Raw genomic sequence first — 57,671 nt, 5'->3', positions numbered from 1 at the left:
ATCCCGAACACCCTGGCTGACGACGGTGATCCCCTCGACGTGCTGGTCGTAACCCCTTACCCGGTTGCTCCAGGTTCGGTTATCCGCGCCCGTCCGGTCGGCATCCTGAACATGACCGACGACGGCGGCGGCGATGCCAAAGTCATCGCAGTCCCACACGACAAGCTGTCCCAGCTGTACGTCGACGTGAAGGAATACACCGACCTGCCACCACTGCTGATCCAGCAGATCGAGCACTTCTTCGCGAACTACAAAGATCTCGAAAAAGGCAAATGGGTGAAGATCGAAGGCTGGGCCGGTGCAGACGCCGCCCGCGAAGCGATCACCAAGTCGGTTGCTGCCTACAAAGGCTAAGCCCGGCTACAGGCTTTTAGCTGCTAGCGGCAAGAAAAACCCCGGGAGATCCGGGGTTTTTTGTGGGCGCTTGATAAGCACGCCAAACACCCCGTTTAAACACGCCATCACATGGTTTTTGCTTGTTTAACATTCCCCAAGAGCGTCTTACATCCGGTCGTAAATTTCCCGCGAAATTTGAACGAGGCGTTTATTCAAACCCTTGTTAGCCGCCAGTAGACTCGCGTTCATGAAAAAGAACACTAGCGGCTCACGCTTTAAAGCGCTCCTCGAAGCAGCGAACATCACGACCACCGGTTTTGCCGAATTCCTGGATACGGCTCCGCAAAATGTACATAACTGGTACACCCGCGGTGTGCCCGCCCATTGCATGGAAGAAGTCGCCCGAAAACTCTCGGTCAGCAGCGACTGGCTGAAAACCGGCGAAGGCTCGAAGGATGCCCAGCACCTGCGCCTGCTCGACGAAACCGGCAACACCTTCGATGCCCAGACTATTCGCGGTGTCTATACGGTCATCGAGCCTGTCGACGTCGAACTGCCATTCCTCAAGGAAGCTGTCACAGCCCCCGGTTCCAACAAAACCCACGTCATAGAAGACCCCGAGAAATCCATCCGCCTGCCCCGCAGCCACCTCGATTCCCTGGAAATCAACCACGCCGACGCCATCTGCGCCCTGATGAGCGGCAACAGCATGGGAGAGAAAATCGAAGACGGTTCGACCCTGGCAATTGACCGTGGCCTGACCCAGATTGTCGATGGCGAGATCTACGCCATCGAACATGACGGCATGCTGCGCATCAAGTACCTGCACCGAATGCCGGGCAATTCCCTGCGACTGCGCAGCCACAACCGCGCCGAATACCCGGATGAAATCTTCAGGGCCGCACAAATCGAAGAGCAGAACATCAGGGTGCTGGGCTGGGTGTTCTGGTGGTCGACCCTGAACAAACGACGGCCAACGGTGCCCTTTCTTTAAGCACTCAAGAACACCCATCGGCCGCCCACCCGGGTGGCCAAACGGCTCTGCCCGGCACTTCCCGCTGGGAATTTCCCTTAAACCTGCGTATGCTGCGCCCCACATTTGCGCATCGACCCGCCCTGCGGCTCAGATGCACTGGCCTGACAGATGACTTTCTCACCAGGTCCCACAGCCGGACGCAAGATCCGGGTGTACGTTTTGAAGGCTGGCGCGGTTTACCAAAAATGATCCAAGCCAGTCCCCGAGAAGCCGGCCACAAGCCGGCTTTTTAATGCCTGAAAAACGCGCAGAACGCAGGCCCGATACAAAACCTCTTCCTTGACCCACACCCAAGCACTGGGTTAGCCGCTCCTCCGTCGCTTCGGTTCCCGCTGCACAGGCGAGCAGTATCATAGTGTGCGTCTGCCGGACGGCGGAATTTATCACGCATGGACAAAACCCTTCGGCCGATCCCTGCAAGACGTTCAACTATACTCGGCCGCTGATCCGCGAAAACGCGGGAATCACAAGGAAGCGTCCATGTCTGTACCCACTTACGATCAGTTCATTGAACCCGTGCTGCGTTTTCTCGCCACCAAACCCGATGGTGCGCCAACCCGGGATGCCCAGGAAGCTGCTGCCAAGACGTTGCAACTGGCTGAAGAGCAACAAGAGGAGCTGATCGCCAGTGGTCAGGCCACCTATAAAAACCGGGCGGGCTGGGCGCACGATCGGCTCAAGCGTGCCGGCCTGTCCAGCAGTGCCAAGCGTGGCTACTGGAAACTGACAGACACGGGTGTGGCCTACGCGGAAAAACACCCGTCCCCCTTACCAGCCGAAGAAGTGGAACAATTGGCGATTGGTTACATGAATGTGAAGCTGAAAGTCGCCGCCGATGCCGCCCCATTGGATGACCAGCCTGCCGTTGAGCCCGACGTGAGCTCTGCCACCGCTAGCCCGGACGATCGACTTGCACAAGCGCTGCAGGAGTTGCGTGACGCCACGGCGGCCGACCTGTTGGATAACTTGCTGCAGGTCAGCCCTAACCGCTTTGAAGTGATTGTGCTGGATGTGCTTCATCGCCTGGGGTACGGCGCCAGCCGCAACGATCTGCAGCGTGTGGGCGGCTCTGGTGATGCCGGCATCGACGGCATTATCTCGCTCGACAAGCTGGGACTGGAAAAGGTTTACGTGCAAGCCAAGCGCTGGCAGAGCACGGTGGGCCGTCCTGAACTGCAGGCTTTTTATGGTGCGCTCGCGGGGCAAAAGGCCAAGCGCGGGGTGTTCATTACAACCTCTGGGTTTACCGTTCACGCGATCGACTTCGCCAGATCGGTGGAGGGCATCGTGCTGGTGGACGGCACGCGTCTGGTACATCTGATGATGGATTATGAGGTCGGTGTTACGTCGCGGTTGTTGCGGCTGCCTGCGCTAGATCGCGATTATTTTGATGAGGAGTGAAGAGTCGTTTTCTGTACATTGAGCTCAACTCGCAAAGGCAAAATAGTGGCACACTAAATCTCTCGCCCAGAGTGATCATTGTTGAAACGGAGAGGGCTCAGGGCTGAGCCAGACAAACGCAGAGGTCAAGGAGACTGAATATGCCGGACGTCAAAAACATCAAGGATCAAAAGCTTCTGTACCACCTGACCTCGGTAGAAAACCTGAGTGGCATTTTCAAGGAAGGCTTGAAGCCTCGCGCTGATCTCGCTGCCTTCAAAGACGTGGCAGACGGTGAAATCCTGAAAAAGCGACAAGCCCTTGAGCTTGACCGCTATGTGCCCTTTCACTGGTTTGCTGCAAATCCATTTGATGGAAGCGTGCAACGCAGCAGACCTGGCTCCAAATTCGTTCTGATCTCGGTTTATCGAACCGTTGCTAAACAAAACGGCTGGAAAATCATTCCACGCCACCCACTGGCCAGTGATTCGATCCAATTATTGGATTACGACGAGGGTTTCGAAGCCATCGAGTGGGAAGTCATGAGCACACGCGAGTATCAGGATCCTCATTGCAAAAGCATCTGCATGGCGGAATGCCTTGCGCCGGGTGTTGTTAAACCAGATACCTTCTTCAAAGTTTTCACTCCTGATGCAGAGGTGGAAGCACTCTGCGCGACTAAAATGCGCGAAGCCGGTGTTACTGTACTCATCGGCGTGAATCAGAGAATGTTTTATCAATGAATTACAGCAGACTGAATCCAGGGAAAGCTCTGATTTGGCGTATCGTCCATCGCGATAACCTGCCCTGGATTCTGGACAACGGTCTGCATTGCGCAAACTCGGATGTTCAGGCACCGCAGTACGTGAATATCGGCAACGTCGACTTGATCGACAAGCGCCGAACCCGCCGTGTGCCTATTGCTCCAGAAGGGGTTCTAGCCGACTACGTGCCCTTCTATTTCACGCCCTTCTCTGTGATGATGAAAAACATTCAGTCCGGACGGAGTGTTCAGCAGCGCAATAATGACGAAATCGTGATTCTCGTCTCCAGCCTTTATCGCGTTGAAGAGCTAGGCTTACCGTTTGTCTTCACAAATGCACATGCCTATCCGGATTGGACAGACTATTACAGCGATCTGGCGCGTCTGGGCGAAATCGATTGGCCGATCCTTCAACGGCGCGACTTCAAACGCGACCCTGATGACCCTCGAAAAATGGAGCGTTATCAGGCCGAAGCGCTGGTTCACAATCATCTACCGATTACAGGACTCCTGGGCATCATGTGCTACACCGATGCAATGAAAGAACGCATAGAACAAGAGGTGGCCGCCAGAGGCTTGGCCCTTTCCGTTCATGCACGTCCGGGATGGTACTTCCAATGATCCGATTTACCCAAGGCAACCTGCTGGAAGCCAGGACCGAAGCCCTCGTCAACACAGTGAATACTGTGGGTGTCATGGGCAAAGGCATCGCACTGATGTTCAAGGAGCGCTTTGCGGAGAACTACCGTCTGTACGCGGCGGCTTGCAAAGCAGGTGAAGTCGTTACCGGTAAGGTCCACGTCACTGCAGTTAATGAGCTGGACGGCCCTCGCTGGATCGTCAACTTCCCTACCAAACGTCATTGGCGATCTCCTTCGCAGATGGAGTGGGTGACGGAAGGTTTGCATGACTTACGTCGTTTCTTGATCGAAAACCATGTGAAGTCTGTAGCAGTCCCACCGCTAGGCGCGGGTAATGGGGGATTGAAGTGGCCTGACGTCCGGGAACAGATCGTTGATGTTTTGAGTGATCTGGATGTCGATGTATTGGTATTCGAACCTTCAAATCAATATTTGAATGTCGCTAAACGTAGCGGTGTAGAAAAGCTCACGCCTGCTCGTGCGCTCATTGCAGAATTAGTTAGACGCTACTGGATTCTAGGCATGGAATGTAGTCTGCTCGAGATTCAGAAGCTGGCTTGGTTCTTGGAGCGAGCAATAGAGAGGTTGCCGGGAACTGAGAACCCGTTGAACCTAAAGTTTGTGGCTCATAAATATGGACCGTATGCCAATCGATTGGAGCACCTGCTCAACAACCTTGATGGCAGCTACCTGCATTGCGATAAACGTATTAGCGATGCAGGCATCAGTGATGTGATTTGGTTTGATCAAGAGCGCAAGACCTTCCTGCAGACCTATCTCAATACAGAGGCCAAAGAGTACTCCGATGCCTTGGAGCGTACCGCCGAATTGATCGATGGCTTTGAATCACCTTTTGGTATGGAACTGCTCGCTACAGTGGACTGGCTGCTGAGTCAGGAAGGGGTACCACCGACTGTTCCTGCAGTGCACGATGCATTGAAACATTGGGATGGTGGAGCGGGTGCCGCGGCTCGCAAAAGCAAACTGTTTGACAATCAAGCGCTCGACATCGCAATCAAACGCCTTACCTCCAGTAGCTTCAGACCTGAAATGACTGCCCGTTAAGGAGTGTCACTTTCTATGCTGCCCGGTAACAGCCGGCCATGATAGAGATGCTCTTGCGTCTACTAACATGGCTCGGTCTTATCAGACTTCCGTTCAGTTGGCATCACTCGTGCAAGATTGAAAATAGCCTTGGCAAATGCCTCTCCAACACCGCTTCGTGAAACTTGCACAACCTCATTCAGGCCTGTCTCGCTAGATAGTTTCAACTCGTCGTAAAGACAAATAGGGAGTTCGCGATTGTTTTTGAATCTACGATCAGGTCCGCCCTTCTTGTTAACAAACTGCCATGTCCTGTCGACTACCGTGGCGTCCCTGGGAGGCGAAGCGCTCTCAATGAACCGTGTCGCATTAACCTGCAACTGCAGCTCTCGATAGCTAACCGAACCCACACCTTTCTCGTCATAAACCAGCACACGATCAGGGAAGAAATGCAGTGTCTGCCGCCCAACAACCACGGAAATTGTTTCGATATTGGTCTTTACATAGGGTGGCGAAGACCGGGCGATAGTGGTTTTTTTCCGACGCACAAGATTGCTTGCGCCAGCATGATACTTACGATCATAAACGGCACCCTCGGCCTCGATATGCCATGCCACATCCGCTGTGGAAACCCGCTGACCGCTACTGTGCAACGCCTCGTAAGCCTCCTCCATGTCGGCGTCAAAGTCGTAAAAAAGCACTACTGTCTTTGCAATCGAATCCCGAACCGCGGCGGCAATCGTCAGGACTAAGCCAAGGATAAATGCTCCCCCCACAACCCAACCGGGCAAACCATTACCCATAGTAAGAAAGACAATAACGATCCCCAAAGCACCAATCCACGGCCAAAGTCGCTTACGTGCCTGTTTTGCGCTCATTTCTTCAAGCAAATCTCGTGAAGATGAATCTACAATTTCCGACGCGTTCGCAGACTCGATCTCAACTAAAGGTGCGTGAGTCCCCTCGGGTATTACCCCATGCTCATCCCGGGGTAAAACCGGAGACTCATCACGCAACTTAGCTACGGTAGCGCGGTAGTACACGCCTCCTCGTCCCATATGAACATAATTTCCGCGCGGCCCAGTGCCGATGCGCAGGCCTTTCATCCCCACCGACACGCCCACACCCTGCTGGGACAAATTGAAACGAAACGGTCCGACCCTGACACTTTTGCGAATATAAAATCCCATCACTGTTCCTTGATATGGTTTTTCAACAGCCTGTCAATCACTGCTCACCAATCACAAGCAATACATCGTCGATATATCGCCCCTCTGCGCCGTGGGTGCCGTTACGCAAATAGCCAGGAATCATTTGCTGAAATTCAACGCGGTCGGCTGGAAGGAACTCAAGCAGTGCCTCCAACATCGCAGGCCTCAACAACCGTTGATTAGCTGGGATTTCTGGCAAGTTCGGCCGAATTACGTTTTCCTCCAACCAAATCAACTTCTCTCGCAGGCTGAAATTACCTTCAAGGGTAATTCGCTCAGCGTGTTCGCTCTGCTCATCGGCCACTTGTTGGATCGAAACTTCTTCAGATTCCGAGTTTATCTCCTTAATTTCCTCAACCGGCTCGGTTCGCAACCGCGCAAGTTCCTGAAGAATCGGCTCGATCTGCACGCGCGCATTACGGAACCAGTCCACCGACCAAATGCGGCGAATATTCCAGCCCAATTGCTCCAACACGCTTTGGCGTAAGCGATCACGGTCACGCGCCGACTTTGCCGAATGGTACGCAGCTCCGTCGCACTCGATCCCCATCAGGTAGCGGCCAGGTTGTCCAGGATCACGGACGGCCAGATCGATGAAGAAACCAGCCACGCCGACCTGGGGCTCGCACTGATAGCCATGGCGCGCCAACATCTCAATGACCGCTACCTCGAAGTCACTGTCCGGGGCTCGATCATTTTCTTTGATGTGAGGCATCCGGCCAGACTCGGCGAAGTGCAGAAAGTCGCGCAGTGCCTGCACGCCTCTGCTGGAGGTTCCGGTAACCAGGACATCGGTCGAACCAAACGAGGAGAAAACCTGCATACGTTTCTTCGAACGGGTATAGAGCACGTTCAAACGCCGCCATCCGCTGGCACCGTTGATGGGGCCGAAACGTTGAGGAACGCTACCACCCACCTCCATAGGACCGTAGGTCCCGGAGATGTAAATAACATCCCGCTCATCACCCTGGACATTTTCCAGGTTCTTGATGAACAACGGCTCGTCCTGACTTTGATTACGATCCAGCGCGACTTGTAGCTGCGGGCTCTGTTTAGCCAGATGCTCAAGCATCCGCTCGATCTGGTCAGCCTGTTTGACGTTCATAGCCACTACACCCAGCGATTCATCAGGACGATGAATAACGTGGTGTTCAATGGCTTTCGCGACAACTTCTGCCTCTTCCAGGTTGCGCTGTTCGACAAAACGCCCGCGCGGCACTCTGACAAACTTGACGCCGAACTCTGCGGACTCACGGTGCGGTGACGGGTACACCACCAGATTGCTTTCATAGAAGGCTTTGTTGGAGAAGGCGATCAGGCTCTCGTGGCGAGAACGGTAGTGCCAACGCAGTCGGCGCAGTTTGAACAGCGGCATGGCAGCTTCCAAAATGCTTTCCGAGTCCTCAGCTAACGAAGCATCGGTTTCGTCGGTATCCGAATCGCCGCCATTGCGGGAGAAGAAGTTCGTAGGTGGCAGCTGTTTCGGGTCTCCCACGACCACTAGCTGCTTGCCCCGGGCGATGCTCCCCAATGCTTCTTCCGGGCGCATTTGAGAAGCTTCGTCCATCACAATCAAATCGAAGTCGACGTGCCCTGCTGGCAAATATTGAGCGACGGCCATTGGTGACATCATGAAGCAGGGCTTGAGGCCCTGCAGGGCTTCAGCTGCACGATTCATCAAGCTACGGATCGGTACATGGCGTGTCTTTTTCTCGGCCTCACGCTGCAGTAGGGCCAATTGAGTGAAGTCTCTAACCGCTCCATGGCTATTTCCGACAGGGATATTGTTTTGACTGATACGTGAAGAAACCTGTTCGCGCTGAAGACGCTTGAGCTGCTCATCGATTTCTGCAAAACGAGCACGGATGGCCTCTTGCTCTTTGCCCGAAAACTGGCCCAGGGCGGGATCTAGCTCAAGGACTTTCAATGCCCAGCTATCAAGAAGTCCTAGCAGGCAGGCATCGACGCAGCGCTCAGACTCCAGTTTTTGCGTCTCGATTGCTTCGATGACTGTCTCAAACCCCAACTCAACCAGATGCAATCGCAAGCGACGGTACTCGAACCAATGGTCGAGCAAATCAGGATTTTGAGCTGCCCAGGCCAGACGGCCAGCCATTGGCTCGAAATCTTGTTTCTCAATGGACTGCCACCATTGACCAGCAATAACTGCAGCACTGTGGAAGAATGATGCGATCGACTGTTCCCAAGTCTCAACAGCGAGCGCGAGCGTTTTAGCGTGTTGATGCCAATGAAGAATTAGGGACTCGGCTTCTTTTGACGTGCATGCGGTCAATTGCGGAATGAGAATATCTCGAATCGGCAATGCCAGAATGGGCTGAACGAAGGCAACGGTATGCCGCCAACTCGTCAAACGAGGTCGTGCCGCGGAAAGATTGTCTATCCGAGGAAGCTCTTCACCTTGCAAGCACGTTTGTAGTACAGAGTCGTTCTGCAAGGCTGCCGAGCGGGCCTGCCAACTTTCCACCGACTGAATCAGCTGAAGCATTTGCCCCATGGTCGGCTGCTCTTCGCTGATTACGGGTAGCAAAGAACGCAGCGCAGTTCCAACGTCCTTGATCAAGCGAGCATATAAACCCTCTGAGGAGAGCAAGTCTTCTGAACGCAAATCATGACTGTCAAAAGGTAACAGCTCTTCCAGATTCAGCCGATGATCCAGAACATCCAGCAAGTAAGGTTCAAGCTGCGCACTATCAGTCGCAACTTTGACCAGATACTCGCTATCGGCCTTGAGCAGGTACTCCGCGATCCAAACCTTTGCACCAAATCCTCGTCCGCATTCGGCCCGCAGGAGCTTGTACCACCCCCGAATACGCTTGAGCGCATCGATGGGAGTATCAAGCCCTTTGAAGTGCTCACCCAGCTTTTCGGCGAACACTTTGCTTTCATTGAGTTGATTGTATTTTTTCAGATAAGCGATGACATCTGGCAAGTTCACCAGAAGCTGATTCAGCTTGAGCCCTGGTCGCGCCATCGTCAGAATTTCGGCCTTCGCAGAGCGCCATTGCCCCTTGAACCAACGGAACAGTGATTTGTCCGCCAGAACCCGGCTCAAATCTTCGAGCCGCGTATGGGTGGGCAATCGATCCAGTGTGAAATGATTCGCTGCCTGCTCCTGCAACTGTTTGATGGCCGGAATGTCGCTATCCAGCTCTGCGACCAACTCGTCCAAGCTCTCATCTTCGAAGCGTTTGTGGCGAAGAGGTGCCAAATCCTCGGGCATCGCCGCGAGCATTTGCAGAAATAACACCACTTGCTCAATACCGACAAAATCGCTTCGCAAACCCTGAACCGCAGACTCTTCCGATAACAGCCTGATCAGTATTTGGGCGCGCGGTGCCAGCTCCAGTAACTCCTCAGCCTCTTCGATCACATCGAGCAAAGCATTTAGGGACAGGCCCTCATCGCCGTTATGTAAACGAATGGCCGTGCAGGATTTTTTGATTGAAGCTATCGCTTGGCCAGAGCCAATGACATCAGCGCGCAGCGATCGAGCCAGGACAACTTGCTCGTCCAACAAGGAGTCCATACCTTGCAGCCAGAGCTTTAATGCCTCGCAAGACTCGATATCCAGTCGCCCCAACAGATCCCAATCCTCGTCACCTTTAGGTAACGCAAGCACCGGAATTGAAGCGGCCAAACCTCTTAGCTGATCTGGGTCGTAGGTTTTAAGAACGGCCACCTGCAACTGTTCCGCTAATTGAGGTCGAATAGCGGCAAGACGATTCAGTGCCTTCTTAGCAAGAGAAAGACTCTCTAGAAGTGCAGAACGCTCAGCGCCCGTCACGCGAGTTTTGGTGCTACCAAACCATGGGTGCGTCTCAAGCTTTCCAGCGTGGCCAGCTTCTTCAGCCGTCTTGCGATAGATGTGTGCATAGAAGCCGGCCTGTTCTTGCAGATGCCCTTTATCGATTCGCACTTCTGACTGCGGATGGAAATCCGCAGGTTTAATCGACAATGCTTCACGCAATCGAGTTGCTTGCATTAGCACTTCGTGAATGCTCATACCCGACTCTTCGAACTGGGCATGCAAGTGATGTACGTGCTTATTGAGTTGCTGCTTCAATCGCTCATAGTTGGCGATCAGATCCGACAACTGCTTGGGCGAGCGATAGCCGCCACTGTTCTGAATCCGCTGACGAATGCTATCGACAACAGCGCTTTTTTGACTCTTGTGGCTGTGCAACTCCAGACAAAAATCGCCCAGCCCTGCTCTCGTCAGTCGGGTCTTGACCACCTCAAGCGCCGCACGCTTTTCGGCAACGAACAATACTTTTTTACCTTGGGCAAGCGCGGCTGCAATCATGTTGGTGATGGTCTGAGACTTACCCGTGCCTGGTGGGCCCTCGATCACAAGATCATCACCGCGAATGACATCTATCAAGGCACTGTGCTGTGAGCTATCAGCATCATCGATCAGAGGAAACTGCAGATGCACCTGGTCGATATCGTCAATTGAATGCTCGACACAAAAAGCGCCTTGCTTTCCTGACGAGTCGGCCGGTAAGCCGTCCATCCCTGTAAGCCGTTTGACCAGGCCATGATCCAGTAACGATTGGTCTTTCCAACGACCGGGATCAAGGTCGAGATACATCATCAACTTACCAAATTCGAACAAGCCAAGCGAAGCGAAGCGATGAACCTTCCAGTCAGGTTTGACCTCCAGCACCGTTTCGACAATACGCTCGAAATACTCCTCCGGCGTGCTGTCGTCGGTTATGCGTGGGAGCGCGATTCCAAAATCGACACGAAGCTTTTCTCGCAATGACAGGTTGGTAAGAATGTCTTCGCCAGTAGGATGAACGCGGTATTCGAAAGTCGCGGTTTGAGGGTTGAGCTTGCCTTTCTCCAGGTTCACTGGCACCAACATCAGGGGCGCGAGACGGGTGCTGTCTTTCCCCGCGACTGACTCATCCCACTCCAGAAACCCGAGCGCAAGATAAAGAATGTTCGCCCCCGTCTCTTCAAGGGCTGATCGCGATTGGGTATACAAAACCTGTAACCGCGACTCCATCTCAGCGGGGTAATAAAGTGTCTGAATCGCATCGTCAGAGTGCTTGGCGGGTTGTCCGCTTTCAGGGGCGCGCGGCAGCTCATAGCTGGTCGCCATACCAAGTATCTGTGCCCAAACCTCCGCTGTAGGTTGTTTCTTTAACTCGACGACTGCACCAGTCTTCTCGTCCAGCTTTAAAAAACCATGGGTAAGAAGCTGCCTTTCCGTTGGCTCAGGTACGGCAGCAAACCGCATAGCTTTTTCGTCTGCCAGAGACTCGAACAAGTGGTCAGGCAGTTCATCAATGATCCGTACGAACCGCTTGGAGCGTGCGTGTGAAAAATTTAGCAGACGGTTGCGGGCACTGAGGTCAAGAAGCCTGCTTCTCAGTTTTTCCAGGCTATCCGGTATTTCGCTTGGAGGTGTATCAAGATCATCCCAATCGGTAAGCGGCTGAGGTTCAACGGACTTCGAATGTTTCTTGGCCTCTGTATCGAACCGATAAACCGATCCGCCACGACCAGCCCCTTTGTTGAGTAGACCCTGGATAATGAGCTCGTCGCGAAGGTTCCAGTACTCTTCCTCAGAAATGGAAAAACTCCGAAGCTCAGCTCGACGGTCAATCCTGTCACGGAGTGTTTTGTTGCCGACAGCAGTCCCGTCTGCCGGGACCAATTCCAGTATCCATTGCTGAACAAGTTGATATCGTTGGATAGCCAATGATTCAGGGCCTGAGTTCACGTCAATCACCGCTAATTTTTTTGGGGCATCTGCCAATTGAGGTTTCTGGGCACGATAAACCCATGCTCAGCTTCAGCTAGCCGCGACAAGAAGGGCTTTAAAGGAACGCTGCCGATACTTCGGTGCGCCAGATGCCATCCTTGGGAAACAGCGGCCTGCCTGGAATTTGATGGATATCACAATATCCAGCACACAGAGCCAGGTAAAGGCAAAGTGCCTTTACACTGCTTAAATCCATAGCCTTGTCGACAATTGGTCAATTAGCTGCTGACAAAATCGAATTGTCGCAGCACTGCTGCGACAACTAAAAAACGATTTGTGTCAGCACCGCTGTCACATTTATCCCTCACGGATAACTAAATGACTTCACCAGCGTCAGCTCCCCCACCGCACGCATCGGCACCAGGAACGTCTCCATCTTTTCGCTCGGCGTGCCTTCCTCGGTAATCACCGTCACTTGCGCCGTGGTCAGCGCTTGCACCGCGTCTTCCTGCCCCTCTTCATCACTGCTGTAGCCGCCACCGAAGTAGTTCACATACACCAGATATTGCCCCTTGATCGGTGCGGGCATGGCGAAGATTTCCGGGCCGTAGCCGGTGGTGACGTCGACGTCGAGCGCGGCGCCGTTGGGGGTGACGCGGTCGCCGTACCAGATGTGCGCGCCGTCGGGGGTGATCAGGTGCAGGTCGAGGTCGGTGTTGTCGCTGTCCCAGGACAACAAAACGCGCAATTTGGCCGGGGTCGCACCGCCGCTGCTGTTGAGAAATTGCGTGCGCTGACGTTGCTGGCCATCGGGGCTGCGAACCTCGACGCTGTTGCTGCCGTTGGGGAATGAGAACGGACGATCGAAGCGGCCAGCCGGGTCGATTTTCAGCGGCATGCTGACCCCGTTGACGATCAGACGGCCGGGCTCTGTGGATTTGGCTGTGGCTTTGATCTGCCCGCTGATGCGCGCGGTGTTGGCCTGCCCTGCCGGGGTATTCACCGACGAGGCCGGGTAGTTGACGGTCTGCCGGAAGTTTTCCCCTTCGCCCTCGGGCGCGCCGGTGTGCCAGCCGCCTGCGGGGGTATCGAGTTTTACGCTGTCAGCCGCCATCACCGACGGCAACGCCAGCAGCGAGCAGAGCAACAGCAAGACCTGTGGATAACGGAGTTTCATGGACTATTCCAGCAAGAGGTGGCGGGCGAGCCCTTCGATGTAGGTTTCATCCTGGCCATTGGGGTGTGCTTCGAAGGCCAGGTGCAGGTATTCGTGGGTCAGGTCGAGGCGGTCTTGCAGTGTCTGCGCGCCACGCACGTAGATACGCTGACGTTCGCGGTCGACATAGGGGCGGCCGAAGGCCAGGCGGCACACGGCGAAGGTGCTGACTTCGTTGTAGCCGGTTTCGCTTTCAAGTTTCTGGCGCCAACCGCGCCGTTGTTTCTGCAGCCATTCGTGCGCGGCGGGCAACGCTTCGCAGGATGCGACCGGGTTGTCCCAGCGACTGAGACTGGCGCGTGGGTAGGCGTGCAGCAGGATGGCGTCGTAGCGCTGGCCGGCACGGGCCTGTTCGACGGCTTGCTGCCAGGACAGTTTGTCCGGGCCGGGTTGATCGGAATGGTAGGTGACGGTGCTGCCCGCCAGCACCAGGTCGCTGGTCCAGGCGGCGATGTCGCGAGCCTCGGACGACGCCGGACGCGGTGCGACCCGCTGACGGCTGCTGCTGTCATCGATGCTCAGGCAGTCACCGCTGCGCGTGGCGTTTTGCAGCAGGTACGTGCGGATGGCCACGGCCAGGGCTTTGGCGGCCTCGACCGGTTCGGCGCTGGCTTCGCGCTGGAGAACACGGGCAACGTATTCTTCGCGATCCAGACGCGCCACGAGTTTGTCGTTCAGCAGAAACAGTTCGCCGTCGCTGTGAATATCCAGCACATTGCCGTTGGCGAATTCGACACGGTAATCACCCTGCAATGCCCCGGAAGTAACTGCGGTGTCCCCTGCCAGCACGCGCCGAAGTGGATAGCGGGAGAACAGGTCGACCTCTACGCACTGCCCTGCATCCACAGGCCATGCAACAGGAGTCACCGTAGACAGTGCCTGCGCGTGATCTCGAAGAACCCGTTGACTGGTGCCCCGCCCGCCGGCCCAGACCGGTGTACCATCCGCTGTCCAACCGGCAAACCCGCCCTGTCGCGATGTTGCGTCCTGATCCGCCAACCAGCTCCAGGTCTTCACCCGCAGGCGGCTTCCGAGTTCGCCAACGACTTGGCCATCGGCGGCATTGAGCACCACATCGAGCAACACTCGCCGGGCTTGACCTTGCGCCGGCAGCACGGCCAACACCGTCAATAATTCCGCCACCGAAACCCGGGTAGCCGGTTGCAACGAAGGCAAATCCAGTAACCATTGCGGCGCCTGTCGCACCTGCCAATAGGCTCGCCAGTCGGCATCGCCGATGCCCAGCCGCGCGGGTTCGAAATACAGACCGCATGACCTGACCAACGCCTGATCACGCTCGATCTTGCCGCCCGCCGTGCAGCAATAAACTTCCTCCTTCGACTGGCCGCGGCATTCATAAGCCGGCTCACGCGCGCCGGTGTCCACCAGCCAGGCGTAGACGAACAACTTCCACACACTGCCCAGCGGCGTCTGCAAGGTCTGCGGCAACGGCTCGCGGGTGATCACCTGCGTTCGGCTGAGCGACAACAGATCGCCCTTGAAGGCCAGGCGCAAAGGTTCGTCCTGCGCCGTTGCCAGCACAGGGATCAAACACAGCAACCCACCTATCAGCAGCCTGTGCACGTCAGTGAACCGTGACCTGGCCAAGGGCTGCCTTTTGTTCCATCGCCTGATGCTGCGGTGCATAAACCTGAGTGAAACGCACCGGCGGCAAGTTGAACTGCCCCTTTTGCGAGAAACGCACCAAGTGCCGCAAGCGCAACTCGCCACTCAAGGCATCGACCGGAACGGCATAAGCCATTTGTCCCGATTCGAAACGCGCCTTTTCCAGCGATGTCGGTTCGGTGCCGGCCTTGCCCATGAGCTTGATGCCCCAGGTGGTGCGCTCGACATCAGCGCCCGGTGGCAGCGGCACCTCCAGCATGCCGTAACGCAACGGTTTGGCAGCTTTGCTGGTGACGATCACTTCATCGAGATAGAGGTTGTCGCTGGACAGCGGCGCGTTGCCGACCGCTTCGAGTTTGAAGGTGAAAGCCTCATCCCCCGGCACCAGTCGCGACAGGCGACGGGTAATGGTCACGGCCATCGGTTCGACCGTCGGCTGTTGGCTGCGGTAGCTCAATGCCGCGCGCAACGGACGCTCTTGCGCGCCGGTCAGCGTCAATACCGCCGGTACTGGCGCAGGCCCCTGCCACGTCCAATACATCTCACCAGAAACCCCGTACCGCTTCTTCCAGCCTTCACCCGGCGCCAACGCAATGGTGGGCGATGCCTGCTCGATGCTGCGTTGCAGCCAGGTCAACGCCAACGCACGTTCCAGGGTCGATTGCTGTGGCAGCAAACGTTGCAGCAAGGCCTGGGCGTGAGCCTGATCGAAGGGTTGCAGCGACAGGTTCAGCGCTTCGGCAAACGGCTGGGAACTGACCGCCAGACGTTGCTGCGCGTCGGCCAGTTGCCGATTGAACGCGTCCGGCAAAGCGACCTTCGCCTGCCTGGCCAGCGATGCTGTCAGCACTCGCGCGGCAGCCAGCCCCAAGGCTGAATCCGGATCGCTCATGACGAGGCTGTCTTCGCCGTTCTCCATCAAGTTCGCGGCAGTGCCCTCACCCGCTTTCGCCAGGTCGTCCATCAAGCCACCGAGCAAGGTATTGACCGGTAACTGCATCTGTTTGGCGAACGACAGGATCAGCGCCCGCTGCAACAGCGGTGTGTTCTTCGCCTGCTTGGCGTAGACCTCCAGCACCCGCTGCCAATGTTCCGGCGGCAGGCTCAGTTCCAGCACCTGGCTGGCGTGCCAGTCGGCGTAATAGGCGTAGGCGGTGAGGAACGCATCCGGCTCGCCGTCCATGCCCCACCAGGTGAAGCTCGCCGAAGGGCCGGCCATTTGCACCAGACGCAAGCGACTGTTTTGCATGATCAGGCGCAGGCGGTCGCGGATCTGCGGATTCGTCGCCAGCACCGGGTAGGCGATGCTCAACGGCAGCAGGCGGCTGGCGGTCTGCTCGACGCCACCGTAGGGATAGCTCAACAGATCGTCGAGTGCAGAACGGAACAACGCTTGCGGGCTGTCATCCAGGCGCAGGCGGATATCACTGGCGTCTGTCGGCAGCGTCAGCGGCGTATCGCCCTCAGCCACATCAAGGCTCTGGGTTTGAGTCACCTGCCAGCCTTCACCGGTCGTGCTCAGGCGCACCGCCAGGGCATCGGCGGTTTTGCCATCCTGCACCAGCTCGGCGCTCCACTCGCCATTGACCAGCTCAAAGGCCGGCAACGGGATGTAGTTGATGCCGCTGTTCAGGGTCACAGGCATGCGCTGTTCGTTGCCTGCGTAACGGGTCACCAGTTCGGCCTTGACTGGTTTCTCGGCCTGACTAAAAGCAAATACGCCAAGGTCCGGTTTGTCGCCGGCGCGGAATCGAGTCGGGCCGCTCCACTTCAGGTACAGCGGTTTTTCCGAGCGCACGAATTGCTTCTTCTGCCCGACCTGCCCGCCATCGGCAATGGCCCTGGCGGTAATACGCCAGCGGGTCAGGGAGTCGGGCATCTTGAAGGTGAAGCGGGTTTTGCCATTGGCATCGGTCAGCAACTCAGGTTGCCACGCCGCTGTGTCGACGTCCTCGCGACGCGGTCGCTCCAGCACCTTCACGCCGCGCTCACTGCGATTGGCTTTGCCCGGCGCACCGGGGCTGCCCGGCAAGGCGACGTCATAACTGATGAACGACAAACTGGCGCTGGTGCGCACATTATTGCGCCGTGGGTGATAGAAGAACTGGTCGATGCTCGGCGCGACTTCCGGTTGCAGGGCGTAGACCATTTCATCGACCACACTGACCGTCAGGTGCGCGGGAATCGCTTTGCCGGCGAACTGGGTGGTCAGGTCCACCGAGACGGTTTCTCCCGGCTGATAGGTTTCCTTATCCGTGGTGATGGCCACGTCGATCTGTGGCGTGACCACCTTGATGCCGGCGTTCTGGAAACTGTACTGGCCACCCTTGGTGTACAGCACCGAGAAGGTCAGGTTCGGCGCGAAACCGTCCTTCACCGGGATGCGCGCGCGGTATTGGGTATCGCTGAGTTTTTCCATCTTCAGCCAGTCGCCGCCCCTGGACAGCAGCGCGGTCGCTTCGACCTTATCGCGCTCCAGAGAAAGCAGCGCATCGCTCACTGGCTCGGGGAAAGTGATCAGCGCCAGCGCTTCATCGCCTGCGATGTACTCGGACTTGTCGAGGACGATTTCCACGGTGCCGGGTACGGCTTTGACACCTTCGCCGGTAACCGAATGGCCGGTGGCGCCGACCACCCGGCCATGATCATCCTTGAGCGTCAGGTTGTAGGTGCCCGGCCGGTCAAAGGCCAGGGTGAAACCTTTGTCGGTTGCCGCGAGTTTGCCTTCGCCGGTGCTCTGGTCCTCCAGTCGTACCCAGCCGTAGCTGCCTGGCGTAACGGCATCGACCTGCTCGCCTTCGCGGGCGTAGCTGAAGGCAATCTTGTCACCCACCGCGCTGAAACGTTGAGGCGCGCTCAAGCGGAAATTCGCCGCGCCACGATCGATGAGGATTTCCTTGGTGGTCTTGACCCGATACGCCGCACCGTCGCTGGCAAACACCGTGAGCATGTAGCGACTCGGTTTGTCCGCCGCCGGCAAGTCGAGGGACGCGTTGCCCTTGGCGTCGGTGGTCAATTCGGTGCTGGTCAGCTCCACCGGAAATTGCCCGAGGTATTGCAGCTCGTTGTCGACCATCGACAGTTGTTGGGCGCGCAGACTCAGGCTCAATTTCGCATTGGCCACCGGTTTTCCGTCCGGGTACAGCAGCACCAGGTTGCCCTTCACCGGCTCGCCAGTACGGTAATCCTGCTTGGCCAGACTGAGCGAAATCTCGAAGTGCGGCTTGATGTATTCAGCGACGCGAAAGGCGCTGCTGTAGGCCTGATCCTTGTAGTTGAAACGCAGTTCATATCCACCGGCCACGGCGTTATCGGGCAACTGGAATCGGCCCTGGGTGCCGGCCCTGGAATCGAGTTTCAACGCCAGACTTTGCAGTGCCGTTCCCGTCGCATCCAGCACGGTCACATTGACGTCGGCCGCGCTTGGCTGCACCGAGTCCCGCGCGTTCTTGAATTCACGCCCGACGATTTTCAGCGACACCCAATCCCCCGGCCGATACAGCGGCCGGTCGGTGAAGGCATAGAGTTTGGTGTCGTAGATTTCGCTGTCGTAGTAGAAATTCTCGGAGACGAACACCCCGCCCTCTTCGTCCTCGCCGATCACGAACGAACGCTCGGGGCTGACGTGTTTCAGGCGCAGCAAGCCGTCGGTGTCGGTGGCGCCGCTGCTCATGACGCCGAGGCCATCGGTCCACAACACGTTGACCTTCGGCACCGAACTGCCTTCGTGTTTGCGCGCGGCCCACACCAGCAATTCGTCACCGGCGATCTTGCTCACCGCCACGGTGTTGGAGACGAACACCATGGTGGTCGCGCGGTACTTGCCGATCAGCGCTTCCACCAGATACAGACCCGGCTTGAGATTACCCAACGGGATGTAGACGTTGCCCGGCGCGACGCTGACGAACTCGCTGGAAGACCCGGCCAGGTTCACCCCGGCTGGTGGCTGGATCGGCTTGGCCTGCCACAACGGATAACGGAACTGGCTGACTACCGGCAAACCCGGTATCAGTGCGAATTGCGGCTGCGCGTCGTAGGGCGTTGGCGCGGCCATCGCGTTACCCATCTTCAGTTCCGGCACTTCCTCGGTGACTTGTTTACGCGACTCGTAGGAAAACGCCCGCTGCATCACCCGACGGGATTTGCGATACCAGTTGTCCCACAGGTAAGCGAGGGTGTTGGACAGGCCTTCACCCTTGAACTGGCCACTGCTGACCACTCGATGCAGGTTCTTCTGGCGCTTGAGGAAATCCAGCGGTTTGTCGATGCGATACACACGAATATCGGCGCCGCCGTAGGGTTCCATGCGAAACCGGCGATAGTCGCGACCCGGCGCTTCGAGGCGCACCATCGCCGGTTCATCGCTGGCAAAACTGCTGTCGGCCAGCAGGAAAAAACTCTCGCCGGCCATCGGCGCATAACCGCTGGACGGGACCGAGTCTTCGGCGCAAGCCGCCGAGAACGGCAGCACCAATACCAACATCAGAGACAGAAAACGCAGCATGCGGGCACCGGTCATTGGGAAAGAAAATTCAGTCGATAGACGCCGATGAAGTTGGGGTTGGCTGCGTCGGGTATCCATCGGGTGTCCTTCCATGTCATGAGTTGCTGCAGGCTTGCCGAACGCATGCCGTTGTCGGTGGGTGTGCTGGTGCCGGTGTGATAGGCGATGTAGCGGCCCATCCAGATCATCAGGTGCTGGTCGTCGCCCTGATCGAAAAACATCAGGTCGCCAGGGCGTGCCTGAGACACATCGCGGCTGACCAGATGGCTGTTGAACTGGATCAATTTGATCGCATTGACGTATGGCCCGACCTTGCCGCCGCCCTGCTGCCATTGCTGGGCAAGACCGCGCTGGGCGTCGCTCAGTTGCAGCTCCGGCGGCAGGTAACGATTGGACAGGCCATTGCTGCGCAGCCATTTGTCGTCATGGACTTTCAGCGCTTCATTGGCGGCGAAGCGCACCAGTCCGGCGCAGTCTTGCTGATACCAACGAGGGCTCGGGCCCTGGCTCAGTTGCTCTTGGGCGATGCGCACGAACCAGGCGCGAAACACCTGGGATTGCTGTGGATCGAGCGATGGCGCCTCGACAGCCCGGGCACCCGCGCTCAGCAACAAGGCTAGCAGGCCGAGACTTCGGATCAATGCCGTCACAGGGCTTTCCACTCCAGCGGCAGCCACTGCCAGTGGCCGTCCGGCTCGCTGCCTTCGGGCAAGGTCAGGGCGTATTTGCCGTAGCCGCCGAGCTTGCGCAGTTTCGGGATCAGGTAGGTTTGCGCGGCGTTGTAGAACACCGGTTCCATGTCCTGGGGCAGGCTGTCGAGGGTTTCCTGCTGCATCAGTTGGGCCATGGAATCGGGGCCGAAATAGACCGGCATCAGCAGGTCCTTGGGCACCACGTCGGCCATCGGCGGGAAGCGTTTGTCGAGGGTGCCGAGGGCCTTATCGACGAGTTTGTCATCGAGGGAAAACAGCAAGGTTGAACCGTGCCGCGCCAGGCTCACACGCATGAACGCCTTGCCGCTGATCGCCTCCGGATTCTCGGCGTCCTTGGCTTTGTACGGGCCGAAACTGGAACTGACTTGCCGCTGCCACTGATGGCTCTGCCCTTCCTGTTTCTCCACCACCGGGAATGCGTGCTCGGCGACATTGCTTTCATAAGCGCCGACCATCGAGCCGAACAGCTTGCCCAGATCGTCATCGAGCGTGCCGCCATCCTCGTCGTTCAGACCGGCCACCAGCAACGGCGTGTACAGACGCGAATCAGCGTACCAGCAGAGCCCCGCCGCGCCGGCCATGTGTTCGGTCAACGCTTGTGCCACGCTATCTTCGGCACCGAGTTTCATCAGCAGCGGTGTCTGCTGTTCGGCAGCCAGCGGCAACGCCACGCAAGCGCTGGCGCCCATGGGCATGGCTTGCCAGATCGGCTTGAAATCGAAATCCGGCTGATTCTCCAGTTCATCCATGGCCAGGAAGCTGTGCCAGCCCTTGTCGTCCATCTCGAAGCGCAGGCCGGCGAAGTTCGGGATGAAACGCTGGTAACCCATGGCCAGCACGCTGGCATTCACCGACAGGCGTTGTTTCACCTCTGGCGCACGAGGCGGCAGGCCGAAGGCTTCAGGAAACAGTTTGTCGCCATTGAGCAGCGCAGCAATGGCCGTGGTCGACACGCTGCCCGACTCTTCCGTTGCGCCACTTTGCGGATCGTAGAGTTTCGCCGGATTGGACAGCACCACCAGTTTGTCGCCACGGGACGCGAACAGCAGCGCCTTGCTCGCGTTGTAACTGAGTTGATAGAGCGCCACGTCGTCGGTGCCGACCTTCACGTCAGCGACCTTGCTCAGCTGTGAGTCGTCCAGCGCCACTTTGGCCAGCGGTTCCAGCACCTTCGCCAGCCCGCCGCGATCCATTACCAGCAGGAAATCCTTGAGCCGCCCATCCGCCCCGCGCCACAACGCTACGTCGGCCGGTTGATCGAACAACTGCTCGATCAAGCTGTCCTGCAGTTTCAGGTCATGTTCGTAGATGATCCGCCGCAAGCTGCCGATCAACCCCAGGCGATCGGCGTGGGTTTCGTAATAGAAGACGAAATCTTCGGTCAGGGTTTCCTTGAGGAACGGCACCGCCAGCAAGTCCTTGGGCAACTGGCTCAGGGAATGGGTTTCCAGCAGGCCATCCGGGCGGCTCATGCCCAGTTTGTCACTGGCCAGCACAGGCGCCGGGGCCCTGGGCTTGTGCATGAACCACCCCAATCCGCCAGCCACGCCAACGACCAGGCAAATCCCGATCAGCAGCGTCGGCCAATGCAGGGGAGATTTGGCCGCTGGTGCGCCAGCGGCCGGAGTAACAGTGCTATCACTCATGTTCACAAAACCCGATGTTCATCCGTGGAGCGGGGATGCTTAGTAGTTGAAAGTCTTGACCAGCAGCAGGTCGCCGATTGCGCGCAGAGGCACGATGAACGTCTCGCGTTTTTCATCGACGGTGTTTTCGTTGAGCACCAGGTTGATCTGCGAAGTAATCACCTCGTTCTGGTTGCCGGACTCATCGAAGTTATAGCCGCCGCTGCCGAAGTTGCCCCAATAGTTCACGTAAACCAGATAAGTGCCACGCAGCGGCGCGGTCATGGTGAACATTTCCGGACCCGGGCCATCGACGCCGTCAGGGTCGAGGCCACCGCCATTGGTCAAGGCCGGGTGTGCCCAGAAAGCATGCTGGCCATCGGGCGTGACAATATGCAGGTCGAGTTCGGCCTTCGGATCATCCCAACCCAGCACCACGCGAATCCGCGCCGGAGTGCGCAAGTCGTTGGCTTCATAGAATTGAACACGCTTGAGGGACTGGCCTTCGGCGCTGCGCACTTCGACGCTGTTGGAGCCGGCACCAAACGCATAGGGCCGGGCAAAACGCCCTTGCTCGTCGGTATAGAGATTCAATGGATTGCCGTTGACCGCCAAGGTGTGCGGCCCGCGCTGGGTGCCGAGGGCCTTCAGTTGGCCTTCGATCATCGTGCGATTGCGCTGCACACCCCGGTCAATCGGCGGCGTGGGATAGGCGACTTGCGGGTTTTCGCTACGGTCCAGCAGACCGTTGTAACGCCAGCCGCCCACCGGTTCCGATAACTCGGCATTCGGCGCGGCCAGAATCACGGGCGCGATAACCAACCCGATCAGCAGCAATAGAAATGAGCGCATGCGACGCCTCCTGCCATGCACGACGAAACCTTGCGCCTGATCCTGGGCGCGTTACAGATATGAGTACTGCGTTTCGTCTGAAAGACCCGTGAGAATCGGGTCGTAGATGGGGGCGAAGATTAGCGATTGGGATGTTTTTTAACAATCGGCTGCATGTGAAAATGCGGTGGGATTCACCGTAGTGGCTGGACGATGAGCCGAATAGGCGTCATATTCGGCTCACTAAATGAGCCGAATATGTTTTCTAATCGGCTCACTCAATCCAAGAGCAGCGAATTCATGGCACCTCACTGGATCTGGCAACAGCCTGATTGGCCGAACTTCAGCTGGCATGTCGAACGCTTGACGCCGTTACTGCGCGAATGCGTTCAAGCGCAAGGGCGATTGATGGGCATGGCCAGTTCCGTGGGCAGCTCACTAAGTGCACGAAGTGAACTGGATGCATTGCTGCAGAACATCGTCACCTCGTCGGCGATTGAAGGCGAACAGCTGAATGTCGGCTCAGTTCGTTCTTCATTGGCGCGGCGATTGGGGTTGGAGCTCAATGATGGCGACTACGTCAGCAAGCGCAGTGAAGGGCTCGCGCAATTAATGCTCGATGCGACCCAGCACTTCGCCGAGCCGCTGACACTTGAACGATTGTTGAATTGGCATGAATGGCTGTTTCCGGCACAGGAAATCGGCTTGGCCGCGCAAAGCATTCGTGTAGGTGCTTTGCGTGGCGATGATCCAATGCAAGTGGTTTCCGGTCGTCTCGACAAACCGACCGTGCACTTCGAAGCACCACCTCGCCTGGGCCTTGAGCGCCAACTCGATACCTTCCTCGAATGGTTTGAAGTCAGCCGGAATCAGTCCGAGCTTGATCCTTTGCTACGAGCTGGCATCGCACACTTCTGGTTTGTCACGCTCCACCCGTTTGACGATGGCAACGGTCGCCTGACCAGGACGATCACCGACCTGGCATTGGCTCAAGGCGAGGCTCAGGCGATCCGTTTTTATGCCATGTCGGCGAGTATTCTTGAGGATCGATCTGGTTATTACCGGGTGTTGGAAACCTGCCAGAAATCCAACACGGACATTACGGTTTGGCTCGAATGGTTCCTGCAAACTCTATTGCGCAGCCTGCAACAGGCCATGGCACGGATCGAATCCGTGCTGGGCAAAGCGCGCTTCTGGCAGGCGCACCGGGATTCCGAGCTGTCGACCGAGCAGACCAAAGTACTGAATCGTTTGCTGGACGCAGGGGAGCGTGGATTCGAAGGCGGGATCAGTGCGGCGCAGTATCAGGCCGTGGCGAAAGTCTCCAAAGCGACCGCGACCCGGCATCTGGCCGAACTGCTGGATAAGGATTGCCTGCAACGCCTGCCGGGCGGCGGGCGCAGTACTCGCTACCAGATCAAATATCCCGACCAAGCGCATCCTGAGCGCTGAAACCCTTGCGCCAACCACCCCGCTCATTTGCCCATGAACCCCCTATCTGCTAGTGTCGCGCCGGTTTAACGTCAACCGGAAATCGCCGCCATGGCCCGCAAAAAAGCTGCACTGGATTTCGAACAGTCCCTCGCTGACCTGCAAACGCTGGTAGAGCGTCTGGAGAATGGCGAATTGTCGCTGGAGGATTCGCTGGCTGCTTTCGAGCAAGGCATAGGTCTGACCCGCGATTGCCAGGCGGCGCTGGCCCAGGCCGAGCAAAAGGTTCAGGTGCTGCTCGAGCGTGATGGCGAGTTGGCCGAGGAACCCTTCGACGCGGATCAGCCAGAATGATTGCAGCGTACTCGGCAACCAGCCAGGCCCGCGTCAATGCGGCCCTGGAAACCCTGTTCACTGCACCAAGCCCCGAGCTGGCGCGACTGTACGAAGCCATGCGCTACAGCGTGATGAATGGCGGCAAACGCGTGCGTCCACTGTTGGCCTACGCCGCGTGCGAAGCATTGGGCGGCAAGCCCGAGCAAGCCAACGGCGCAGCCTGTGCCGTGGAGTTGATCCACGCCTATTCGCTGGTGCATGACGATTTGCCGGCGATGGACGATGACGATCTGCGTCGCGGCCAGCCCACCACCCACAAGAAATTCGATGAAGCCTGCGCGATCCTCGCCGGCGACGGCTTGCAGAGCCTGGCCTTCAGCGCCCTGCTCGACCCGCGCCTGAGCACTTTGGACGCAGGGATCCACCTGCAAATGGTCAGCGCCCTGGCACTGGCCGCAGGCCCGGCGGGCATGGTCGGCGGTCAGGCCATCGACCTCGGCTCGGTCGGTCTGAAGCTCGACCAGAAAGCTCTGGAGTACATGCACCGGCACAAGACCGGCGCGTTGATCGAGGTCAGCGTCAAGCTCGGCGCCCTGGCCAGCGGCCGTGCCGAGAAAGACGAACTCAAGTCCCTGCAGACTTATGCACAGGCCATCGGCCTGGCATTCCAGGTGCAGGACGACATTCTCGACGTCGAAAGCGATACCGAAACCCTCGGCAAACGCCAGGGCGCCGACATTGCCCGGGACAAACCGACCTACCCGGCCCTGCTCGGCCTCGACGCCGCCAAGGCCTATGCTCTGGAGCTGCGCGACCAGGCCCTGCACGCACTGCGACCGTTTGACGCGGCGGCCGAGCCGTTGCGTGATCTGGCCCGGTATATCGTCGATCGCCGCAGCTGACGGCGATTGCGCCAAAAAAGACCAACGCGTGGGCAGGGGGCGATGCATCAGGTAAACTGCCGCATCTTTTATACCTATAACGATTCGCCTGATGCCCACGACGTTTCATGAGATTCCCCGCAAGCGCCCGACCACGCCCCTGCTCGACCGCGCGAACACGCCGGACGGCCTGCGCCGGTTAGGCGAAGCCGAGCTGGAAACCCTGGCCGATGAGTTGCGCCTGGAATTGCTCTACACGGTCGGCCAGACCGGTGGGCATTTCGGTGCCGGCTTGGGCGTGATCGAGCTGACCATCGCGCTGCATTACGTCTTCGACACCCCGGACGACCGGCTGGTGTGGGACGTGGGTCATCAGGCTTATCCACACAAGATCCTCACCGGTCGTCGCGAGCGCATGGGCACCCTGCGCCAGAAGGACGGCGTCGCTGCGTTCCCGCGCCGCTCCGAGAGTGAGTACGACACCTTTGGCGTCGGCCACTCGAGTACCTCGATCAGTGCCGCGCTGGGCATGGCGATTGCCGCCCGCCTGCAAAACAGCGAGCGCAAGGCGATCGCGGTGATCGGCGACGGCGCGTTGACCGCGGGCATGGCATTCGAGGCGTTGAACCATGCGCCGGAAGTGGACGCCAACATGCTGGTGATCCTCAACGACAACGACATGTCGATCTCGCGCAACGTCGGTGGCTTGTCGAACTATCTGGCGAAGATCCTTTCCAGCCGCACCTATGCGAGCATGCGCGAAGGCAGCAAGAAAGTGCTGTCGCGCCTGCCCGGGGCCTGGGAAATCGCTCGCCGGACCGAAGAGTATGCCAAAGGCATGCTGGTTCCCGGCACGCTGTTCGAAGAACTGGGCTGGAACTACATCGGCCCGATCGATGGCCACGACCTGCCGACCCTGATCGCCACCCTGCGCAACATGCGCGATCTGAAAGGCCCGCAGTTCCTGCACGTCGTCACCAAGAAAGGCAAAGGCTTCGCCCCGGCGGAAGTCGACCCGATCGGTTACCACGCCATCACCAAACTCGAACCGCTGGACGCCCCGGCCGCCGCGCCGAAGAAGGCCAGCGGGCCGAAGTACTCCGGTGTCTTCGGCGAATGGCTGTGCGACATGGCGGCTGCCGATCCGCGTCTGGTCGGAATTACCCCGGCGATGAAGGAAGGCTCGGACCTGGTCGCGTTCAGCGAACGCTTCCCGCTGCGCTACTTCGACGTCGCCATTGCCGAGCAGCACGCCGTCACCCTCGCGGCCGGCATGGCCTGCGAAGGCGCCAAACCGGTGGTGGCCATCTATTCGACCTTCCTGCAGCGCGGCTACGACCAGTTGGTGCATGACGTCGCGGTGCAGAATCTCGATGTACTGTTCGCTATCGACCGCGCAGGCCTGGTGGGCGAAGACGGCCCGACGCACGCCGGCAGCTTCGATCTGTCGTTCCTGCGCTGCATTCCCGGCATGCTGGTGATGACCCCGAGCGATGAAAACGAGCTGCGCAAGATGCTCACCACCGGCCACCTGTACGAAGGCCCGGCGGCGGTGCGTTACCCACGCGGTAACGGCCCGAACGCGACCATCGAGAAAGACCTCGAACCGATCGAGATCGGCAAGGGTGTGATTCGCCGACAGGGCAGCAAAGTCGCCCTGCTGGTGTTCGGCGTGCAACTGGCCGAAGCCCTGAAAGTCGCCCAGACACTGGACGCGACCGTGGTCGACATGCGTTTCGTCAAACCGCTGGATGAAGCGCTGGTTCGCGAAATCGCCGGCAGCCACGAGCTGCTGGTGACCGTCGAAGAGAACGCGATCATGGGCGGCGCCGGTGGCGCGGTCAGCGAATTCCTCGCTCGCGAGAACATCCTCAAGTCGATGCTGCACCTGGGCTTGCCGGACATTTACGTCGAACACGCCAAGCCTGCGCAAATGCTGGCTGAGTGTGGGCTGGATGAGGCCGGGATCGAGGCTTCGATCCGCGAGCGCCTGCAACTGCTCAACATCTAAATCCCTGGATACATGCAACACCCTGTGGGAGCGAGCCTGCTCGCGATAGCGGACTGTCAGTCGACTCAAATGTTGACTGATACACCGTCATCGCGAGCAGGCTCGCTCCCACATTTGATTTGTGTGCGTCACGAAATACCAACGGAATACCAATGAAGTTCTCCCGCCTCGCCCTGCCTCTGTTTCTGCTGCCCACCGCCAACGCCTATGCCGACACCTTCGAACGCGACCAGGCCTTGAAGCTGCCCGACGTGTTGATCAGCGCCAACCGCCAGATCGAAGCGCGCAACGACAGCAGCGCCGCCAACACCGTATTCACCCGCGACGACATAGATCGCCTGCAACCCGATAGCGTCACTGATCTGCTGCGGCGGGTGCCGGGTGTGCAAGTCTCGCAGGCCGGCGGGCGCGGAAGCATTCCGGGGGTCTACATCCGTGGCACCCAGTCAGCCCAGAGCCTGGTGCTGGTGGACGGCCAACGCATCGGCAGTTCAACCTCCGGCGACAGCAACCTGCAACACATCAATATCGAGCAGGTCGAGCGCGTGGAAGTGCTGCGCGGCTCCCGCTCGGTGATTTATGGCAGCGATGCGATTGGCGGGGTGATCCAGATCTTCACCCGTCGTAGTGGCAAACAGGGCCTGCAACCGCGCTTGCACATGGGGTTTGGCAGCAACCAGACCTGGGAGCGCAGCCTTGGCCTGTCCGGTGGTGATGAGCGAACCCGCTTCAACCTTGGCGCCAGCCTCGACGAAACCGCCGGGATCAATCGTACCCACGAGTCGTATCCTAGCGACGGCGACCATGACGAATACCGCAACAAGTCGTTCAGCCTGAGTATGAGTCACGCCCTGACGGAAGACATCGAGGTCGGCGCCAACGTGCTGGATAACCGCGGCAAGAGCGAGTTTGACAACCCGTTCGGGCGCTTCGACATGAATACGTTCGAGTCAGTTCAACAGCAGCCCTACAACGAATTCGATGTGAGCGGTGTCAGCAGTTACATCGACGCGCGCGTCAATGATCTGTGGAAAACCCGCATCGAGTTCGGCCACAGCGAAAACCGCGAGAAGACCCTGGACAAGCTCAGCGATGAGCGCAACGTGTTCAACACCTATCGCGATTCGGTGAACTGGCAGAACGACCTGACGCTCAACGAGCGCAACAGTTTGCTGCTCGGCGGTGACTGGTATGAAGACCGCATCAACAGCAGTACCGCGTTCGATGAGGACAGTCGCTGGAACCGAGCGGCGTACGTCCAGCACCGCTATCAGGCCGACAGCTTCTCCACGGAGTTGGGTCTGCGTCACGACGATAACCAACAGTTCGGCAGTCAGAACACCTGGAGCGGTACCTTTACCCTGCCGCTGAACCCGGACAACGAAGTGCTGCTGACCTACAGCGAAGGCTTCCGCGCGCCGACGTTCAACGACCTGTACTACCCCGACTTCAGCAACCCGGACCTGAAGCCTGAAACCTCGAAAAGCTATGAGCTGCAATGGCGCAGTCAACTGACCGAGAACAGTCGCCTGGAGACGTCGTTGTATCGCACCGACCTCGAAGACGCGATCATCTTCGGCAGCTACTCGCGCCCCGAGAACGTTGCCTCGGCCCGAATCAACGGCTTCGAAGCCGCACTGAAGCAGGAACTGTTCGGCTGGCAGAGCAACCTTGGCGTGGCGATCATCGACCCGCGAGACCGTGACACAGGCCATACCCTGGCCCGTCGTGCGCGGCGTACCTTGAGTTGGGATCTGGACCGGCAGTTCGATCGCCTGGGCCTCGGCGCCAGTTGGCAAGCGGTGAGCAGCAGCTATGACGACTTGAAAAATCAACAGCCGTTGGGTGGTTATGCCCTGTTGGGATTACGCAGCAGCTGGGAGCTCAATCGTGAAATCCAGCTGGAACTGAAGATCGATAACCTGCTGGACAAGGGTTACAGCCGGGCGCTGTACAGCTTTCAAGGTAGTCAGTACGGATATCGCGAGGAAGGTCGGGCGTGGATGTTCGGGGTGACGTGGACGCCGGAGATCTGATCTGAGGTTTGCAGTGCCTGGAAGGGCCTCATCGCGAGCAGGCTCGCTCCCACAGTTGATCGCTGCGGCCTACATTTTGTAAACAACATAGATCCATTGTGGGAGCGAGCTTGCTCGCGATGAAGGCACCTCGGTCTCAGCGGTCTGGCGCAATCAAATGGCAAAGCTTTGCAGTTGCCTCAATCATCTGCCCGCTCGGTCGCTCCAGGCCTTTATCTGTCACCAAACGCAATTGGCCCTGCTCCACCGCCGCCACCTGCGGCCAGGCTCTCCACGCATCAAGCTGCGCCTGATCGCTGGCCAGAATCACCTCGGGATTACGCTGCAACACGGCTTCCACGCTGACTTGTGGTGCCGGCAGTTTCAGGTCGGCAAACACGTTTTTCGCACCACAGACTTCCAGCGCATCGCTGATAATCTGCTCGCCGCCGACCGTATACAGCGGCCGATCCCAGACCTGATAAAACACTCGTAACGGCTTGTCCCGGCGATAGCGCAGGCGCAATTCATCCAGCCGCCGGCGTAAATCGCCGGCCAATGAAACTCCGCGTTCAGGCCGACCGAGCTGGGCGGCAATGGTCTCGATCTGTGCGGCGAGCTGGTTCAGGCTGTGGGGTTCGGCGACGTAGGTGGGAATATTCAGGCGCTTGAGCTGGTCACGCTGGGCCGGGCCAACACTACCGGGCCATAGCAGCAACAGATCGGGATTCAGGCTGAGCAACCGCTCCATGTCCAGCTGGCCATAGCGGCCAACGGAGGGCAGGCCCTTGAGTTCGGCAGGCCGTTCACCGGCGTCCAGCACACCGACCAGGAGGTCGGCGGAACCCAGTTCAACGACGATTTCAGAGAGCGACGGGGCGAGGCTGACAACCCGTTCGACCGCGACGGCCGAGCCACTGGCGACCGGCAGCAACACCGCCAGCCAGAGCGCGCGCATCAACCGAGTTGACGTGGAATACGGTAGAGGTAGAACAGCACCGCGGTCGACAGTGCCAGCAGCATCAGCGGCACGGCTTCGAGGCCGACGAACACCGCCAGGGCAGCGATCCAGGCCGGCAGCCCGGCGGCCAGGAATGCCGTGCGCCGCTTGGCTGCCAGACTGATCCAGGCGCCAGGTTCTTCAGGAGTATCGAGGGCTTTCTGGGTAGCGATCAGCGCGTGTTTGTAGGCGCCGAAAAACTTCAGGCTGACAAACATCGAGGCGACTCCGGCGATGAACAACGGCATCGCCAGCACCGGCAGAATGGCTTCGCTCTGGCCGAACAGCGCGTTGATCACAAACAATGGCAACAAGGCCAGTGCCAGATATTGCCACCAGTTGAAGGACAGTCGCCGCCGCACCTGACCGCGGGTCACGCCCGGTCTACCTCGCCCTGATGCTCATTGCCCATCATGTGGTCGAGCTTGCTGGCCTTGGTCGCCAGGTAGAGTCGGTTATGCGGGTTGTGGCCGGTGTGCAGCGGCACGCGCTCGGCGACCACGATACCCATGTCGGTCAAGGCCTTGACCTTGCGCGGGTTGTTGGTCATCAGGCGCAGGGACTTCACGCCCAGGTGCTCCAGCATTGGCAGGCACATGGCGTAGTCACGCTGGTCGGCGGCAAAACCCAGGCGTTCGTTGGCTTCGACGGTATCGGCGCCACCGTCCTGCAGCTCATAGGCTCGGATCTTGTTCAGCAGGCCAATGCCCCGGCCTTCCTGGCGCAGGTAGAGCAAGACGCCACGACCTTCGCGGGCGATGGCCTGCAAGGCGGCCTCCAGTTGCGAGCCACAGTCGCAACGCTGACTGAACAAGGCATCGCCCGTCAGGCATTCGGAGTGCAGCCGGCCGAGTACCGGGGCACCGTCGGCAATCTCACCCAGGCTCAGCACAACGTGCTCGCGGCCGGTGGCTTCATCGAGAAAGCCATGCATGGTGAATTGCGCAAAAGGCGTTGGCAGCTTGGAAGCGGCGACAAAAACGACAGGCACCGGTGTGCTCCTGATCTAAAAGTCTGAAGATTCGCAGAGCCGGCATTGTAACAGCAGGTTCCGGAGGACGCTTAGGCTGAATTATCGGCGATAACTATCAAAATGTTTGATATTCGCCCGCAAGACACTATCCCACAGGGTGACGTCGGCGTCCCTCCCGGTCAGGCGAAAAACCACACCAGTCCCTGCATCGCCAACCAGGCGAACACCCCGGCCAGGACATCATCGAGCATGATGCCGACACCGCCATGTACGTGCCGGTCAATCCAGCGGATCGGCCATGGCTTGAGAATGTCGAAGAAACGGAACATCAAGAAACCCGCCAGCAGCCACTGCCAGCCTTCCGGCACCAGCCACAGGGTGATCCACATCCCGACCATTTCGTCCCAGACGATGCCTTCATGGTCGTGTACCCGCAAATCGTCGGCCACTTTGCCGCACAGCCAGAAGCCGAACAGCATGGTGATGCCCAGCATCAGCCAGTAACCCCAGTCGGGCAGCATTTGCCACAACGGAATAAAGGGCAGCGCAACCAACGACCCCCAAGTGCCGGGCGCCTTTGGCAAGGTGCCCGAGCCGAAGCCGAACGCCAGGAAATGCCATGGATTGCGCCAGACCGACGGCGGTACGAATTCCGCCGGGACCTGTTTGGGATGATCTGTCACGGTGACTCCCGAAAATGTTGATAACCCCGGGTTTGCGGGGTGATGTCTTTGCCATCGGCGTCCAGCAGCCTCACGCCCTGCCCCGTCACCACCTGCCCGATTACATGGATCGGCCAGCCATCGGCCAGCAACAGCGGCAACTCGACGGACGGTAACGTGAAGGCCAGGACGTAATCGTCGCCGCCGCTCAGGGCCGCAACCTGTGCGTCCGATTGACCGAGAAAGTCGACCAGGCTCCGCGACAGCGGCAAACGATCCCGCTCGACTTCGACACCGACCTTCGAAGCCAGCGCGATATGCCCGCAATCAGCGAGCAGTCCGTCAGAGATATCCATCGCCGAAGTGGCCCTGCCCCGCAGCGCCTGACCCAAGCCGAGCTGCGGTTGCGGCGACCAGTAATGCGCCAGCAACGGCTCGGCGATGCTCGCTGGGGCCGTGCGCTGACCGAGCACCAATGGCAGGGCACCGGCGGCATTGCCCAGGTCGCCGCCGACACACAGCAGGTCGCCCGGTTGTGCTCCGCTGCGGGTCAACGCCTGGCCACCGGGTACGCGACCGAACACAGTCATGGTCATGCTTAGTGGCCCACGGGTGGTGTCGCCCCCCACCAACGCCACACCGCAGCTTTGCGCCATGGCATTCAAACCACGGGCATAGTCCTGCAGCCAATCGGCAGTCACCGTCGGCAAGGTCAGGGCAAGGGTAAAGGCAACGGGGGTGGCGCCCATGGCAGCCAGGTCGCTGACGGCCACGGCCAACGAGCGCTGACCGAGCAGAAACGGATCGCAGGGATCGGCGAAGTGCACGCCGGCCACCAACGTATCGGTAGAAATTGCCAACTGCTCCCCGGGAGGAACAGCCAGCAAGGCGCAGTCATCGCCAATCCCGAGGGCAACGCCTTCGCCGCCCTGCGCACAAGGCGCGGCGGCGAAGAAATTGCGGATCAGCTCAAACTCGCCCATGACTTCGTGTCGACATTCCAAGCGCCAATCAGCGCTTGAACGCCTTCACTTCAGCTTCACGCAGACGCGGGGCCAGCTTGTCGAGCACACCGTTGACGAACTTGTGGCCGTCGGTGGAACCGAAGACCTTGGCCAGTTCGATACCCTCGTTGATCACAACGCGGTACGGCACGTCGACGCGCTTGAGCAGTTCCCAGGTGGACAGGCGCAGAACCGCCAGTTCAACCGGGTCCAGCTCTTCGATGGTCAAATCCAGGCATGGCGTGAGCGCGGTGTCGATTTCGGTCTTGAACTGCGGAACCCCGTGCAGGATTTCTCGGAAGTACGCGCCGTCGACATCGCTGAAATCGTTATCGACCCGGAACTGCGCTTCGATCTCGTTCAGCGATTGCTTGGCCATGTGCCATTGGTACAGCGCCTGGGTCGCGAGCTGACGGGCTTCGCGACGCTTGACGCTTTTCGATGGCTTGCCGGCATCCGCAGGCTTTGGATCGCGCGGGTTGAAACGATCGCTTTCGTCGCTAATCACTTGGCCTCCAACTGCGCCAGCAGGCTGACCATTTCCAGAGCGGACAGGGCAGCTTCAGCACCTTTGTTACCGGCCTTGGTGCCGGAACGTTCAATGGCTTGTTCGATGGAATCAACGGTCAGGACGCCGAAAGCGACCGGAACGCCAAACTCCATGGACACCTGGGCCAGGCCCTTGGTGCATTCGCCAGCCACGTATTCGAAGTGCGGAGTGCCGCCACGAATGACCGCGCCCAGGGCGATGATTGCCGCGAATTCGCCTTTCTGGGCGACTTTCTGCGCAACCAGCGGAATTTCGAAGGCGCCAGGCGCGCGGATGATGGTGATGTCGCTTTCGCTCACGCCGTGGCGAACCAGGGCATCAACTGCACCGCTGACCAGGCTTTCAACGACGAAGCTGTTGAAACGGCCCACTACCAGAGCGTAGCGGCCTTTAGGGGCGATGAAGGTACCTTCGATGGTCTTCAGGGTCATTCGATAGATCTCTTAAAGAGCCGGGACGCGTCTCGTACGCATCCCTCGGTGATATTTGAACCGCGAATTCAAGGCCGGAAACAACCGGTCATTATTCGGAGGGCACGTATTCTACAACTTCCAGATCGAAACCGGATATCGCATTAAATTTCATGGGTGCCGACATCAGGCGCATTTTGCGTACGCCCAGGTCACGCAGGATCTGCGAACCGGCACCGACAGTGCTGTAGGTGGTCGGTTTTTTCACCGCGGCGTGATCGGCGGTTTCGCGGATGTGCGCCAGCAACACATCGCCATCGAGCGGGTGACCGAGCAACAGCACCACGCCGCTGCCGGCCTCGGCAACCTTGGCCATGGCGGCGCGCAGGCTCCAGCGGCCCGGTTGCTTGACCATCAGCAGGTCGCGCAGCGGGTCCATGTTGTGCACGCGAACCAGGGTCGGTTCTTCGGCACACACGTTGCCCAGGGTCAGCGCCATGTGCACGTCGCCTTCCACGGAATCACGATAGGTCACCAGGTTGAATTGGCCCAGTTCGCTGTCCAGCGGCTGCTCGGCAATCCGCTGAACGGTACGTTCGTGGATCATCCGGTAGTGAATCAGGTCGGCAATGGTGCCGATCTTGATGTCGTGTTCGGCGGCAAAAGCTTCCAGTTCGGCGCGACGGGACATGGTGCCGTCGTCGTTCATCACTTCGCAGATCACGCCGCTCGGCTCGAAACCGGCCATGCGCGCCAGGTCGCACGCCGCTTCGGTGTGGCCGGCACGGGCCAGGGTACCGCCGGCCTGGGCCATCAGCGGGAAGATGTGGCCGGGGCTGACGATATCTTCAGCCTTGGCATCACGGGCGGCAGCAGCCTGCACGGTGCGCGCACGGTCGGCGGCGGAAATGCCGGTGGTCACGCCGGTGGCCGCTTCGATCGATACGGTGAACTTGGTGCCGAAACCGGAACCGTTGCGCGGCGCCATCAACGGCAGCTTGAGCAGTTCGCAGCGCTCGCGGCTCATCGGCATGCAGATCAGGCCCCGGGCATGCTTGGCCATGAAGTTGATGTGCTCGGGCTTGCAGCACTCGGCGGCCATGATCAGGTCGCCTTCGTTCTCGCGGTCTTCGTCATCCATGAGGATGACCATCTTGCCTTGGCGGATGTCTTCAACCAGTTCTTCGATGCTATTGAGCGCCACAAGGCACCCCCTTGAGTCAGGATTTGAGGTAGCCGTTGGCGGCCAGAAAGCTTTCGGTGATGTTACTGGAGGCTGGCTCTGCGGCCTTGTCGCCCAGCAGCAAACGCTCCAGGTAACGGGCCAGCAAATCGACCTCAAGATTCACCCGGCGACCTGGCTGATACGACGCCATGATGGTTTCGCTCAGGGTGTGGGGAATGATGGTCAGCAGGAACTCGGCGCCATCGACTGCGTTCACGGTCAGGCTGGTGCCGTCGACGGTGATCGAGCCTTTATGGGCGATGTACCTGGCCAGGTCCTTCGGCGCACGGATGCGGAACTCCACGGCACGCGCGTTTTCGGTACGGGCAACCACTTCGCCCACGCCGTCGACGTGACCGCTGACCAGGTGCCCGCCGAGGCGAGTGGTCGGGGTCAGGGCTTTTTCCAGATTGACCGGGCTGCCGCTTTTCAGGTCATTCATGGCGGTGCAGTCAAGGGTTTCGCGACTGACGTCCGCCGCAAAGCCATTGCCCGGCAACTCGACGGCGGTCAGGCACACGCCGTTGACCGCGATGCTGTCGCCCAGTTTGACGTCGCTCAGGTCGAGCTTGCCGGTTTCGACATGAACCCGCACATCACCGCCCTTTGGGGTCAATGCACGAATACTGCCGATGGATTCGATGATGCCGGTAAACATGAGGTTCTCCTCGAGAACAAAGCCCGCGCTTGCGCGATGGCCGGAAATTATACGCCTGCTGCTGGCAAAGGAATGGCGATGACTCGCCAGTCATCGCCGATCGCACGAATTTCGATGATTTTAAGCTCGGGCGCATCCTTCATTTGCGCGAGCGGCCAGTCCAGCAGCGGCCGCGCCGAGGAACCCAAAAACTTGCCGGCAATGAAGATGTGGAACTCATCCACCAGACCGAGTTGGGCAAAGGCACCCGCCAGACGCGGGCCGGCCTCGACCAAAACCTCGTTGACGCCACGGACGGCGAGTTCAACCAGCAACTGACGCAGATCGACCTGGCCATCGTAGCCCGGCACGATCAGGCATTCCGGACCGTTGGCGTATTGCTCTTCCACCGCCACGCAGGTGGCGACCAGCGCCGGGCCAGCCTTGAAGAACGGTGCATCCAGCGGTACCCGCAGGCGACCGTCAACCAGCACCCGCAGCGGCGGACGGCTCATGGCCAAGGCCGTTTGCTCTGCATCCAGCCCCAGCTCATCGGCGCGCACGGTCAACCGCGCGTTGTCCGCCAGCACTGTGTCGGCACCGGTCAATACCACACTGGCTTGCGCGCGCAGACGCTGAACGGCCGAGCGCGCCGCTGTACCTGTGATCCACTGGCTTTCGCCGCTTTCCATCGCCGTGCGCCCGTCCAGGCTCATGGCCAACTTGACCCGCACGAACGGCAAACCGTGCTCCATGCGTTTCAGAAAGCCCTGATTGAGCTTGCGCGCCTCGCCTTCCAGCACGCCGCTTTCGGTAGCGATGCCCGCCTGTTCCAGGCGTTGCAGACCGCGACCGGCGACTTCCGGGTTCGGGTCCTGCATCGCTGCGACCACGCGGGTCACACCGGCATTGACCAGTGCATCGGCGCAAGGTGGTGTGCGGCCGTGGTGGCTGCAAGGTTCAAGCGTCACATAAGCGGTGGCGCCACGAGCCTGCTCGCCGGCCGCGCGCAGGGCGTGGACTTCAGCGTGGGGCTCGCCGGCGCGCTCGTGCCAGCCTTCACCGACAATCTGCCCGCCCTGCACAATCACGCAACCGACCCGCGGATTGGGGTGCGTCGTGTAATGCCCCTTGCGCGCCAGTTCCAGGGCGCGGGCCATGAAATGAGCATCGAGGATGGCTTGTTCTGCGGGCGTGGTCATTCTTTCACCGGTTCACGGGCCAGGCGATCGATCTCTTCGCGGAACTCGTTGAGGTCCTGGAAGCGGCGATACACCGAAGCGAAGCGGATGTAGGCGACTTCGTCGAGCTTCTGCAGCTCGGCCATCACCAGTTCGCCGACCACGAGGGATTTGACCTCGCGTTCGCCGGTGGCGCGCAATTTGTGTTTGATGTGCACCAGCGACGATTCGAGGCGCTCGACACTCACCGGGCGCTTCTCCAGCGCGCGCTGCATGCCGGCGCGGAGTTTTTCTTCGTCGAACGGCTGGCGACTGCCGTCGGTTTTGATCAGGCGCGGCAACACCAGTTCAGCCGTCTCGAACGTCGTGAAGCGCTCGCCGCAGGCCAGGCATTCACGCCGGCGGCGCACCTGTTCGCCCTCGGCGACCAGACGCGAGTCGATGACCTTGGTGTCGTTGGCACCGCAGAAGGGACAGTGCATGGTGGCAGGCAACAAAAAAAGGGAGGGCCATGGTAGCGCATCCCCGTGGCAAGACAAGCCATAGGCTTTGCGGTATACAGACGGGATGATCACTTGATCCATGGAATTCAGGTTTACGGAGCCACCAATGTCGTTACGTCCACTCATTTTGCTCAGTGTTTTCAGCCTGCTGGTGGCTTGCGGCAGCGATGCTCCCAAGCCTCAGCCGCCAACGCCTGGCCCGGCGCCACAGCAAGCGCAGAAGAAAGCCCGCGAGGCTGCTGAACTCGGCCCGCTACCCGCCCATCAACGCGAACTGAGCGGCACCTTGCAAGGCGTTCCAGCCGGCGCTGAAGTCGAACTGGCGCTGTTGGTGATCGACGATAAGGACCGCCCGCAACAATTGCTCGCCAGTTCCAGCCTGATCGGCAACAACCAGGTGCTGGCGTTTCACCTGCGCTTCAATCCGCAATCCTTCCCGACCGGGGCCCGCGTTGAACTGCGAGGCCGTGCCAGTCAGTCCGGGCAGTTGATCCTGCACTTGCCGTCGCAGTTGATTACCCAGCCGACCACCCAGGCCCTGGGCCAACTGCAATTCGTCAAAGCCCCATGAGTGCACCGCTCGACCTGCAACGGGCCTTGGCTGAATTGCTCGGTGATGCGCAACTGGTGGCCTGCCCGCTGCCGGAAACCGACTTGCAGCTGTGGCTGATCGACGGCGACAACATGGACCGCGCCTTCAGCCCGGAAGAAACCCGGCGCATCCTGCATGAGCCGCCGTACTGGAGTTTCTGCTGGGCCAGCGGCCTGGCCGTGGCCCGTTATCTGGCCGCAAACCCGCATTGGGTCAAAGGCAAGCGGGTGCTGGATTTCGGTGCCGGTTCCGGGGTGGCGGGGATTGCCGCGGCCAAGGCCGGCGCGCTGGAGGTGCTGGCCTGCGACCTAGACCCGCTGGCGATTGCCGCGTGTCGGGCCAATGCCGAGCTCAATGACGTACAGCTCAATTACTCCACTGATTTTTTCGCCGAGGCCGATCGCTTCGATCTGATCCTGGTGGCGGATGTACTGTACGACCGGGCCAACCTGCCGCTGCTCGACCAGTTCCTCAGCCGCGGCCGAGAGGCACTGGTGGCGGATTCCCGAGTACGGGATTTTCGCCATCCGTTGTACCGGCGCATAGAGATGTTGGAGGCCATGACCCTGCCGGATCTGGCCGAGCCCCACGAGTTTCGGCATGTGAGCCTCTACCACGCACAACGCTAGATAAAAGCATCGCGAGCAGGCTCGCTCCTACAGTGGTTAGTGTGAACCACAAGTCTTGTGGCCGACTTCAATCCCTGTGGGAGCGAGCTTGCTCGCGATGACGTCTTGTCAGACGAAACATCTCTAACGGCCACCCCGCTTCCGGCGCGCCCCCACCAAGCCGTATAGTTGCCCCATTCACGCTTTTACGAGATTGCCCATGAGTCAGGAAACGCCGTACATCTTCGACGCCACGACTGCCGATTTCGACCAGTCGGTGATCGAGAACTCTTTCCACAAGCCGGTGCTGGTGGATTTCTGGGCCGAATGGTGCGCGCCCTGCAAAGTCCTGATGCCAATGTTGCAGAGCATTGCCGAGAGCTATCAGGGTGAATTGCTGTTGGCCAAGGTCAATTGCGACCTAGAACAAGACATCGTCGCCCGCTTCGGCATTCGCAGCCTGCCGACCGTGGTGCTGTTCAAGGACGGCCAGCCGGTAGACGGCTTTGCCGGTGCCCAGCCGGAATCCGCTGTGCGCGCCCTGCTCGAACCCCATGTGCAGATGCCGCCACCGGCCGCCGCCGACCCGTTCGAACAGGCCCAGGCGCTGTTCGATGACAGCCGCTTTGCCGATGCCGAAGCGCTGCTCAAAGTGATCCTGGGTGAAGACAACACCAACGCCAAGGCACTGATCCTCTACGCCCGCTGCTTGACCGAGCGCGGTGAACTGGGTGAAGCGCAAGCCGTGCTGGATGCGGTCAAGAGTGACGAGCACAAGGCCGCGCTGGCCGGCGCCAAGGCACAGATCAAGTTTCTCGGTTTGGCCAAGGACTTGCCGGATGCCGCCGACCTGAAAGCCCGACTGGCGAAAGACCCGCTGGACGATGAGGCGGTCTATCAACTGGCGATCCAGCAACTGGCCCGTCAGCAATACGACGCCGCGCTGGATGCATTGCTCAAGCTGTTCACCCGTAACCGCAGCTACAGCGAAGGCTTGCCGCACAAGACCTTGCTGCAGGTGTTCGAGTTGCTGGGCAATGATCATCCGCTGGTGAGCACCTACCGCCGCAAGTTGTTTGCGGCACTGTACTGATCACGCCCTTGTAGGAGCGAGCTTGCTCGCGATGGACGCCAACGATAACGATGGCTAGCTGTGTAACCGCGGCGCTTTGGCATCTCTCGCGAGCAAGCTCGCTCCTACAACCAGCTATAGATCGGTGTATCCCCGCCGCTCACCACCTTCACCTCGGGACTATGGCGCAAACGCACCAGCAGGCGCTTGCCCGCCGCCGCACTGCCGGTCAGGCCTTCGAGTTGATCGAGCAGGTCCGGCCCGCTGAGCTGCCCGGCCTTGCGCAGCAGATCCCTGGCGATCTGCCACAGCGCATCATCCTGATTCAGCGGTTTTGCCGCCGGCACGTTGGCCGGGGACTTTTCCACCTGCAACTGCGCGCCCAGTCGCGCCCAGTCCGCGTCGTCCATCTCCAGGGTCAGATCCACCGGCCAGTCGCCGATGCTTCCGCGAATTCGCAACATAGCTCTGCTCCCGCACATTTCTTCCCGACATGCTCCCATGGGACTTGTGCAACGCCAAGCAGGCAGTCAAACTCTCCGCACTTACGTTATAAGATTACATAACATTTTCTTCATTTTACTTTTCGGAGACTCGCCATGCGTCGCCTGCTTCTCGCCCTGCCGTTTGCCATGTTGCCATTGGCTGTCGCCCATGCCGCCGACGAACACGATCATGAGCATGGCAGCCTGGATGCCCATGAACATGGCGTGGGACGCCTCAATGCGGCGCTGGACGGCAAGACCCTGGAGCTGGAACTGGAAAGCCCGGCCATGAACCTGGTGGGTTTCGAGCACGTCGCCACCAGCGATGCAGACAAAGCCAAAGTCGCCGCCGTGCGTGCTCTGCTCGAGCAACCACTGGCCTTGTTCAACCTGCCGAAAGCCGCCGGTTGCGTGGTGGAGAACCAGGAACTGGAAAGCCCGCTGTTCGGCGACAAGCCCGATGCCGACGATGATCACGATGAAGACGCCAAAGACGAAGACGGCCACGAACATCACGATGATCACAGCGAAATCCACGCCCGCTATCAGTTCACCTGCGCCACGCCGGCGGCACTGAAGTCGCTGGACCTGGCGAATATTTTCACCCGCTTCCCGGCCACCCAGAAAATTCAGGTACAACTGATCGGCCCGAGCGGGCAGCAAGGGGTTGATGTGACGGCCAAGGCTGCCGCCCTGAAATTCTGAATCCACCGATGATCCCCTGTAGGAGCGAGCCTGCTCGCGAAGGAGTGTCAGATACATTGGTATCGACTGATACACCATCGCGAGCAGGCTCGCTCCCACAGGGTTCACCACCAACCAGACCGGTTTCACATGACCCAAGCACTCATCGAACTGTCCGACCTGGGCTTCAGTTGGCCCGGTCACCCGCCGCTGCTGGACATCCCGGCGTTTCGCCTGGAGCGCGGGGAAACCCTGTTCCTCAAAGGCCCCAGCGGCAGCGGCAAAACCACACTGCTCGGCCTGCTCGGCGGCGTGCAAAAGCCTGATCGCGGCAGCATCCGCCTGCTCGGCCAGGAACTGACGCAACTCTCGGCCGGTGCCCGCGACCACTTCCGCGTCGATCACACCGGCTACATCTTTCAGCAGTTCAACCTGCTGCCGTTTCTGTCGGTGCGTGAAAACGTCGAACTGCCCTGCCACTTCTCGAAACTGCGCGCCGAACGGGCGAAACAACGCCACGGCAGCGTCGACAAAGCCGCCGCCACGCTGCTCGCCCACCTGGGTTTGAAGGATGAAAACATCCTCGGTCGCCGCGCCGACTCGCTGTCCATCGGCCAGCAGCAACGGGTCGCCGCCGCCCGCGCGCTGATCGGTCAACCGGAACTGGTGATTGCCGACGAGCCGACCTCGGCCCTCGATTACGACGCCCGCGAGAACTTCATTCGCCTGCTGTTCGCCGAGTGCCGCGAAGCCGGGTCGAGCCTGTTGTTCGTCAGCCACGACCAGAGCCTGGCGCCGCTGTTCGACCACAACCTGTCGCTGGCCGAACTCAATCGCGCCGCTACCCCGTCCGAGGTCTGAGATGTATCTGTTTCGTCTAGCCATCGCCAGCCTGGCTAACCGCCGCTTCACCGCGATCCTCACCGCATTCGCCATTGCCCTGTCGGTGTGCCTGTTGCTGGCAGTGGAGCGCGTGCGCACCGAAGCCAAGGCCAGTTTCGCCAGCACCATCAGCGGCACCGACCTGATCGTCGGCGCCCGCTCAGGCTCGGTGAATCTGTTGCTGTACTCGGTGTTCCGCATCGGCAACGCCACCAACAACATCCGCTGGGACAGCTTCGAACACTTCGCCAGCAACCCGAAAGTGAAGTGGGCGATCCCGATGTCCCTTGGTGACTCCCATCGCGGTTACCGGGTGATGGGCACCACCGAAGCCTACTTCGAGCACTACCAGTACGGCCGCCAGCAACACCTGCAATTGAGCGATGGCCGCGCCTTCGAAACCGACCCGTTCGAAGTGGTGCTCGGTGCCGAAGTGGCCGATGCACTGCACTACAAACTCGGCGACAAACTGGTGCTGGCCCACGGCGTCGCGGCGATCAGCCTGGTCAAGCATGACGACAAACCGTTCACCGTGGTCGGCATTCTCAAGCGCACCGGCACGCCGGTGGACCGCACGCTGCACATCAGCCTCGGTGGCATGGAAGCGATTCACATCGACTGGCACAACGGCGTGCCGGCCCGGGGTGAGGGGCGCATCACCGCCGACCAGGCGCGCAACATGGACCTCACGCCGCAAGCGATCACCGCGTTCATGCTCGGCCTCAACAACAAGATTTCGACCTTTGCCCTGCAACGGGAAATCAACGAATTCCGTGGCGAGCCGATGTTGGCGATCCTGCCGGGCGTGGCGTTGCAAGAGCTGTGGAGTCTGATGGGCACCGCGGAAAAAGCGCTGTTCGTGGTCTCGCTGTTTGTGGTGCTGACCGGGTTGATCGGCATGCTCACGGCGATTCTAACCAGCCTCAACGAGCGCCGCCGGGAAATGGCGATCCTGCGCTCGGTGGGCGCGCGCCCCTGGCACATCGCGACGCTGTTGGTACTCGAAGCCTTTGCCCTGGCGCTGTCGGGCGTGATCGCCGGCGTGGCGTTGCTGTATGTGTGCATCGCCGCGGCCCAGGCCTATGTGCAAGCCAACTACGGCCTGTTCCTGCCGCTGTCCTGGCCGACCGAGTATGAATGGACGCTGCTCGGTGGCATCCTGATCGCCGCGCTGCTGATGGGCAGTGTGCCGGCCTGGCGCGCCTATCGCCAATCCCTGGCCGATGGCCTGTCGATCCGTTTATGAGGACGTTGAAAATGCCCCGCGCTGTATTTGCGCTATTGATGCTGGTCGCCCTGCCCCTGTGGGCGGCACAGCCAAAAGACCTGACCTGGTCGGAGATGATCCCGCCCGACGCCCCGAAAGAAGTGCCGAACATGACGCCGCTGCACGATCTGTCGCAGATGAGCAGCACGCTCTCGGCAGAGTCGGCACCAGCAGCCAGGCAGGACCTGCCCAACGCACCGGTGGTCAAGGCCCTCGATGGCCAGAACATTCGCCTGCCAGGCTACATCGTGCCGCTGGAAGTGAGCGAGGAAGGCCGCACCACGGAGTTTCTGCTGGTGCCGTATTTCGGCGCCTGCATCCATGTGCCGCCACCGCCGTCGAACCAGATCGTGCACGTCAAGAGCGAAGTCGGCGTGAAGCTCGACGAGTTGTATCAGCCGTACTGGATCGAAGGCGCACTGCAGGTCAAGGCGTCCACCAGCGAGTTGGCGGATGCCGGGTATCAGATGGAGGCGGACAAGATTTACCTGTATGAATTGCCGGAGTGAGTCCGGTGGTCATGCGTTGCTTGATAGTCAGTATCGCGAGCAGGCTCGCTCCTACAGATGATCGCGTCCCCTTGTAGGAGCGAGCTTGCTCGCGATGAGGCCATCAAAAACACCAAAAAAATCACTCCCGCCCCACTTTCATTGAGCTGCATCAAAAGACCGAATAGTTAGCCGGCTTACCATTGGACATCGAACACTTTTAACGTCCTCTGGAGCCCCCATGAACAAGTCCATGCTCAGCGCTTCGCTGGTTGCCCTCGCGCTCGCAGCCCCGCTCGCCCATGCCTTTGAGGCCGGCGACATTCTCCTTCGCGCCGGTGCAATCACCGTCAACCCGCAAGCCGACAGCTCCAGCGTCAAGGTCGATCAAGGCCCGCTCGCAGGTGCCGACCTGGGTGGCAAGGCGACACTGAGCAGCGACACACAACTGGGCTTGAACTTCGCCTACATGCTCACCAACCACCTGGGTATCGAGTTGCTGGCAGCCACACCGTTCGAGCATGACGTGAAACTCAAGGGCACGGCCCTGAGCGCGGCCAACGGCAAACTCGGCACCCTCAAGCACCTGCCGCCGACCTTGAGCCTGGTGTACTACCCGCTGGATCCGAAGTCGGCCTTCCAGCCGTACGTCGGCGGTGGCATCAACTACACCTATATCTACGACGAACACGTTGGCAGCCAGGCGCAGTCCGCCGGTTTCAGCAACTTCAAGGCGGAAAACTCCTGGGGCCTGGCGTGGCAGGTCGGTGCTGACTACATGTTGACCGACAACATCATGATCAACGCCCAGGTCCGCTACATCGACATCGATACCCGCGCCACCGTCGAGAACAACTCGATTGCCCCAGGTACCCGGGCACGTGTGGACGTCGATGTAGACCCGTTCATCTACATGGTGGGCCTGGGTTACAAGTTCTAAAGAACGTTCACGTGGTGGTGAATGAGGCTTGGTGGCGAACAGACTAAATACTGACGGCGACTGCTTTGTAGTCGAACGGGGGAAGCCCCCTCGCCACAGGGAATCTACCTGCATCAGGTAAATTCCGGCCGTGAAAAAGGCGCCTGTAAAAAGGCGCCTTTTTCATGTCCGCATGGAAGCGATCTATCGCCCCAGCAACCGCGCCAGCCCCACGCGCATCGATGTCTGCTCCGTGGTACTGAAGCGCTCCAACAGGCGCCGGTTATTCGCCCGGGAATGACGAATGTCACCGGAGCGCGCCGGGCCGTAGCTCACCGGTGGCAACTTGCCGACCACGGCTTCGAGCGCTTCGAGCATTTGCTTAAGGGTCGTCGCCTGGTTCCAGCCAACGTTGACCGCACCGACTTCGACCTGGGGCATTTCGATGGCCTGCACCAGCAAGTCGACCAGGTCTTCGACGTAGACAAAATCCCGGGTCTGCTCGCCATCGCCAAACACCGTGATCGGCAAGCCCTTGAGTGCGCGCTCGCTGAAAATGCTGATCACCCCGGAGTACGGCGAGGACGGATCCTGGCGCGGGCCGAAGATGTTGAAGAAGCGGAAAATCACCGGTTCCAGACCATGCTGGCGGCGATAAAAGTCGAAGTAATGCTCGCTGGCCAGCTTGTCCACCGCGTAAGGCGTCAGGGGCGCCTTGGGCGTGTCCTCGTCGATCGACTCACCTTCGCCATTGTTGCCATACACCGCCGCACTGGAGGCAAACAGCACGCGTTTGACCCCGGCCTGGCGCATGGCTTCGCAGACGTTCAGCGTGCCGATGAAGTTGCTCTGGTGTGTGCGCACCGGATCGTCCACCGAGGCCTGCACCGAAGCCACGGCGGCCAGATGCGCCACGGCGCTGCATCCGGACATCGCCCGGGCAACCAAAGCCGCATCGGCCACGTCGCCGACGACCAGTTCGACCCTGGGATTGTCCAGCGGCAGATTGCTGCGCTTGCCGGTGGACAGATCATCGAGAATCCGCACCGCATGGCCCTTGGCAAGCAGCGCGTCGGTCAGGTGTGAACCAATGAAACCGGCACCACCGGTGATCAAAACGGGGCCGTCAGCCATGGCGATAGAACCTGTCCAGTAGACCGGGAAGCGCCGCACGCCAGGCGCGCGGTTTGATCCCGAAGGTGTGCAGAATTTTCTTGCAGGCCAAGACCGCGTGTTGCGGTTCTTCGGCGGCATCCGGACGCGCGGCGTGGGCCTGGGCGGTCGGGGCTTCGATGGCCAGCGGATGCAGGCTGCGGGCTTCGGTCAGAATCGCCTGCCCCAGCGCCAGCGGCGTGGTCGCCTCATGCCCGGCGTAGTGGTAGGTGCCCCACAGCGGCGCGGCGCAATCGAGTTGTTTGAGCACAGAAATGATCACACGGGCGGCATCGTCGACCGGCGTCGGATTGCCGCGCCGGTCGTCGGCCATCAGCAATTCTTCAGGTTGTTCGGCACGGGCGAGGAAGCGGCCAAGGGTGCCATCCGGGCTGTCGTCCAGCAGCCAGCCGAAACGCAACAGCACGTGTTGCGGGCAGGTGGCGCGAACGCTTTGTTCGATTCGCCACAACGCCTGACCGCGCAGGCCCAAAGGCACCGGTTCGTCTTTTTCGCTGTAGGCGGTGGCACGGGAGCCGTCGAACACGCGATAGCTGGAAGGTTGCAGCAGCACGATGTTGTGGTGCTGGCACAGTTCCGCCAGACGCTCGATCGCACGCTCCTGGCTGGCCAGACGCTGTTCGCTCACCGCCTCGGCCTGAAACCAGTCGAAGTAGTAGGCAAGGTTGATCAATGCATCGGGACGGGTGTCGTCGAGCAGTTGTGTCAGGCTCGCGGCATCCCAGCCGTCTTCGGGCGGGCGGGGGGCGAGGAAGCCGATGTCTTCCTCCGCACCGAGGCGAATCAGCGCCTGCCCAAGGGCATTTCCGCCGCCCAGTAACATAAGGCGCATTCGCATAGAGTCAGCAGGCCCAGTCTGATTGAAACAATGGCTTTATCGACATCGCCCCCAGGCGATGTCGTTGGTAATTGCCGGAATCGTTGCATTTTGCGGGTTTAGTGCGCAACCGTCACCCGTAAAGTGTAGATGCCCTGGATTTGTGGTGCTGTCTCTGGCCTCTTCGCGAGCAGGCTCGCTCCCACAAAGGATTTGTGTTCACCACCCCTCTGTGGGAGCGAGCCTGCTCGCGAAGAGGCCCTGAAGACCAGCGAAGGTCTTGAGCGGTACTTGCAACTTCCCGTTCCCACCCGCATAAATTGCTGCATGAACCTGCCCATCCCCGCAGACAGTGCCCTGAGCGGCTTTCACCCTGCCGTCAGCGCCTGGTTCAGCCACACGTTCGCAGCGGTCACCGCCGCCCAGGCCCGGGCGTGGCCGTTGATCCGCCAGCGCCGCTCGACCCTGGTCGCCGCGCCCACCGGTTCCGGCAAGACCCTCACCGCCTTTCTCGCTGTCATCGACGACCTGGTGCATCGCGGCCTGGAAAGCCCGGAAGGCTTGCCCGACTCCACCCTGGTGGTCTACGTCTCGCCGCTCAAGGCGCTGTCCAACGACATCCGGATCAACCTGCAAAACCCGCTGGCCGGCATTACCGGGCAATTGCGCATGATGGGCCTGCCCGAACTGCAGATCAGCACCGCCGTGCGCACCGGCGATACACCGCAAAAAGACCGATCAGCAATGCGCAAAACGGCGCCGCACATTCTGGTGACCACGCCGGAATCCCTGTATGTGCTGCTCGGCTCCGATTCCGGCAGGCAGATGCTCGGCACCGTACAAACGGTGATCGTCGACGAGATCCACGCCATGGCCGCCAGCAAACGCGGCAGCCACCTGGCACTGAGCCTTGAACGCCTGCAAGCCCTCTGCCCGGAGCCGCTGCTGCGCATCGGTCTGTCGGCCACGCAAAAGCCCATCGAAGCCGTCTCGCGCTTCCTGGTCGGTCGCGACCGTCCCTGCGAGATCGTCGACATCGGCCACGCCCGCCCCCGCGACCTGGACATCGAAGTGCCGCCCGTGCCGCTATCGGCCGTGATGGCCAACGATGTCTGGGAACGGGTGTACGACCGCCTCGCTGCCTTGGCCCGGGAACACCGGACCACACTGATTTTCGTCAACACCCGGCGCCTGGCCGAACGCCTGAGCCGGCACCTGAGCGAGCGTCTGGGCAAGGATGCCGTGGCGGCCCACCATGGCAGCCTGGCCAAGGAATTTCGCCTGGATGCCGAGCAGCGACTCAAGCGCGGCGACCTGCAAGTGCTGATCGCCACGGCGTCGCTGGAGCTGGGGATCGACATCGGCGACGTCGACCTGGTGTGCCAGATCGCCTCGCCTCGCTCGATTGCCGGGTTTCTGCAACGGGTCGGCCGTTCCGGGCACCAGGTCGGCGGCACGCCCAAGGGGCGTTTGTTCGCCACCACCCGCGACGACCTGATTGAATGCGCCGCGCTGCTCGACTGCGTGCGCCGGGGCGAACTCGATACCTTGCTGATCCCGCAAGCGCCGCTGGACGTGCTGGCGCAGCAGATCATCGCCGAGGTCAGTTGTCAGGAATGGCCGGAGCAAGCGCTGCTGGAGATGCTGCGCCGCGCCTCGCCCTACGCCGCACTCGACGACAAACACTACCTGGCGCTGCTGCACATGCTCGCCGAGGGTTACAACGGCCGTCAGGGCATCCGCAGCGCCTACCTGCACCGCGACGCCGTGAGCCGCACCCTGCGCGGTCGCCGGGGCGCGAAACTGACGGCGGTGACCAGTGGCGGGACCATTCCGGACAACGCCGACTACAGCGTGCTGCTGGAGCCTCAAGGGCTGAACATCGGCACCATCAACGAAGACTTCGCGGTGGAAAGCATTGCCGGGGATATCTTCCAGCTGGGCAACACGTCCTATCGGATCCTGCGGGTGGAAACCGGCAAGGTCCGGGTCGAGGACGCCCAGGGCCAGCCGCCGACCATTCCGTTCTGGCTCGGTGAAGCACCGGGGCGCAGCGCCGAGCTGTCCGCGGCAGTGGCGCGCTTGCAGGCACAACTCGACGACCTGCTGGGTGCCGCACCGGGCAACTTGCAGCCAGCGCTCGACTGGCTGACCGAGACCCTGGGCCTGAACCTCGCCAGCGCCGAACAACTGATGGATTACCTGGCCCGCGCGCGGCAAACGCTGGGCGCCCTGCCATCGCAAGACACGCTGCTGATGGAGCGCTTTTTTGACGAGTCCGGCGGCACGCAACTGGTCATTCACACGCCGTTCGGCAGCCGCATCAACCGCGCCTGGGGCCTGGCCCTGCGCAAGCGTTTCTGCCGCACCTTCAACTTCGAATTGCAGGCTGCCGCCAGCGAAGACGCCATCGTGCTGTCGCTGTCCACCAGCCACAGTTTTGAACTGGACGACGTCTGGCGTTACCTGCACAGCAACAGTGCCGAACACATACTGATCCAGGCCGTGCTCGACGCGCCGCTGTTCGGTGTACGCTGGCGCTGGAATGCCGGTGTGGCCCTGGCCCTGCCGCGCTACAGCGGCGGGCGCAAAGTCCCGCCGCAGATCCAGCGGATGAAAAGCGAAGACCTGATCGCCAGCGTGTTTCCCGATCAGATCGCCTGCGTGGAAAACCTCGCCGGCGAACGGGAGATTCCCGACCATCCACTGGTAGAGCAAACCCTCGACGATTGCCTGCACGACGCCATGGACACTGAAGGCTGGCTGGCCTTGTTGCGGCGCATGGAACACGGTGACATTCGCCTGATCAGCCGCGACTTGCCGGCGCCTTCGCCGCTGGCGGCGGAGATTCTCAGCGCCCGCCCCTACACCTTTCTCGACGATGCGCCACTGGAGGAACGCCGCACTCAAGCCGTACTCAACCGCCGCTGGACCGACCCGCAATCCACCGACGATCTCGGTGCCCTGGATACCGAGGCGATTGCCGCCGTGCGCGACGAAGCCTGGCCAGCGCCCTCCGGTGGCGATGAAATGCACGAGGCCTTGATGAGCCTGGCGTGCATCACCGATGCCGAAGCCGGCGCCAATCCGCAGTGGCTCGACTGGCTCACGACCCTGGCCGACAGCGGACGCGCGGGCCGTTTGCAGATCAACGCCGGGCAATCGTTGTGGCTGGCACTGGAGCGCTTGACCTGCCTGCGGGCGATTTATCCACAGGCCGAATTGATACCATCGCTGCAAGCGCTGCCGGACTTCGACGAGGTCTGGGATCCCGAAGAGGCCATCCTCGAACTGATCCGCGCGCGGCTCAGCGCCTTCGGGCCGCTGGCGCTCGATCGTATTGCCGAACCGCTCGGCTTGCCCGCTGCACAGATCAACCAGGCCCTGGCGCAACTGGAACGCGAAGGCTACGTGCTACGCGGCCGCTTCACCCCGGGCACCACCCGGGAAGAATGGTGCGAGCGGCATTTGCTGGCGCGGATTCACCGCTATACGGTCAAGCGCCTGCGCCGGGAAATCGAACCGGTGGCGTTGCAGGATTTCATGCGATTCCTGTTCGACTGGCAGCATGTCTCGAGCGCAAGCCAGGGTCAGGGCGCGGCGGTTTTGCCGGCCGTCATTGCGCAATTCGAAGGCTACCCCGCTGCCGCTTCAGCCTGGGACAGCAACATCCTGCCGGCGCGGATCAAGGACTACTCGGCGACCTGGCTGGATGAGTTGTGCCGCAGCGGCAGACTGGTGTGGACGCGCCTGACTGCGCACAGCAAAAGCGCCAGCACCGCCCTGCGCAGCACGCCGATCGTTTTGCTGCCGCGCAACCGGGTCGGCCTCTGGAGCGGCTTGACCGAACAGACGCCAGTCAGCGAACTCTCGCCGAAAACGCAAAAGGTCCACGCGGCCCTCGTCCAGCATGGCGCGCTGTTTTTCGATGAGCTGATCCATGAGGCCCATTTGCTGCGTTCGGAGCTGGAAATCGCCCTGCAGGAACTGGTGGGCGCGGGGTTGGTGAACGCCGACAGCTTCGCCGGGTTGCGCGCACTGATCACCCCGGCCAGCAAGCGCCAGCCGCGCAACAGCCGGCGTGGGCGCGGGGCATTCATCGGTGGCATGGACGACGCCGGGCGCTGGGCTTTGTTGCGACGCGTGCCTGCCGAGCCGGTGGTGCAAAACCAACGGACGCCTGCCGAAACCCTTGAACACATCGCCATGACCTTGCTGCGCCGCTACGGCGTGGTGTTCTGGCGCTTGCTGGAACGTGAAGCGGACTGGCTGCCGAGCTGGCGTGAACTGCTGCGTACGTTCCATCGCCTGGAGGCACGCGGCGAGATACGCGGTGGGCGCTTTGTCAGCGGCCTGGCGGGCGAGCAATTCGCCCTGCCCGAGGCGATTCCATTACTGCGCGAGGTGCGGCGTCGGCCCCATGACGGCAGCCTGGTCGCGGTGTGCGGGGTCGATCCGCTGAACCTCGCCGGCACGCTGTTGCCCGGAGCGAAAGTCCCGGCACTGGCGAGCAATCGGCTGGTGTATCGCGATGGATTGCCGGTGGCTGCCGAGATTGCCGGCAAGCAGCAGTTCTGGGGGGAGCTGGATCAGCAGATGAGTGCTGAAGTGCGCAGCAAACTGATCCGGTATTGAGGGTGTTTTATCGGGCTTCATCGCGAGCAGGGCTCACTCCTACAATTGATCTGTGTCGTTCACAAATCCCCCTGTAGGAGCGAGCCTGCTCGCGATGAGGCCAGAGCAGCCAAAAAAACTATTGAGACCGTGGCCGATCCGGCATCAGCACCGCCGAGTGATCCGGCTCATGCCCCGCCTCGGGTAGCGGCTCGACCGGATGCCTCGGAACCAGCGCCTGCTGTGGATAAGTCTGCGCGAAGTTCACCCACGGGCAGTTATCCACAAGCTTTTTCAAACGCTGGTTGAAGGCCCGGCTCACCGCGTATTGACCACCGGACACCGTGCGAAATTGCGCGGTCAGCACCACACCGTTGAGGTCCATCCTGTCGACGCCAAACACATCCAGCGGCCCTTGCAGGTTGTAGCGCAGGAAGGGATCGTTGCTGATGGAATGCCCGGCCTCGCGGATCAGTTCGATGGCCTTGTCGACATCGGTATCGTAGGTAAATTGCACCGAGAAAAACGCATAGGCGAATTGCCGCGATTGGTTGGTCACGGCCTTGATCTGCCCGAACGGCACCGAGTGCACGAATCCCTTGCCGTCGCGCAGGCGCAAGGTGCGGATGGTCAGGCCTTCGACGGTGCCTGCGTGACCGGAATCGAGCACCACCCAGTCACCGATGGACAGGGTGTCTTCGATGATGATGAACAGCCCGGTAATCACATCCTGCACCAGTTGCTGGGAACCGAAACCGATCGCCAGGCCGATGACCCCGGCACCGGCCAGGAACGGCGCGACGTTGATCCCCAGGTTGGCCATGGTGGTGATCGCGCAAATCACCACCAGGATGATTTTGATCGCGTTGCGCAACAGCGGCAGGATGGTTTTCACCCGCGTACTCGGCTGGCGCGCCGAGCGCTTGTTGGTCGGTGGCTTCAGTGCTTCCTGAATCGCCGTGTCGAGCACCACCCAGACCATCCAGGTCACCAGCAGGATCAGACCGATATGGCTCAGAGAATCACTGATCGCCCGGCCCACGGCATTGCTCACCGCGAATTCGAACAGCGACACGCCCCAGATCCGCCCGAGGATATCGATGAACACGATGGCCATGCCGATGCGCAACAAAGCATGGGACAGGTTGAGAAAACGCTCTTTGTAAGCGCCGCTGCGGCGCAGGTCCGCTTCGCTGCGGGCCTTGAACAAATGATGCAGCGTGGTGCTGAGAAACACCGTGGCAATCAGCAACACCGTGGTGAACAAGGCGCTGCGCAGCACTCTCTGATTGTCCACCCCTGCGCCGATCAGGTTGATGATCGAAACCAGTACCATCAACAGAATCGGCCAATACCAGAGCCCGGAAAATATCCGCAGGGTTTCACGCAACGCCGGCTGCCTGAGGCGCTGGGCCAGCGGCAAAATACGGATCACATGGGCGACCGGGCGGCGCATGCGGATCACCAGCAAACCGAAGGACATCGACGCTGCCAACCCGGTGAACACAGCGATGCTGCCGGTGAGATTGTTGCCCAGTTGATGGGCGATCTGCGGACTGGTCAGGGCATCGCTCAATGCCACCAGAAAGCCGATAGCGAACAAGGGGCGGGGACTCTTGTCGCGAATGATCTGCACCGCCCGCCGCTTGTGCCCGGCATTGAACACCACTACCAGCGACAGCACCAATGACCCGGCAAATATCCCCGCGCTGGCGGCATAAGCCAGACACAGCGCCAGCGCCCGTCCCGCCGATATCGGCAAAAACTGGCTGGCATAAATCGTCAACGGCAGACTGATCACCGCCGCAAGGGTGTAGGGCAGCACATAACCGAGCAACGCCTGGCCCCGTTCACGACTGAGCAGCAGACGATGCTCGCACAGGCGCCTGGCGGCCATCCGCCCGAGCAGCCAAAGACAGGCAAACACCACCGTCCACACGCAGGTCAGCAACAGGAAATCGCCGGCGACGCTCCAGGGCGAACGGGCCGAAGGCTGATTGACCAACTGATCCACTTCATCGACCGCGAGGCCGGCACGCAGACGCCAGACGTCGACGAGGTTTTCGTTGAGATCGAGTTTGGTCTGGACCTCGTCAATGCTTGTACTGATGGCCCCCAGTAACCCGCCTTGCACCAGCGGTTCGGGGTGTGCCGGAGGCGTCGCGGCGGTCGCGGTGGCGGGCAGCCCCGGTATCGCGGCGGCTTCCAGTTGCTCGCTGCCCACAAACAGCAACGCTCCCAGCAGTATCGCGGTCTTGAGCCTGATCAAAGCACCCGCTCCTTTGGCTGTGTCTGTATGGAACTGATCGAGAAATGCCGGGCAAGTTCGGATATGGCCCCCTCGGCACAGACTAGCACTCGTACTCGTGATATTTGCCTTGGGCGCAAATATCAAATGCCCCATCCAGTATTTTTCTGAATGACCGAGGGTCGGGGGACCGTCCGTAGCGCCATCGAAACTTTCGCCGCAGCCTCGTAGTCATCTCAAGACAGGGGCTGTAAGACCGGAGGCGACATGGCGGCGATTCATATCGGTATTTCAGGCTGGCGCTATACGCCCTGGCGGGGAGACTTCTACCCCAGGGGCCTGACCCAAAGGCGCGAATTGCAGTTCGCCTCGCGGGCGGTCAACAGCATCGAAATCAATGGATCGTTCTACGCGCTGCAACGGCCCGAACGTTATGCCCAGTGGTATGGCGAAACCCCGCTCGACTTCGTCTTCAGCGTCAAGGCCCCGCGCTTCATTACCCATATCAAGCGGCTGCGGGACATCCACAAGCCGCTGGCGAATTTTTTTGCGTCCGGAGTGTTGGAGTTGAAAGAAAAACTCGGGCCGATCCTCTGGCAGTTTCCGCCCAGCTTCAAATTCGACGTCGAGTTGTTCGAAAACTTCCTCGACCAACTGCCCCGCAATACCGAACAGGCCGCCGCCCTCGCCCGCCAGCACGACTCCCACGTCACCGGTCATGCGAGTCTGAAGGCTTACAAAAAGAAGCCCTTGCGCCATGCCGTGGAAATCCGTCATGACAGTTTTGTCGATCCGCTGTTTGTCCGCATGCTCAAGCGCTACAACACGGCCCTGGTCATCGCCGACACGGCAGGTAAATGGCCGTACCGCGAAGACATCACCAGCGATTTCGTCTACCTGCGCCTGCATGGTGCCGAAGCGCTTTATGCCAGCGGTTACACCCCACAGGCACTAAAACACTGGGGCGAACGAATCGAGGCCTGGCATCACGGCCAACAACCGGATGATCCACAATTGATTGCGCCCCGGCAGAGGCCAAAGGCGTGCAAATCCCGGGAGGTGTTCTGCTATTTCGATAACGACATCAAAGTCCGTGCCCCCTTTGATGCACGCCATTTGTTGCAACGCCTGCACCTCGACAAAAACCTCGCCACCATCCCCGGTGAGCCTGCCGCCGAGGGCGTGTTGCCATGAGTATTCCCGAGCCGGTCGGCGTCACGGACGAGCAGACACCCATCAGCACGACAGTACGCAGCTTCACCGTGCTGACGGTCAACACCCATAAAGGTTTCACCGCGCTCAACCGCCGTTTCATCCTGCCGGAACTGCGTGAAGCGGTGCGCAGCGTATCTGCCGATGTGGTGTTTTTGCAGGAAGTCCACGGCACCCACGAGCAGCATCCCAGGCGCTACACCAACTGGCCGGCGATGCCGCAATACGAGTTCCTCGCCGACAGCCTGTGGCCGCAGTTCGCCTATGGCCGCAATGCGGTGTATCCGGCGGGCGATCACGGTAATGCGCTGTTGTCGAAGTTCCAGATCATCCGCCACGACAACCTCGACGTGTCCTTCAGCGGCCACGAGAATCGCGGTCTCTTGCATTGCGTGCTGCGCTTGCCCGGCGACGGCCAGGAAGTGCATGCCATTTGCGTACACCTGGGGTTGCTCGAAACCCATCGCACCGCGCAACTGAAGCTGCTCGCCCAGCGCCTGGACGCCCTGCCCGGCGATGCCCCGGTGATTGTCGCCGGGGACTTCAACGATTGGCGCCTGCGCGCCGATGCAATGCTCACGCCCAGCGGTTTGCGCGAAGTCTTCGCCGCGCACCATGGCAAACCGGCGCGCAGTTTCCCCGCGCGCTGGCCGGCATTGCGCCTGGACCGCATCTATGTACGCAACCTCAAGGCCAGCCATCCGCAAGTGCTGACCTCCCGGCCCTGGTCGCACCTTTCCGACCACGTCCCGCTGTCGGTGGAGATCGAGCTATGAGCAGCCACTCGATGGAAAAAAACACGCTGGAGCACATCCCCGCCCCGTCTTCCCTCGAGCCGACTGCGGTCGATGTCGAATACGGCTGGCAAGGCAGCAATCGGGTCGAGTTGCTGGAAAACGGTGAGGCGTATTTTCCCCGGGTGTTTGAAGCCCTGCGTCGGGCGCAAAGTGAAATCCTGCTGGAAACCTTCATTCTGTTCGAGGACAAGGTCGGCAATGAGCTGCAACAGATCCTGATCGAAGCCGCTCAACGCGGCGTGCGCACCACCGTCAGCCTCGACGGCTTTGGCTGCGGTGAACTGAGTACCGGGTTCCTCACCGCCCTGACCGTCGCCGGCGTGCACCTGCAAATGTTCGACCCGGCACCGAAACGCCTGGGCATCCGCACCAACTGGTTTCGGCGCCTGCATCGCAAGATTGTGGTGGTCGATGGCACCGTCGCGTTCGTCGGCGGGATCAACTTTTCCGCCGATCATCTGGCCGACTTCGGCCCCGAGGCCAAACAGGATTATTCCGTGGAAGTACAAGGTCCGGCCGTTGCCGATATCCATCACTTTGCCCTGCTGCAATGCGGGCGCCCGGCGCACGCCAGATACTGGTGGCACCGCCGTCGGCAGCGGCGTTCGGAACTGGCCTTCAGCGACCACGACGGCCAGGTGCGGCTGGTGTACCGCGACAACGGGGAACACCAGACCGACATCGAGGAGGTTTACCGCCAGGTATTGCGCCAGGCGCAGCGTCGGGTGGTAATCGCCAACGCCTACTTCTTTCCCGGCTTCCGCTTGCTGCGCGAGATCCGCAACGCGGCCCGCCGAGGCGTGGATGTGCGGCTGATCCTGCAGGGCCAGCCAGACATGCGGGTGGCCAGGCTTGCGGCGCGCATGACCTACGATTACTTGCTCAAGTCCGGGGTAAAGATCTACGAATATTGCGACCGCCCGCTGCACGGCAAGGTCGCATTGGTGGATGAGGACTGGAGCACCGTAGGCTCGAGCAACCTCGACCCGTTGAGCCTGTCGCTGAATCTGGAAGCCAACGTGCTGATCCGCGACCGTGGCTTCAATCGAGTTCTGTTCGATCGCCTGGAAGACCTCAGCGACAACCATTGCAAGGCCATGTCTCACGACATCGCGCCACGCGGGCGGGTCTGGCACATGACCATCGGTTTTCTGGTATTTCACTTCCTGCGGCATTTCCCGGCATGGGCCGGTTGGTTGCCGGCGCATAAACCACGCCTGAAACCCTTCCCCCCTCCGACCGGGAGCGCTGACCATGAACCGCGCTGAACCCAACACGACAACTCACGCCAAAAGCCCTGGCAAGTCGCATTGGAGCCGCTGGAAACGACCGCTGACGATGCTGTTTTTCCTGATGCTGATCGTGCTGTTCACAATGCTCGCCCAGCGCCTCGAATGGAGCGAAGTGTTCGAAAACCTGGCCGATTTCAAGGTGCGCACACTGATCATTGCGTCGGGGCTGACACTGGTGAGTTTTCTGGTGTACGCCTGCTTCGACCTGATCGGCCGCACCTACATCCGCCAGAACCTGACCTGGAAGCAGATCCTGCCGGTGGGGATCATCAGCTACGCCTTCAACCTGAACCTCAGCGCATGGGTCGGCGGCATCGCCATGCGTTACCGGTTGTATTCGCGGCTCGGGGTCAGCAAGAGCAACATCGCGAAAATCCTCGGCCTGAGCCTGGCGACCAATTGGTTCGGCTACATGGTGATTGCCGGTGCCGTGTTCAGCAGCGGGCTGGTGCGCATGCCGCCGGGCTGGAAGCTCAGCAGTAGTACGCTGCAAGGCGTGGGGGTTTTGTTATTGCTGCTGAGCGCCGGGTACCTGGCGGCGTGTCGGTTTGCCAAGCGTCGGGAGTGGGCAATTCGCGGAATGGAAATTGACTTGCCGTCGCTGCGCATGGCGGTGCTGCAACTGGCCCTCGGGGCTCTGAACTGGTCGCTGATGGCGGCGGTGATTTTCACCTTGCTGCCGAGCAAACTGGACTATCCGCTGGTATTGGGCGTGCTGTTGATCAGTGCCATCGCCGGGGTCATCACTCACATACCGGCCGGGCTCGGCGTGCTGGAAGCAGTGTTTGTGGCGCTGCTGCAACACGAGACTTCGCGGGGCAGCCTGGTGGCGGGACTGCTGGCCTATCGAGCGATTTATTTCATCCTGCCGCTGTTGATTACCGTGGTGATGTACCTGCTGGTGGAAGCCAAGGCCAAGGCGTTGCGGATAGAGAAAAAACCCAAGTGATTTTGTGCTGGTTGTGAAGACGCCTTCGCGAGCAAGCCCACATGGATCGAGGGTGTACATAGAATCTGCATCCACCAACAGACCTTGTGCGGG

The 57,671-nt window shown here is 60.2% G+C and carries 47 protein-coding genes (1 of these 47 running past the window's edge); 24 read left to right on the top strand and 23 right to left on the bottom strand.

The window, feature by feature from the left end; all coding sequences use genetic code 11:
* From ppa to BSF44_RS01500, 6 genes are all read left to right on the top strand, one after another.
* Nucleotides 1-354, top strand: the 3' portion of a protein-coding gene (ppa, locus tag BSF44_RS01530) for an inorganic diphosphatase (RefSeq protein WP_003205933.1). The gene continues 174 nt to the left of window position 1, outside the view; 354 of the gene's 528 nt are visible here — the last part of the coding sequence; its start codon lies beyond the left edge, outside the window; its stop codon occupies nucleotides 352-354.
* Between the two features lie 229 nt (nucleotides 355-583).
* Nucleotides 584-1,330 (top strand): S24 family peptidase, encoded by a 747-nt coding sequence (locus BSF44_RS01525; protein WP_095941960.1) that lies wholly within the window; start codon nucleotides 584-586, stop codon nucleotides 1,328-1,330.
* Nucleotides 1,331-1,852: 522 nt separating this feature from the next.
* Nucleotides 1,853-2,773: a restriction endonuclease gene (locus BSF44_RS01515; RefSeq protein WP_095941958.1), complete on the top strand. Its 921-nt coding sequence runs from the start codon at nucleotides 1,853-1,855 to the stop codon at nucleotides 2,771-2,773.
* A gap of 140 nt (nucleotides 2,774-2,913) precedes the next feature.
* A complete protein-coding gene (locus BSF44_RS01510) occupies nucleotides 2,914-3,495 on the top strand; it encodes a DarT ssDNA thymidine ADP-ribosyltransferase family protein (RefSeq protein ID WP_095941957.1) in 582 nt (193 codons plus the stop codon).
* Nucleotides 3,492-4,136 carry a DUF4433 domain-containing protein gene (locus tag BSF44_RS01505; protein ID WP_095941956.1) on the top strand — a complete coding sequence of 215 codons (645 nt, stop codon included), beginning with the start codon at nucleotides 3,492-3,494 and terminating at the stop codon, nucleotides 4,134-4,136. The genes BSF44_RS01510 and BSF44_RS01505 overlap by 4 nt, the downstream gene beginning before the upstream one ends.
* Complete coding sequence (locus BSF44_RS01500; protein WP_095941955.1) at nucleotides 4,133-5,221, top strand: macro domain-containing protein; 1,089 nt, start codon at nucleotides 4,133-4,135, stop codon at nucleotides 5,219-5,221. Before BSF44_RS01505 ends, BSF44_RS01500 begins: the two co-directional genes overlap by 4 nt.
* Before the next feature lie 62 nt (nucleotides 5,222-5,283).
* On the opposite strand, the gene BSF44_RS01495 is transcribed toward BSF44_RS01500, so the two are convergent.
* From BSF44_RS01495 to BSF44_RS01460, 8 genes are all read right to left on the bottom strand, one after another.
* Nucleotides 5,284-6,390 carry a DUF4236 domain-containing protein gene (locus tag BSF44_RS01495; RefSeq protein WP_095941954.1) on the bottom strand — a complete coding sequence of 369 codons (1,107 nt, stop codon included), beginning with the start codon at nucleotides 6,388-6,390 and terminating at the stop codon, nucleotides 5,284-5,286.
* A 37-nt stretch (nucleotides 6,391-6,427) separates the two neighbouring features.
* A complete protein-coding gene (hhe, locus tag BSF44_RS01490; protein ID WP_256588929.1) occupies nucleotides 6,428-12,199 on the bottom strand; it encodes a DUF4011 domain-containing anti-phage protein Hhe in 5,772 nt (1,923 codons plus the stop codon).
* A gap of 310 nt (nucleotides 12,200-12,509) precedes the next feature.
* Entirely contained in the window at nucleotides 12,510-13,322 is an 813-nt protein-coding gene (locus BSF44_RS01485; protein ID WP_095941953.1) for a YfaP family protein, read from the bottom strand.
* A 3-nt stretch (nucleotides 13,323-13,325) separates the two neighbouring features.
* The gene (locus tag BSF44_RS01480) at nucleotides 13,326-14,969 is read right to left on the bottom strand and encodes a DUF2300 domain-containing protein (RefSeq protein ID WP_371918207.1); all 1,644 of its coding nucleotides are present in this window, start codon (nucleotides 14,967-14,969) and stop codon (nucleotides 13,326-13,328) included.
* Nucleotides 14,947-19,506 (bottom strand): alpha-2-macroglobulin, encoded by a 4,560-nt coding sequence (locus BSF44_RS01475; protein WP_095941951.1) that lies wholly within the window; start codon nucleotides 19,504-19,506, stop codon nucleotides 14,947-14,949. Before BSF44_RS01475 ends, BSF44_RS01480 begins: the two co-directional genes overlap by 23 nt.
* Nucleotides 19,503-20,141, bottom strand: coding sequence for a DUF1175 domain-containing protein (locus BSF44_RS01470; RefSeq protein ID WP_057713137.1), 639 nt, complete (start codon nucleotides 20,139-20,141; stop codon nucleotides 19,503-19,505). Before BSF44_RS01470 ends, BSF44_RS01475 begins: the two co-directional genes overlap by 4 nt.
* Nucleotides 20,138-21,850, bottom strand: coding sequence for a DUF2138 domain-containing protein (locus BSF44_RS01465; RefSeq protein WP_095941950.1), 1,713 nt, complete (start codon nucleotides 21,848-21,850; stop codon nucleotides 20,138-20,140). The genes BSF44_RS01470 and BSF44_RS01465 overlap by 4 nt, the downstream gene beginning before the upstream one ends.
* Nucleotides 21,851-21,889: 39 nt before the next feature.
* Nucleotides 21,890-22,681: a YfaP family protein gene (locus BSF44_RS01460; protein ID WP_095941949.1), complete on the bottom strand. Its 792-nt coding sequence runs from the start codon at nucleotides 22,679-22,681 to the stop codon at nucleotides 21,890-21,892.
* Nucleotides 22,682-22,960: 279 nt separating this feature from the next.
* Between BSF44_RS01460 and BSF44_RS01455 the strand changes: the two genes are divergently transcribed.
* The 5 genes from BSF44_RS01455 to BSF44_RS01435 all read left to right on the top strand — a co-directional run bounded on the left by BSF44_RS01455 (nucleotide 22,961) and on the right by BSF44_RS01435 (nucleotide 29,355).
* Complete coding sequence (locus BSF44_RS01455; RefSeq protein WP_095942065.1) at nucleotides 22,961-24,112, top strand: Fic family protein; 1,152 nt, start codon at nucleotides 22,961-22,963, stop codon at nucleotides 24,110-24,112.
* 90 nt (nucleotides 24,113-24,202) lie between these two features.
* Nucleotides 24,203-24,445 (top strand): exodeoxyribonuclease VII small subunit, encoded by a 243-nt coding sequence (locus BSF44_RS01450; RefSeq protein WP_007970180.1) that lies wholly within the window; start codon nucleotides 24,203-24,205, stop codon nucleotides 24,443-24,445.
* Entirely contained in the window at nucleotides 24,442-25,329 is an 888-nt protein-coding gene (locus BSF44_RS01445) for a polyprenyl synthetase family protein (RefSeq protein WP_095941948.1), read from the top strand. The genes BSF44_RS01450 and BSF44_RS01445 overlap by 4 nt, the downstream gene beginning before the upstream one ends.
* A gap of 91 nt (nucleotides 25,330-25,420) precedes the next feature.
* The gene (dxs, locus tag BSF44_RS01440) at nucleotides 25,421-27,319 is read left to right on the top strand and encodes a 1-deoxy-D-xylulose-5-phosphate synthase (protein WP_095941947.1); all 1,899 of its coding nucleotides are present in this window, start codon (nucleotides 25,421-25,423) and stop codon (nucleotides 27,317-27,319) included.
* Between the two features lie 152 nt (nucleotides 27,320-27,471).
* Nucleotides 27,472-29,355: a TonB-dependent receptor domain-containing protein gene (locus BSF44_RS01435; protein ID WP_095941946.1), complete on the top strand. Its 1,884-nt coding sequence runs from the start codon at nucleotides 27,472-27,474 to the stop codon at nucleotides 29,353-29,355.
* A 136-nt stretch (nucleotides 29,356-29,491) separates the two neighbouring features.
* On the opposite strand, the gene BSF44_RS01430 is transcribed toward BSF44_RS01435, so the two are convergent.
* The 11 genes from BSF44_RS01430 to nrdR form a co-directional block, all read right to left on the bottom strand.
* On the bottom strand, nucleotides 29,492-30,292 hold the full coding sequence (locus BSF44_RS01430; protein ID WP_095941945.1) for a cobalamin-binding protein: 801 nt from the start codon (nucleotides 30,290-30,292) through the stop codon (nucleotides 29,492-29,494).
* The gene (locus BSF44_RS01425; protein ID WP_095941944.1) at nucleotides 30,292-30,711 is read right to left on the bottom strand and encodes an MFS transporter; all 420 of its coding nucleotides are present in this window, start codon (nucleotides 30,709-30,711) and stop codon (nucleotides 30,292-30,294) included. Before BSF44_RS01425 ends, BSF44_RS01430 begins: the two co-directional genes overlap by 1 nt.
* Nucleotides 30,708-31,325 carry a GTP cyclohydrolase II gene (ribA, locus tag BSF44_RS01420; protein ID WP_056728926.1) on the bottom strand — a complete coding sequence of 206 codons (618 nt, stop codon included), beginning with the start codon at nucleotides 31,323-31,325 and terminating at the stop codon, nucleotides 30,708-30,710. The genes BSF44_RS01425 and ribA overlap by 4 nt, the downstream gene beginning before the upstream one ends.
* Nucleotides 31,326-31,486: 161 nt before the next feature.
* The gene (locus tag BSF44_RS01415; RefSeq protein WP_007970166.1) at nucleotides 31,487-31,990 is read right to left on the bottom strand and encodes a phosphatidylglycerophosphatase A; all 504 of its coding nucleotides are present in this window, start codon (nucleotides 31,988-31,990) and stop codon (nucleotides 31,487-31,489) included.
* The gene (thiL, locus tag BSF44_RS01410) at nucleotides 31,987-32,952 is read right to left on the bottom strand and encodes a thiamine-phosphate kinase (protein WP_095941943.1); all 966 of its coding nucleotides are present in this window, start codon (nucleotides 32,950-32,952) and stop codon (nucleotides 31,987-31,989) included. Before thiL ends, BSF44_RS01415 begins: the two co-directional genes overlap by 4 nt.
* A 28-nt stretch (nucleotides 32,953-32,980) precedes the next feature.
* Entirely contained in the window at nucleotides 32,981-33,481 is a 501-nt protein-coding gene (nusB, locus tag BSF44_RS01405) for a transcription antitermination factor NusB (protein ID WP_003185935.1), read from the bottom strand.
* Complete coding sequence (gene ribE / locus BSF44_RS01400; protein WP_003228649.1) at nucleotides 33,478-33,954, bottom strand: 6,7-dimethyl-8-ribityllumazine synthase; 477 nt, start codon at nucleotides 33,952-33,954, stop codon at nucleotides 33,478-33,480. The genes nusB and ribE overlap by 4 nt, the downstream gene beginning before the upstream one ends.
* A 91-nt stretch (nucleotides 33,955-34,045) precedes the next feature.
* Nucleotides 34,046-35,137, bottom strand: a complete 1,092-nt coding sequence (ribBA, locus tag BSF44_RS01395; RefSeq protein WP_095941942.1) for a bifunctional 3,4-dihydroxy-2-butanone-4-phosphate synthase/GTP cyclohydrolase II — start codon at nucleotides 35,135-35,137, stop codon at nucleotides 34,046-34,048.
* A gap of 16 nt (nucleotides 35,138-35,153) precedes the next feature.
* Nucleotides 35,154-35,816, bottom strand: coding sequence for a riboflavin synthase (locus tag BSF44_RS01390; protein ID WP_095941941.1), 663 nt, complete (start codon nucleotides 35,814-35,816; stop codon nucleotides 35,154-35,156).
* Between the two features lie 47 nt (nucleotides 35,817-35,863).
* Entirely contained in the window at nucleotides 35,864-36,997 is a 1,134-nt protein-coding gene (gene ribD, locus BSF44_RS01385; RefSeq protein ID WP_095941940.1) for a bifunctional diaminohydroxyphosphoribosylaminopyrimidine deaminase/5-amino-6-(5-phosphoribosylamino)uracil reductase RibD, read from the bottom strand.
* Entirely contained in the window at nucleotides 36,994-37,458 is a 465-nt protein-coding gene (gene nrdR / locus BSF44_RS01380; RefSeq protein ID WP_003228656.1) for a transcriptional regulator NrdR, read from the bottom strand. Before nrdR ends, ribD begins: the two co-directional genes overlap by 4 nt.
* A 127-nt stretch (nucleotides 37,459-37,585) precedes the next feature.
* Here nrdR and BSF44_RS01375 point away from each other — a divergent pair, with 127 nt between their 5' ends.
* The 3 genes from BSF44_RS01375 to trxA all read left to right on the top strand — a co-directional run bounded on the left by BSF44_RS01375 (nucleotide 37,586) and on the right by trxA (nucleotide 39,772).
* Nucleotides 37,586-38,050 carry a YbaY family lipoprotein gene (locus BSF44_RS01375; RefSeq protein ID WP_095941939.1) on the top strand — a complete coding sequence of 155 codons (465 nt, stop codon included), beginning with the start codon at nucleotides 37,586-37,588 and terminating at the stop codon, nucleotides 38,048-38,050.
* Nucleotides 38,047-38,700 (top strand): methyltransferase, encoded by a 654-nt coding sequence (locus BSF44_RS01370; protein WP_095941938.1) that lies wholly within the window; start codon nucleotides 38,047-38,049, stop codon nucleotides 38,698-38,700. Before BSF44_RS01375 ends, BSF44_RS01370 begins: the two co-directional genes overlap by 4 nt.
* Before the next feature lie 199 nt (nucleotides 38,701-38,899).
* Nucleotides 38,900-39,772 carry a thioredoxin gene (gene trxA, locus BSF44_RS01365; RefSeq protein WP_008053844.1) on the top strand — a complete coding sequence of 291 codons (873 nt, stop codon included), beginning with the start codon at nucleotides 38,900-38,902 and terminating at the stop codon, nucleotides 39,770-39,772.
* Nucleotides 39,773-39,876: 104 nt separating this feature from the next.
* On the opposite strand, the gene BSF44_RS01360 is transcribed toward trxA, so the two are convergent.
* Nucleotides 39,877-40,215 carry a hypothetical protein gene (locus BSF44_RS01360; protein ID WP_095941937.1) on the bottom strand — a complete coding sequence of 113 codons (339 nt, stop codon included), beginning with the start codon at nucleotides 40,213-40,215 and terminating at the stop codon, nucleotides 39,877-39,879.
* Nucleotides 40,216-40,350: 135 nt separating this feature from the next.
* On the opposite strand from BSF44_RS01360, the gene BSF44_RS01355 reads away from it, so the two are divergent.
* From BSF44_RS01355 to BSF44_RS01335, 5 genes are all read left to right on the top strand, one after another.
* Nucleotides 40,351-40,941, top strand: coding sequence for a DUF2796 domain-containing protein (locus BSF44_RS01355; protein WP_095941936.1), 591 nt, complete (start codon nucleotides 40,351-40,353; stop codon nucleotides 40,939-40,941).
* A 129-nt stretch (nucleotides 40,942-41,070) separates the two neighbouring features.
* Nucleotides 41,071-41,781, top strand: a complete 711-nt coding sequence (locus BSF44_RS01350; protein WP_057713120.1) for an ABC transporter ATP-binding protein — start codon at nucleotides 41,071-41,073, stop codon at nucleotides 41,779-41,781.
* Nucleotide 41,782: 1 nt separating this feature from the next.
* Nucleotides 41,783-43,048: an ABC transporter permease gene (locus BSF44_RS01345; RefSeq protein WP_095941935.1), complete on the top strand. Its 1,266-nt coding sequence runs from the start codon at nucleotides 41,783-41,785 to the stop codon at nucleotides 43,046-43,048.
* 11 nt (nucleotides 43,049-43,059) lie between these two features.
* Nucleotides 43,060-43,578, top strand: a complete 519-nt coding sequence (locus BSF44_RS01340; protein WP_095941934.1) for a DUF3299 domain-containing protein — start codon at nucleotides 43,060-43,062, stop codon at nucleotides 43,576-43,578.
* A gap of 220 nt (nucleotides 43,579-43,798) precedes the next feature.
* Nucleotides 43,799-44,497: an OmpW family protein gene (locus BSF44_RS01335; protein WP_095941933.1), complete on the top strand. Its 699-nt coding sequence runs from the start codon at nucleotides 43,799-43,801 to the stop codon at nucleotides 44,495-44,497.
* 183 nt (nucleotides 44,498-44,680) lie between these two features.
* Here BSF44_RS01335 and BSF44_RS01330 read toward each other — a convergent pair whose 3' ends face one another.
* Both BSF44_RS01330 and BSF44_RS01325 read right to left on the bottom strand, forming a co-directional pair.
* Nucleotides 44,681-45,610 (bottom strand): NAD-dependent epimerase/dehydratase family protein, encoded by a 930-nt coding sequence (locus BSF44_RS01330; protein WP_095941932.1) that lies wholly within the window; start codon nucleotides 45,608-45,610, stop codon nucleotides 44,681-44,683.
* The gene (locus tag BSF44_RS01325; RefSeq protein ID WP_095941931.1) at nucleotides 45,603-46,487 is read right to left on the bottom strand and encodes a sugar nucleotide-binding protein; all 885 of its coding nucleotides are present in this window, start codon (nucleotides 46,485-46,487) and stop codon (nucleotides 45,603-45,605) included. The genes BSF44_RS01330 and BSF44_RS01325 overlap by 8 nt, the downstream gene beginning before the upstream one ends.
* A gap of 306 nt (nucleotides 46,488-46,793) precedes the next feature.
* Between BSF44_RS01325 and BSF44_RS01320 the strand changes: the two genes are divergently transcribed.
* Nucleotides 46,794-51,101 carry a DEAD/DEAH box helicase gene (locus tag BSF44_RS01320; protein WP_095941930.1) on the top strand — a complete coding sequence of 1,436 codons (4,308 nt, stop codon included), beginning with the start codon at nucleotides 46,794-46,796 and terminating at the stop codon, nucleotides 51,099-51,101.
* 118 nt (nucleotides 51,102-51,219) lie between these two features.
* Here BSF44_RS01320 and BSF44_RS01315 read toward each other — a convergent pair whose 3' ends face one another.
* Nucleotides 51,220-53,349: a mechanosensitive ion channel family protein gene (locus BSF44_RS01315; RefSeq protein WP_095941929.1), complete on the bottom strand. Its 2,130-nt coding sequence runs from the start codon at nucleotides 53,347-53,349 to the stop codon at nucleotides 51,220-51,222.
* A 246-nt stretch (nucleotides 53,350-53,595) separates the two neighbouring features.
* Here BSF44_RS01315 and BSF44_RS01310 point away from each other — a divergent pair, with 246 nt between their 5' ends.
* Genes BSF44_RS01310 through BSF44_RS01295 form a run of 4 tightly spaced genes read left to right on the top strand, consistent with a single transcriptional unit; the run spans nucleotide 53,596 to nucleotide 57,578 of the window.
* On the top strand, nucleotides 53,596-54,522 hold the full coding sequence (locus tag BSF44_RS01310; RefSeq protein ID WP_095941928.1) for a DUF72 domain-containing protein: 927 nt from the start codon (nucleotides 53,596-53,598) through the stop codon (nucleotides 54,520-54,522).
* Entirely contained in the window at nucleotides 54,519-55,316 is a 798-nt protein-coding gene (locus BSF44_RS01305) for an endonuclease/exonuclease/phosphatase family protein (RefSeq protein WP_095941927.1), read from the top strand. The genes BSF44_RS01310 and BSF44_RS01305 overlap by 4 nt, the downstream gene beginning before the upstream one ends.
* The gene (gene clsB / locus BSF44_RS01300; protein WP_095941926.1) at nucleotides 55,313-56,605 is read left to right on the top strand and encodes a cardiolipin synthase ClsB; all 1,293 of its coding nucleotides are present in this window, start codon (nucleotides 55,313-55,315) and stop codon (nucleotides 56,603-56,605) included. The genes BSF44_RS01305 and clsB overlap by 4 nt, the downstream gene beginning before the upstream one ends.
* Nucleotides 56,592-57,578: a lysylphosphatidylglycerol synthase domain-containing protein gene (locus BSF44_RS01295; protein ID WP_095941925.1), complete on the top strand. Its 987-nt coding sequence runs from the start codon at nucleotides 56,592-56,594 to the stop codon at nucleotides 57,576-57,578. Before clsB ends, BSF44_RS01295 begins: the two co-directional genes overlap by 14 nt.
* Nucleotides 57,579-57,671 lie beyond the last annotated feature (93 nt).

Origin of the sequence: Pseudomonas sp. ACN8 (assembly GCF_002303925.1) — a bacterium.
Taxonomy (GTDB): domain Bacteria; phylum Pseudomonadota; class Gammaproteobacteria; order Pseudomonadales; family Pseudomonadaceae; genus Aquipseudomonas.
The sequence above is the reverse complement of the archived record's forward strand: the minus strand, read 5'-3'. Positions and strand labels throughout refer to the sequence as shown.

What these genes read in the sequence shown, in the direction of transcription:
- BSF44_RS01390 (WP_095941941.1), bottom strand. Translation starts at nt 35,816, where the DNA reads ATGTTTACCGGCATCATCGAATCCATCGGCAGTATTCGTGCATTGACC.
- BSF44_RS01335 (WP_095941933.1), top strand. Translation starts at nt 43,799, where the DNA reads ATGAACAAGTCCATGCTCAGCGCTTCGCTGGTTGCCCTCGCGCTCGCA.
- BSF44_RS01310 (WP_095941928.1), top strand. Translation starts at nt 53,596, where the DNA reads ATGGCGGCGATTCATATCGGTATTTCAGGCTGGCGCTATACGCCCTGG.
- BSF44_RS01295 (WP_095941925.1), top strand. Translation starts at nt 56,592, where the DNA reads ATGAACCGCGCTGAACCCAACACGACAACTCACGCCAAAAGCCCTGGC.
- BSF44_RS01455 (WP_095942065.1), top strand. Translation starts at nt 22,961, where the DNA reads ATGGCACCTCACTGGATCTGGCAACAGCCTGATTGGCCGAACTTCAGC.
- clsB (WP_095941926.1), top strand. Translation starts at nt 55,313, where the DNA reads ATGAGCAGCCACTCGATGGAAAAAAACACGCTGGAGCACATCCCCGCC.
- ribD (WP_095941940.1), bottom strand. Translation starts at nt 36,997, where the DNA reads ATGACCACGCCCGCAGAACAAGCCATCCTCGATGCTCATTTCATGGCC.
- BSF44_RS01360 (WP_095941937.1), bottom strand. Translation starts at nt 40,215, where the DNA reads ATGTTGCGAATTCGCGGAAGCATCGGCGACTGGCCGGTGGATCTGACC.
- thiL (WP_095941943.1), bottom strand. Translation starts at nt 32,952, where the DNA reads ATGGGCGAGTTTGAGCTGATCCGCAATTTCTTCGCCGCCGCGCCTTGT.
- BSF44_RS01430 (WP_095941945.1), bottom strand. Translation starts at nt 30,292, where the DNA reads ATGCGCGCGCTCTGGCTGGCGGTGTTGCTGCCGGTCGCCAGTGGCTCG.
- BSF44_RS01325 (WP_095941931.1), bottom strand. Translation starts at nt 46,487, where the DNA reads ATGCGAATGCGCCTTATGTTACTGGGCGGCGGAAATGCCCTTGGGCAG.
- BSF44_RS01450 (WP_007970180.1), top strand. Translation starts at nt 24,203, where the DNA reads ATGGCCCGCAAAAAAGCTGCACTGGATTTCGAACAGTCCCTCGCTGAC.
- BSF44_RS01475 (WP_095941951.1), bottom strand. Translation starts at nt 19,506, where the DNA reads ATGACCGGTGCCCGCATGCTGCGTTTTCTGTCTCTGATGTTGGTATTG.
- BSF44_RS01505 (WP_095941956.1), top strand. Translation starts at nt 3,492, where the DNA reads ATGAATTACAGCAGACTGAATCCAGGGAAAGCTCTGATTTGGCGTATC.
- BSF44_RS01525 (WP_095941960.1), top strand. Translation starts at nt 584, where the DNA reads ATGAAAAAGAACACTAGCGGCTCACGCTTTAAAGCGCTCCTCGAAGCA.
- BSF44_RS01445 (WP_095941948.1), top strand. Translation starts at nt 24,442, where the DNA reads ATGATTGCAGCGTACTCGGCAACCAGCCAGGCCCGCGTCAATGCGGCC.
- BSF44_RS01330 (WP_095941932.1), bottom strand. Translation starts at nt 45,610, where the DNA reads ATGGCTGACGGCCCCGTTTTGATCACCGGTGGTGCCGGTTTCATTGGT.
- BSF44_RS01355 (WP_095941936.1), top strand. Translation starts at nt 40,351, where the DNA reads ATGCGTCGCCTGCTTCTCGCCCTGCCGTTTGCCATGTTGCCATTGGCT.
- BSF44_RS01510 (WP_095941957.1), top strand. Translation starts at nt 2,914, where the DNA reads ATGCCGGACGTCAAAAACATCAAGGATCAAAAGCTTCTGTACCACCTG.
- BSF44_RS01370 (WP_095941938.1), top strand. Translation starts at nt 38,047, where the DNA reads ATGAGTGCACCGCTCGACCTGCAACGGGCCTTGGCTGAATTGCTCGGT.
- BSF44_RS01340 (WP_095941934.1), top strand. Translation starts at nt 43,060, where the DNA reads ATGCCCCGCGCTGTATTTGCGCTATTGATGCTGGTCGCCCTGCCCCTG.
- nrdR (WP_003228656.1), bottom strand. Translation starts at nt 37,458, where the DNA reads ATGCACTGTCCCTTCTGCGGTGCCAACGACACCAAGGTCATCGACTCG.
- BSF44_RS01465 (WP_095941950.1), bottom strand. Translation starts at nt 21,850, where the DNA reads ATGAGTGATAGCACTGTTACTCCGGCCGCTGGCGCACCAGCGGCCAAA.
- dxs (WP_095941947.1), top strand. Translation starts at nt 25,421, where the DNA reads ATGCCCACGACGTTTCATGAGATTCCCCGCAAGCGCCCGACCACGCCC.
- BSF44_RS01500 (WP_095941955.1), top strand. Translation starts at nt 4,133, where the DNA reads ATGATCCGATTTACCCAAGGCAACCTGCTGGAAGCCAGGACCGAAGCC.
- BSF44_RS01495 (WP_095941954.1), bottom strand. Translation starts at nt 6,390, where the DNA reads ATGGGATTTTATATTCGCAAAAGTGTCAGGGTCGGACCGTTTCGTTTC.
- BSF44_RS01345 (WP_095941935.1), top strand. Translation starts at nt 41,783, where the DNA reads ATGTATCTGTTTCGTCTAGCCATCGCCAGCCTGGCTAACCGCCGCTTC.
- ribE (WP_003228649.1), bottom strand. Translation starts at nt 33,954, where the DNA reads ATGACCCTGAAGACCATCGAAGGTACCTTCATCGCCCCTAAAGGCCGC.
- BSF44_RS01350 (WP_057713120.1), top strand. Translation starts at nt 41,071, where the DNA reads ATGACCCAAGCACTCATCGAACTGTCCGACCTGGGCTTCAGTTGGCCC.
- BSF44_RS01515 (WP_095941958.1), top strand. Translation starts at nt 1,853, where the DNA reads ATGTCTGTACCCACTTACGATCAGTTCATTGAACCCGTGCTGCGTTTT.
- BSF44_RS01460 (WP_095941949.1), bottom strand. Translation starts at nt 22,681, where the DNA reads ATGCGCTCATTTCTATTGCTGCTGATCGGGTTGGTTATCGCGCCCGTG.
- BSF44_RS01485 (WP_095941953.1), bottom strand. Translation starts at nt 13,322, where the DNA reads ATGAAACTCCGTTATCCACAGGTCTTGCTGTTGCTCTGCTCGCTGCTG.
- BSF44_RS01375 (WP_095941939.1), top strand. Translation starts at nt 37,586, where the DNA reads ATGTCGTTACGTCCACTCATTTTGCTCAGTGTTTTCAGCCTGCTGGTG.
- BSF44_RS01320 (WP_095941930.1), top strand. Translation starts at nt 46,794, where the DNA reads ATGAACCTGCCCATCCCCGCAGACAGTGCCCTGAGCGGCTTTCACCCT.
- trxA (WP_008053844.1), top strand. Translation starts at nt 38,900, where the DNA reads ATGAGTCAGGAAACGCCGTACATCTTCGACGCCACGACTGCCGATTTC.
- BSF44_RS01305 (WP_095941927.1), top strand. Translation starts at nt 54,519, where the DNA reads ATGAGTATTCCCGAGCCGGTCGGCGTCACGGACGAGCAGACACCCATC.
- BSF44_RS01435 (WP_095941946.1), top strand. Translation starts at nt 27,472, where the DNA reads ATGAAGTTCTCCCGCCTCGCCCTGCCTCTGTTTCTGCTGCCCACCGCC.